Source organism: Ochrobactrum sp. RH2CCR150 (assembly GCA_014138095.1).
Taxonomy (GTDB): Bacteria; Pseudomonadota; Alphaproteobacteria; order Rhizobiales; family Rhizobiaceae; genus Brucella; species Brucella gambitense.
Window position 1 is genome coordinate 57672 of sequence record JACGXE010000011.1, and the last position, 57088, is coordinate 114759.

The following is a 57088-nucleotide window of genomic DNA, read 5'->3' on the forward strand; positions in this document are numbered from 1 at the left end:
TTGTTCGAGATGCTCGGCGATACGCGGCTCGAACCCGATCTCGAGGACCTGCTCTGGTCGGTGCCCAACCTCTTCCACCGCGCTGGCGAGCGTATCCAGCGAGAACTTCGTCGCAACGAGGACGCGCAGCGTACCGAACAGGGGGAGCAGGATGGCTCGGAGGTAAAAAGTGTCGAGTTGGAGCGGCATGTCGCCGAAGGCATCACGCTCCTCGAACGCCGCAATGCCTTCGAGTTCATGCGAGACTTCGCAGCCGATCTATTCGAGGCGCAGACCGGATCAGCATGGCGGCCGCGCACCGGCTCCAAGATCAGTCACGCCAACATGACCGCAGCGATGATCGACTCCAGAGACTTCCTCTCCGCGCGCCGGCGTGCCGAGACCGAGGTGTTGATCCCGGCAGGCACCAAGATCGCCTTTGGCGGCGGTATGGATTACAATAATCATGAGCAGGTCTGGGCTGCTCTCGACAAAGCCTATTCTAAATATCCAGATTTGGTCTTGATGCATGGTGGCTCGCCCAAGGGAGCCGAACGTATCGCCGCTTGCTGGGCAGAAGCGCGCAAGGTGACGCAGATCGCCTTCAAGCCCGACTGGACGAAACACGCCAAGGCGGCACCGTTCCGCCGCAACGATGCCATGCTATCGGTGATGCCGACAGGTGTCATAGTCTTTCCTGGTTCCGGGATCACCGGGAATCTTGCCGACAAGGCCCGTCGGTTCGGGATCCCGGTCTGGCAGTTCTCAGGAGACGGCGCATGAGCGCCGTTTTCTTGCAAATCTGGCAAGTCGGGAGATCATCTCACTCATGCAGGATGGCGACAATAGATGCAAATGATCGCCACATCCTGCACGAGTGCGGGGGGAGAGGCCGCAGTCCGGGAACGATTTGTTTAACGCGTCCAGTCTTCCACGCGCAGGCCCTCGACGCGCGCAAACTCGCCGGTATTGTTGGTAACGACCACGAGATCCCGCGCCTTTGCCTGACCGGCGATAAGTGCGTCATAGGGACCGATGGGCGTCCCCTTGGCGGCAAGGGCCGCCCGTATATCTCCAGCGACGTACGCATCCCTCTGGTCGAAATCGAGGACTGGAAAATCGGCGAGCAGTAAGCGCAACGTCTCGAGATTATGCTCGATCTTTGCACTTTTGTGAGCGCCAAAATAAAGCTCATGAACGACAATTGAAGAAAGGCCGATCGTCCCCGGAACGCTGCCGAGAACACGACTGACCAGAGTATCTGATCGCCGACCGATCAAGGTGATTACAGCATTGGTGTCGAGAAGATGGGAAATCACGAAAACACCGCATCAAGCTCCGGCCGGTCCTGCTGATCGGGCTGTTTGCGGCCATCCGCCATGAAATCGTCGCTGACCCCGCGGGTGAGTGCAGCCCTCAGCGATGCCCATGCCTCCTTGGTCTCGACATGTGGGCGAAGGATGAGCGCATCGCCTTCCTGCGTGATCTCCACGCGCTCGACATTGAAGCGGAACTCTTTCGGCAGGCGAACGGCTTGTGAATTGCCTGCCTGAAAAACACGGGCGAGATGGGGCATGGCCGCTCCTCCTTTTGTATACACAGAAATGTATATACGCTCTTGCCGTTTCTGTTTCAAGATATGATTCATGACCCCGTGCATTCGATGCCGCCCTACACATCGGCTTGGCTGGCACCGGCGAAGCCAGCCCGATCGCTCAGCTATCGGTTGCCTGTTCGCGGGCTTGTGCTCCGGATGGCTTCATGCTGCCTGGCGGGACGGACGTTGACCGGGGCGACATTGCTGAAGACCACATATCGGACACGGGTATTTCCAGCTTCACCAGAATTGCAGCACGACCGTCAATGGGCAGGACGGTCATCACGTCAATCATCGTCGACCGTGAAGGGATGGCGGCGAAGGTGCACGCGCAAGCCTGTGCCCGGTTCCGCTCAATGGTGGATCGGGCAGGCATGATGGTTTCGCTCCCCTCGATTGCCCCGAACCATTCCCGTTGTATGTCGCTCGTATAGACGACCGCCTGCTTTTGCGGTCAACCCCTGACGGGGTAAGACCCGCCCGAAAATTTTGCAAAATTCGATTTCGGTTCCCTTGCCTTGACGGGAAATAGAATTTTGCAAAATTTTCAGCCGAGCTGACCGCAGCAAGTCGGCCGTCTCTTCGTGCGCCATCGGGAATGGTCCCGAGCAACCGAAGGAGACACTACCATGGCCACCACGATCGCAACCTTGATGCAGAAGACCGACGGCAGCCTCGAAGGCATTTTCGCCACCATCCGGGTCAACGCGCCGATCGCAATCGTCCCGAACGCGAGCAAGTCAAGCGACGAAGCCCCCGACTACCGCGTCATCCATCGTAGGACCGGCTTCGAGATCGGCGCGGGATGGAACCGCGTCGCCCGCCAGACCGGAGAGGAATACCTCTCGGTGAAGCTTGAGGCTCCCGAAATCGGTGTGATCTTCGGCAACGTCGCCCCAGCTCCCGGCGGGGATCCGGCAAAGAAGGTGATCCTCTGGAACAACCCGAACTGAGCGGCAGGTAGCCGGCTTCGAGCGATCGGGGCCGGCTCCGGCATTTTGCACTGATTGATCCGTGTGAACATGGGAGTGAAAGCGGGCATCGAGCCCGCTGTCACTCCTTCCGGGTGCCAAACGGAACCAAACTTTGTCTGCTCAGTCCGTCCAAGTGTGCCAAGCCAGCCCGAATGCCTCAAGGACGAGCGGTTCCCCCAATTTTGCCGCCGACCGCTTGCGCGCCCGCCAACAAAATCGGCTCCCCCACTCGCCGCCTCCGGCGGTCGCGTTCCGCGCTCCTTGACCCCTCCGGCCTGCCATGACTGCGGGCGGCGTCTTTCACAAACATCAAGGAGACAATCAATGTCGATCGATCAGCACATCGAGGAACTACGCGCCGAGCTGCGGAACGCAGTCTATCGCAACGAGCGCCGCTGGATCGAGAAGGAACTGGCGAAGGCGCTGGCGGAGCGCGAAGCGCTCTGGGCCGAGCAGGCGGCTTTCCTCAAGAACGAACCGCCCTATTGAGGGCGGTTTCACGTCTCGGGCGTGCTGTGCGGCCTCAGCCGTTGAGCGCGTCCTTCACCGCTTTCGCCGGCGTAAAAGTCAGCTTCTTCGACGTCGCGATCTTGATTGTTTCTCCCGTCGCCGGATTGCGGCCTTCGCGTGCCGGCGTCTCTTTCACCTTGAATTTGCCGAAGCCTGGCACATTCGTCTCGGCGCCGGTCTTCGCCGCTTCGGCGATCTGCCGGAACACGCTGTCCACAATGGCCTTCGCTTGAGCCTTGGTCAGGCTCTGCTCGGTGGCGATGTTGTCCGCGATCGCGGTTGCTGTCGTCATAGAAAGTATCCTCCCAGGATAAGGTCTGATCAGTATGACAATCGGTGTGCCGCGATGATAGGGACAGATACTGCTGCGGCGCGGTCAATCCACTGGAATTTGCCGGTTTTACTGGAGGTCGCTTTCAGGCGACCTCGACGCCGCGCTAAACTCTCGGCTCTGTTTCCATGCATGCACAACACAAGGGACGCAACGCCAACGCTTGCAATGTACTTTTGCCGTAGATAGACTCGTGCAAATAAGCGAGTAAATCGCGCCGGCAAAGTCAGGTGAACGTTTGCCTGCGGCACATAGCAGGAGATCAAGTTGGTAACTGCCAAACCTCGCTCAACCAATCCGGCTTCAGTTGACGCGTCCAGAAACGCTTTTTGGCGCCTCCTTCTGTTTGTGGCGAGGCTGCCATTTGCCATTCTCGGTGTTTTCGCCCGTTCGATATTCTACAGCGCGTGGTATTTGGCCTTTTATCTCTTGTGCATGTTGCGGCCGTTCACCGGTATGTTGGTATTGGCCGCACTGGTCATGCTGCCGATGTCGATCGTCGTTTTTGCCCATCCCGATGCTGCTCACGGCATGCCGTTCTGGGCGTTCGGCCTGATGGGACTTGTCTTGGTCGCCTTTGCGCTCGGCTACACGCTTTTTGTCGACTGGATCACGCCACCGGGGGCCGAAGATCCGTTCGAACGTTATCGTCGCTCCGATCGTTAGCGGGAATGACGGTAATCAAGACGCCTGTGTTCACAGCAAATCACAGATCAAAAATGTGGCTTCACGAACCGATTGGCGCTTGCTGCGGCATCCATATCCTTCCGTCGGAAGTAGATCGCCCTGCCGCAGCGGATCGGACTGTGTCCTTGCACGATTATAATCTGCTCGTCTTTCCGCATCGATTGCGTGATTTCGTGTGGCATGATCAAGGGGCGGCGTTGGAAATTGACGTTTTCTGATTTGCGCGATGCGCCGTTCTTCATATCCCAGCCGATGTTGCGGGAACTTCCCTTCACCTCGACTGTCATCTCGCCACATTGGGCCGAGACATTGCGCGCTGTATCAAGCGCTTTGATTGCCGCATAGGACGTGAAGGCGCAGCCATCGATCCATGAGATCGCTCCGTCCTTTCCGAAGTGTCGTTCCAGTTGTCCAACGGATTGGTACATCAGCATCATGGATATGCCGTATTTGCGACCCCGATCGCGTGCTTCTTCCAGAACGCGCATGTAGCCGAGAAGGTCGACCTCATCGAGCATGAAGAGTGCCCGTCGTTTGAAGTGGCCGTCGGCCTGTATCATGGCGTTGATCAGCGCCCCGATGATCACTCGACCTATGCCCGGATAGGAGCGCAGGATTGACGCTGGGATGTTAAGAAACACATCCTTCTTGCCAGTGACGATGTCGCTCGGTTTGAAGGTATTACCGCAGACAAGTGCTGCATAATTGTCGAGCGAGAGCCATTGCGTGTCCTTCGAAGCGGTCGAATAAACTCCGGAGAATGTCTGCTCGGTCATGTTGGTAAAGACCCCCAAGGTTTCCCGGATGAACGCCGAACCCGAATTCTCCTGAATGTCGCGCAGCATGGCGAGCACCGATGGCTCAGGTTCGGAAACGATCTGTCTCAGGCTGCGCAGATTTCGCCGACCTTCATATTCTGACGATAGCATCACATGTGCGAGCAGTCCTGTCAGGAGATTATGCGCCTGGCTTTGAAAGTAGGAGCCGGTCGAACTTTCGAAGCGTGCTGTGTCCGACAGGAGCATGTAGGCAACGCCGACGATGTCTTCTTCTCGTTTGCTTGAGGTTTCGATCCCGTCAAGTACGTTGAAGCCGATGAGTGGGTTTGTCGGATCGAGCACCATGACCTCCCGGTCGAGCTTGGCTGTGCGATGCTCTACGACCATTGGCGCAACCTCGGTTGAGGGGTCGAGGCAGATCAGCGGTCCGGTATAGCGTAACGCCGTCGGCACGACATTGCTGGTGGTTTTGTAACCTCCCGATCCGGCAAAGAAGAGCATATGCGTGGAATCGAAATCCTGCCGATAGGTGAGGAGAGGTGCTTTGCCGCCTTGTCCCCAAGTGGCACGATCATCTGGATCGAAGGGCAACTCGTGTACGATTTCCTTGTCTACGCGGTAACGCTCCCCGACAACGATCTCGCCATCAGATGGGAAGAGTGTCCCCGCAGCCGACATCGATAGCCAGTCGGCGTCGCCGAAGGCTGCGCGTCGGGCACGCTTGACCTGTCCGGGAACGACAGTGGCGATGCGTGCCGATGCAGCGACTGCCATGAAGCCACACAACGCACCGACCACGACAACCATATCGAGATAGGAAAGTGCGGTGTCCCAGCTGACAAGACCGCGATCAACAGATGGAGCCAGACGCGCGTATTCTCGCAAGGCATAGAAGCCAACGACGCCGAGAAAGCACAGGAGGCTCATCATGGCTAACGGTCGCCGATGATGCATGGGCAAAGACCAGACCGTCAACAGTCCGGCGAGCGGTCCGAGCAGAAGTGCGGGTAACGGAGCGGCGCGCAGAAACCAATATGCTGTTTTGCCCGACATGCCGGTCGCCAATCCTGCCCACCGCCAGCCGATAATATAGACGGTGATTGCCGTGACAACGACCGGTACGAGGACGAGCAACAGGCTCGGGCTCAGTTTTCCCTTCAATGCCATTCGCGCATCTCCCGGTCACGCACGGCCTCAACCTTCTGTACCTGGGACTTGAATGCCTCTTCGCCATTATCGCGTAGCCGCCGATATTCGGGAGAGTTCATTGTCACGCGCGCCAGTTCAAGCAGGCCGCCGAGCAGGAACGCCCGGTCAGCCCTCGACAGTCCTGCCTTGACCACGATGCCACCAAGCAGGAATTGTTCGCGGGCTTCTAGTTTGCGGTCAGCCGTCATTTGAAATCGCCTTCGACGTTCCAGTGCCACGATCCGTTGATCGACGTGCCGGAGCAGTTGAGCTAGAGGTCTTTTTCTTCTCTTTTTGAAATCGTGCGGCGATCTCTTCGAAGATGCGATCGATGTCCTCGTCTGCAATTTCCAACTCCGCTAATCCCGACTTGGTGGCCGCCTTGGCGAAGCGCTCGGCTGATTTAACGATTGCGGCACGTCTGCGTTCACGCAGCTTCTCGATCTGGGCATCGATATCCAGAATTGACGATTTTGCGGCCATCTGCATTTCCCTTTCGGTACAACAAAGTTTCGATTTTTCTTTTAACTATCTCGAACACGGTAGTAAAATAAGTTACCTTGCACAAGTCTTCAGAACGCCGCCGCCGAAATTTTTCGCCTGATTGTCTTCTGGAGAAGCGGAATCTGGCCCGCGGCCCGATCGGTTTGAGGGCGCAATATACGTCGCTAACGCGACATGCTTGAAAGAAGAGGAAACCAGACGTGGCGATTATGTTCGTCAGAGCGCAGGTGATTGGAAGGGGAGCGGGTCGCAGTATCGTCTCGGCTGCGGCCTATCGCCATCGCGCTCGTATGATGGACGAACAGGTCGGTACTTCATTTAGCTATCGCGGTGGCGCGTCCGAACTGGTGCACGAGGAACTGGCGCTTCCGAATGAGATTCCGGCATGGTTGAAGTCAGCTATCAAGGGGAAATCCGTCGCGGAAGCGAGCGAGGTATTTTGGAACGCGGTTGATGCGTCTGAGAAGCGGGCAGACGCACAGCTTGCGCGTGAATTGATCATCGCTTTGCCAGAGGAGCTGACGCGTGCCGAGAATATCGCCGTGGTCCGGGAATTCGTCCGGGACAATTTGACCGCAAAAGGCATGATCGCGGACTGGGTCTATCACGATAAGGATGGCAATCCGCATATCCATCTGATGACGGCACTCAGGCCCCTGACGGCAGAAGGGTTCGGGCCGAAAAAGGTGCCTGTTCTTGGAGAGGATGGTGAGCAGCTGCGCGTCGTTACGCCGGATCGGCCAAACGGCAAGATCGTCTACAGGCTTTGGGCAGGCGACAAGGAGACCATGAAGGCGTGGAAGATTGCCTGGGCGGATACAGCCAATCGGCATCTGGCACTTGCTGGCCACGAGATCCGCCTCGACGGTCGCTCCTATGCCGAGCAAGGCCTTGACGGCATCGCGCAAAAGCACCTCGGGCCAGAAAAGGCGGCGCTCGCGCGTAAGGGGATCGAGATGTTTTTTGCGCCCGGCGACCTTGCGCGTCGTCAGGAAATGGCAGACCGGTTGCTGGCGGAGCCAGAGCTTTTGTTAAAGCAACTCGCTAACGAACGCTCCACATTCGATGAGAAGGATATCGCCAGGGCGCTACATCGTTATGTTGATGATCCCGTCGATTTCGCCAATATCCGGTCACAGCTAATGGCCTCGGATGATCTCGTATTATTGAAGGCGCAGCGGGTCGATACGGAAACGTGCAAGGTAGCAGAGCCTGCCGTTTTCACCACGCGTGAGATTCTTCGCATCGAATATGACATGGCGCAGTCGGCGAATGCTCTGTCCAAGCGTTCGGGCTTCGCTATATCGGAGAAAGCCACCGCTGCTGCAATCCGTCAAATAGAGACACAGGATCCACGAAGGCCCTTCCAGCTTGATCCCGAACAGATTGATGCGGTCCGTTATATCACCGGGGACAATGGCATTGCTGCCGTTGTCGGTCTGGCTGGTGCGGGCAAGTCGACGCTGCTTGCTGCAGCACGCCTGGCCTGGGAAAGCCGAGGTTGTCGCGTAATCGGGGCGGCACTTGCTGGTAAGGCAGCAGAGGGGCTGGAGGAAAGTTCAGGCATCAAGTCCCGAACCCTTGCATCACTGGAAATGGCATGGGCTGGCGGTCGGGACCTGCTTGAAAGCGGCGACGTGCTTGTCATCGATGAAGCTGGCATGATCTCCTCGCAACAGATGGCACGTGTGCTGAAGGTGGCTGAGGATGCCGGCGCGAAGGTCGTTCTGGTTGGTGACGCCATGCAGCTTCAGCCAATACAGGCAGGTGCCGCGTTTCGGGCGATCAGTGACCGTATTGGCTTTGTAGAACTTGCCGGTGTGCGGCGCCAGCGGGACGAATGGGCACGTGAGGCTTCTCGTCTGTTCGCGCACGGCGAGGTGGAAAAAGGTCTCGATACCTATGCGCAGCAGGGGCGCCTCGCCGAGGCAGAAACACGGACCGAAATCATCAATCGTATCGTTGAAGATTGGACCGATGCACGGCGCGACCTGTTGCACAAAGCCGAGAATGAGGAAACCGCGCGGCAGCTTCGCGGTGACGAGTTGCTCGTCTTGGCGCATACCAATGAGGACGTGAAGCGTCTCAATGCATCTCTGCGCCAGGTGATGGCGGAGGAAGGGGCACTGACCGGCGCGTGCGAATTCCAGACGGAGCGGGGGGCACGTGAATTTGCTGTCAGCGATCGGATTATTTTCCTGGAGAACGCCCGTTTTGTTGAACAACGTGCGCGCCATTTCGGTCCGCAATATGTGAAGAACGGAATGCTCGGTACGGTCATATCAACCGGCGATAAGCGGGGTGGAACGTTGTTAAGAGTTCGTCTCGATAATGGCCGAGAGGTCGTGATCAGCGAGGACAGCTATCGCAATATCGATCATGGTTACGCCGCCACAATTCATAAATCTCAAGGGGTCACCGTGGACAGGACCTTTGTGCTTGCCACAGGCATGATGGATCAGCATTTGACGTATGTCTCGATGACCCGTCACCGCGATCGCGCCGATCTATATGCAGCACGCGAGGATTTTGAACCGAAACGGGAGTGGGGACGAAAGCCACGTGTCGATCATGCCATTGGCGTTGCTGGCGAACTGGTGGAGACCGGCGAGGCGAAATTCCGGCCTGAGGATGAAGACGCCAAGGAAAGCCCTTATGCCGATGTGAAAACCGATGACGGTGCTGTTCACCGCCTTTGGGGCGTCAGCCTTCCAAAAGCATTGGAAGAGAGCGGTGTCCGCAAGGGCGATACTGTCACTTTGCGCAAAGATGGTGTTGAACAGGTTAAGGTGGAAGTGACCGTCATCGACGAGCAGACTGGTGAAAAACGGACCGAGGAGCGGGAGGTTGAGCGAAACGTCTGGGTGGCGGGATTGCAGGAAACGGCCCATGCGCGCGAGCAGCGCCTTGAGCGCGAGAACCATCGGCCAGAGTTATTCACGCAACTGGTGGAGCGATTGTCAAGGTCAGGCGCCAAGACAACAACTCTCGATTTCGAGAGTGAAGAAGGTTACCGGGTGCATGCGCAAGATTTTGCCAGGCGGCGTGGCATCGACACACTCGCCGGGATCGCGGCTGAAATACAGGAAAGCGTTTCGGGACGACTGACGTGGATTGGGAAAAAGCGAACGCAGGTCGCAAAGCTCTGGGAGCGAGCGAGCGTTGCGCTCGGTTTTACAATCGAACGTGAGCGTGGCACGACGTATAACGAGGCTGGCGATAAAACCTACGCAGTGGAAATCGCCACAGCCGGAAGATATCTGATTGCGCCCACCACGATGTTTAAACGCAGTATCACAGAAGACGCCCGTCGTGGCCAGCTTCGCTCGGATCGCTGGAAGGAACAGAACGAAATTCTCCAACCGGTGCTGGAGAAGATCTATCGTGATGCAGACGGTGCGCTCGCCAGACTGAACGTACTCGCTTCCAAATCACGGATCGATCCGCGCCAGCTTGCAGATGATCTCCTGGCCCGGCCGCAGCGCCTCGGCCGTCTGCATGGTTCGGTTCGGTTTGTCGACGGGCGGGCTGCGCGTAATGCACAGAATGCAGCACGGGCTGTTTTGTCAGAAATTGCGCCACTGGCGCGCGCCCATGCAACGCAATTCCGTCGCCAGGCTGAACGTTTTGTTATCCGCGAGCAGCAACGGCGTGCACATATGTCTCTGTCGATCCCGATGCTGTCGAAGCAGGCGATGGCGCGTCTTGTCGAAATCGAGAATATCCGCGAACAGGGTGGGGCCGATGCTTATAAGACCGCTTTCGGCTACGCCGTGGAGGATCACCAACTGGTTCAGGAGGTAAAAGGCCTTAATGATGCCTTGACGGCTCGGTTTGGCTGGAGTGCCTTTACCACGAAGGCCGACGCGGTTGCCGAGCGTCACGTGACCGAACGCATGTCGGTGAATATCGCACCAGAGCACCGCGAAAAACTCGTGCGTCTGTTCAACGTGGTCAGGCGTTTTTCTGAAGAACAGTATCTGGCCGAGAAACAGGATCGTTCAAAGACCGTTGCCGGTGCGAGCATCCAAAATCATAAGGAGATCACGCCGATGCTACCGATGCTTGCTGCCGTGACGGAGTTCAAAACATCTGTGGACGAGGAAGCGCGAAGGCGTGCGATCGATGTCGCACTTTATCGGCATCATCGCGCGGCACTCACCGAGACAGCGACACTTATCTGGCGGGATCCTGCGGGGGCAGTAACAAAGGTCGAAGAACTTGTCATGAAGGGGTTTGCGGGTGAGCGAATTGCTGCAGCGCTTAGCAACGATCCATCGGCCTATGGTGCATTGCGTGGCTCCGATCGCTTGATGGACAGGCTACTTGCTACCGGACGTGAACGGAAAGAAGCGGTTCAGGCTGTGCTGGAAGTGGCGAGCCGGGTGCGTTCACTTGGTGCGTCGTGGGCATCTGCCCTGGACGCGGAGACGCAAGCGGTCATCGAAGAGCGGCGGAGCATGACAGTTGCCATTCCCGGCCTGTCACAAGCGGCCGAAGACGCGCTCTCGCAATTGGTTAATAAGCAGAACGAGCGAAGGGAGTGGGGTAACAAGCGCGAGGTTAGTGTAAATTCGCTCGAGCCACGCATAGCCCGGGAGTTTGCTGCTGTCAGTCGGGCTCTTGATGAGCGTTTCGGTCGAAGTGCAATTTTGCGAGGTGAAAACGACGTAACCAACCGTGTCTCACCGGCACAACACCAAGCCTTCGCGGCGATGCGACTGCGGTTGCAGATAATACAGAAGACGGTGCGGGCAGAAAGCAGCCAGGAGATTGTTGCTGAACACCAGCAACGTCGCATCGATCGCGGACGAGGTGTCGTCCGATAGGTGCTTGAGAAAACCGAAAGGAAGTCCAACATGGTCAGCCTTCTTGCCAAAGAAGCCCGTCATGTTCTGCGGCTCCCGTCTGATGTTCAATGGCGGAGTACCGCCCGTTCGTATCTTCTACACCAACCGCTGGCACCCTCCCGCCAAACGCGTTCGTTCAACGGCCCCATGTCGGCCATAGAAGAACCGTAGATTGACGGTTCATGACTGTCTAACTCGAAGAGGGATGTGCATTTATTGGGCCTCACTCCTCTTCGCCAGGTGAACGGCACATAGTTTCTCGACCTCGGCGATGAGGAGGTTCGTTTGTTTCAAAAGCCAGCGGAGTGCTTCTTCAGGAATGTCGAAATGCGGAGAATAGCGCGCCTTCACATAGGCCTCGTTGACGATATTGAACCATGCCTTGTAGCGCTGTTGATCTTGCGGCCACGCCTTGGCCAGTTCATTGTGTTGCCCTTCTGCAAGCCGGCGCAAGAATTTTAGGTTGTGTGAAGACGGCGAGTAGTTTGTCGTTACCAATAGGAAGGTGGAATAAGCCTGTTCTATCGCTTGATGGAGCAGGAAAGCAGCCTCTTTGAAAATTCCCTTCTCGACGCAAAAATTCGCAGTCAATACAAAATTGCGTGCATGCGGTAGCCGGTCGTCAAAATATTCCTTCGCGATACGATAGGCATCTTCCGGATTGAGAATCCCGGGCTGGGCGAGCGACTCGGGGTCGAGTTCGTAGAGGACGATGCCTTCTTTGCGAATGTCAGTGAAGAAATATCGTCCTTCCTTAATTCGCGTGTTCACCTCGCGAAGCGAATGGACGATGAAGTTTACCGGTGTCTGCACGTCCCGCAGGCGCATAAGCCGGTCTTCGGTTTTGCGCCAGAACTCAAAGTCCGCCAGTTTCCGGTTGTTGACGATAATCAGCAGATCAAAATCAGAGCGGTAACCTTTGCCAGTATGCGGCTCATCCACCTGTGTGCCGCGCGCATAAGATCCAAACAGAATTACCTTGACGATACGACCCCGCTTCTTGAATTCCGCCGCCCCCTCCTTGAGTGCATCCTCGAATTCCTCGAATATTATTTCCAGCACGCGTTGCAACTCACGCTGTTTTACGTGAGGCAGGTGATCGATACGGTCTTTCATCAGCACGGGTGCACCTGTGGGTCAAAAGAAAGGGCGACGAACTATTTCGTGTGTCGGCTTAAATTGCAAAATTCAACGACGCCGATCAACAAAGCCTTTGCAAAGATCATGCGGTTTTATTCCTATATGGTGCCGTAACAGATTTAAAATTACGAGATGGCAACTGCCTCGGCCTTTATGTCCAGCGCATATTCCCCTTTGTTGTTGCGTTCCTGAAAATATCTTGAATTTCATCTAAACCCTATATCCAATTATTGCCACAACTATTTGATTCTGTTACAAGACAGTGCATATTTGAGCAACACATGCCAGGGACGACGATACAGCGTCTGCTGTTAAAAAATCCGCCATGCGGTCTCTCTAACGTCCGGCTCCAATCTATTTTCCCCTCCGCCGGACGCAGGAGGAATGGTTGTGTTGCAAATTTCGAATGTAAAAGCTGCCCGCGAACTTTTGCAGCAGGACGCTATCCGTCATGGCACGGAAGACAGTCTGGTCGTTGATGCCACGAGGCGAATCTATGCGGATACAGCGCCGACAGCTGCCGCGCTTTTTGCACTCGACGCCTGGTTCGAAAATGATCAACGTAATTTTCAGTTCTGGACGCGGATTTTTCGGCGCCTCATGAATTGAAACTTATTGCAACGGGTCTGCCCACTGATCGAGAGCATAGCCGCGGCCCTGCGCAGTTCTGACCAAATTTTGACCATGCCGCGCCAATGCACGCCGTATATGGCCGATATGAATGTCGACCGTGCGTGGCTCGACGATAGCGCCCTGGCCCCACACTGCGTCGATGAGGTCCTGCCTGCTCCAAACAATTTCAGGCTTTTGCATGAGCGCTTCAAGCAAACGGAACTGCAACGGCGTGAGTTTGACGCGATGCCCGTTGCGAAACACCCGAACCTGCGAACGGTTCAGCAGCAGGTCGCAATAGGTCAAAACAACTCTCGTGGCATCCGTAGCCGCGATACTGCCTCGGTATTTTTGGAGAAATCCCAGCAAAACAAGGGGATCGAACGGAGGGTTCAGGACCAGATCCAAACGTTCATTGATCTGATTTCCAGTATCGATACCACTCCTGTTCAGTAAAACCAACGCGAGACCTGGAAGCCGTTCCCCAAGGTGAAGAAACTCGGAAAGCTCAGCCTCGCTGCCGTCCCATATCAAGACACTCGGATTCCGTTCGGCGCCTATCTTGGCAGTCGTCAAATTTTTGAGCTGTGATGCGAGTTCCGCATCGAACCCTTCAACCGAGAGCAGATGACGAAGCATCAAAAACAATTGCGCGTCAGATGTTTTTATCAGAACCTTCGACATAACATTCATTGTCCCGTTGAAGCACTATTAAGGCGAAACGTATTCTCCCCCGTTTACATCGATCGTGGCACCATTGACGAAGCCAGCATTTTCCGAAGCGAGGAAAGCGATCAAAGCTGTTACATCGTCAGGGCTTCCCAAGCGGCCGACCGGAATACGCGAAAGGGCATCTCGATTTGAATCGGAATCAACTGGGCTGGTCATTCCGGTTACGATATGTCCCGGCGCAACAATATTGGCCGTAATTCCTGTCCCGCCAAGCGTGGACACGAGAGAACGAAGGCAACCCGATAGTGCAGCTTTTGATGCGGTATAAGCGCTGCCAGCGAGTCTGGGTACCGCCCTGCTAGCAATAGAACCAACCAAAACGATTCTACCGAAGCGCCGTTTAATCAGATCCGGCAAAATACATTGGCAACAAAGGACGGGTCCGATCAAATTGGTTGAAAGGACTGCGTTCCATTCCTCAATCGTTGTCTCGACAAACGCTGCAGCTTTGCCATCTTTTGCTTTGGGCGATACGCCAGCATTACAGATCAGAGTGTCTGGCGAACCCCAATGGTCTCGCACGGTATCGAAAAAGCCGACAATTGCTGTCGGTTCACTTATGTCTACACACCGATACAAGATGGCATCTTTACCGAATTGCGAAATGAGCAACTCTCCAGCCGCCGAGACTCGTTGCCGCGTCTGCCCGAAAAACGCTACTTTGTAGCCTTCACTGGCCAATTGTCTGACCGTTGACAGCCCAATGCCTGAGCTGCCCCCGGTAACAACGGCTATACGCTCGCATACTCCAGCCGTCATGCTGCCTGATCCATTGCCGCAAAAAGAGAAAGTGGAGGATGAGCGTCGGGATCGGTAATCACTTCAATGAGCGATGGTTTGCCACTTTCAATGCTCAGACGCAGCTGCTGCGAGAAGTCAGCAGCATTAGCGACAGTGGCAGATCGACATCCGCATGCTGAAGCGATCGCCGCGTGATCGACCGGAGCAAAATGGCACGCAGTTGTGTATCGGCCGAATTTTACGGTTTCCGCATCTTTCTGGAAGCCCAACACGCCATTGTTCAGAAGGACAACGGTGACAGGTAACTGCATACGTATCATCGTTTCCAGTTCGGCCCAACTATGCGCAAATCCACCGTCTCCTACGATGGCTACCACCGGGTTGTCAGGACGGGCAACTTTGACCCCCATCGCAAGCGGTAAGCCCCATCCAAGGCCAGCAAGCCCGCGCGGCGTAATGAATCTTGTGCCTACCTTGCGACAGCGAAGCTGACCCACGACCCACATAGACGAATAGCTCGCATCCGCCACGACCGTTACGTTATGATCGAGCCAGGGCTGCAATTCCTGCATAACGCGCTCAGGCCTCATCGTGACTGATCGATCCTCAAGAACCGATCGGCGAGCTTCGTCATATTCCGCCCAGAAACCCGCAATTCTCTTTTCGTAAGCGAGGCGCGGCATACTGCGCCGAAGGAAGTCTCTTTTCGATAACGCTTCGCACAAAGCCGTGAGCGTTTCGTGCGCATCGCCATGCAAACGCAACGCCTCGTAATTGCGCCCGATTTCAGCGGGGTCAATGTCAATGTGTATGATTTTCGCTGAAGAAGGAATCTGCTGCCAATTGTCGGTTCCGTTCTGATTGGTGCGTGTTCCGGCAAGGATAACCAGATCGGCTTCCTTCATCAGTTGGCGACTGTAGAAACCCAACGATCGAGGGCCAGCCAGAGATCCCAGAACACCAGCAGATAGAGGATGGAATTCGTCAACGACCCCTTTGCCCATATTAGTCGTGAACACGGGAAGGGAGGCTATTTCCTGAATGCGAGCCAATGCTGCCGCTGCGCCACCGGCATGAATGCCGCCGCCGGCCAGCACAACCGGGTTGTGCGCATCAGCAATAATATCCGCGGCCGTCTGAATGAGATCGTCCGATGGACGAAACCTGTCAAGCGGCCAGTAGCCAAGGCAAGCAGTTCTCGGCTTACCGCTCTTCGGAGCCGGGCTGCGCAGCAGGTCTGCCGGCAACAAAAGCGCAACCGGTCCCGCTCGCCCACTTGTCGCGGCGGTAAAAGCTGCATCTATGTAGTCGTCGACGCGCTCGGCCACATTAAGTCGACGGACCCATTTCGTGCAGGACTGGAAGAGGGCGATTTGATCGATATCCTGAAAGGCGTTCTTGTCCGTTTGGTTCCGCTCGACATCTTGCACAAGCGCGACAACTGGGATGCTCGCTTTCAGGGCTTCGGCTAGTGGTGGAACCAGCAGCGTAGCCGCAGGACCGTTCTGCGCCGCGACGACCCCCACCTTGCCGGAAACACGGGCATAACCGTCCGCCATCGCTCCGCCCATATTTTCCTGACGATAGGCGATCTGGCGAATTCCGCAGGCTTCGGCCGCAAGAATAACAGCGGAGGGGAGACTTTGTGCGAAGATCACCTTTACGCCATGGCGGACAAGTGCTTGAGCGATACGATCAGCAACGCTGTCTGTAATTGCGGCATGTTTCATGGATGGTCCTCCCGAACGGGGTTTTGTGCAAGGAAATTATCAAAAAGCGAGGCAATGAGCTCGACTTCCGTGTCGCCCATCGGGGTCGATAGGCTGGCTGCCGCTCCAAAGGGCAACAGCACGCCATTCCGGGCGAAATACCGTGTGAGCTCTCGCATGCGTAAGGCCTGATCAGCTGACATGATCGAAGCGCGGTAATCAGTCGGCGCTTCACGTTTTGGATGAATGCGGAAGAGGGAGGCGGCTCCGGTGATCGAAAAGGGAGCCTGTCGCGACTGAGCGATCTGCGAAAGACGTGAGCGTAAGGCGTCTCCCAATTCTTCGAGTCGTACGAAGGCATCGGGTGTCAGTGCATTCATGGCAGCAAGACCTGCCGCCATGGAGACGGGGTTAGCGGAGAATGTTCCACCTTGCGGAACAGGCGGCTTGCCGTCCCGTTTTTCGAAGGCCGACATGACTTCGGCGCGCCCGCCGATGGCTCCAATTGGAAAACCGCCCCCGATGATCTTGCCGGTTGCTATCAGATCGGGACCAAGACCGTAGCGGTCCGAAGCACCCGTATAACCTTGCCTGATATTCAACACCTCATCGGCGATCAGCAGAATGCCATGCTTTTGCGCGAAAGTCGTCAGTGCCCCAATAAACCCCTCGTCTGGAGCAAATAGCCCGGCCCGGCTTGGCATAGGATCAATCAAAATACCGGCGATTCGATGCACATGGCTCTCGAGTTTCGAACTGATCTCCTCCTTGTCATTGAACTGGAGGACAATGACATCGTCGCCAAGGCTGGTCGGCGCACCACGATATCCAGGCCGCGCAACGCTTCGACCCGACTCGTCGGTGGGATAGGTACCGGTTTGCCCCGTTTCAGCCCAATCGTAACCTCCGTGATAAGCTCCCTCAAAGCGAACAATCGCAGAGCGGCCTGTGAACGCTCGTGCGGCCTTGATTGCAAACATGACCGCTTCGGTCCCACTATTGACGAAGCGAACTTTTTCCATTGCGGGAATACGCGAGATCAACAATTCAGCCAGTGCGACCTCGTGTTCCGTCGGATTGGAAAAACAGGTCCCGTTCCGCAAAAGCCGCGCAACAACTTCCGCAATAGGCTCGAAGCCGTGTCCGTGAATAAGGGTGGTAAAGTTGTTGTTCAAATCCAGAAGGCGGTTCCCGTCTACATCAACGAGATAGGCGCCATGGCCACGTTCAATGTAAATCGGTATTGGATCTATATCGATCGTGACGCGTGACACACCCTGCGGCAAAGCCCGCAGACCGCGGGCATAAAGGCGTGACGATTCCGTTCTCTGCACCGGAACGTCACGGTGTATTTTCGGATTGGGTATCATTGATTGGGCCTTTTAAACGCGCTTCAGCTAACGCTATTGCGTTGCCTATACAATTTTGTTGCAACAAAAATGTGAAAGGTCAAGCCCATACAACAAAAATCTATCTTATCGTCGAGCGTGCTCGCGCCGCCTGCCGCAAGCGCCGATAGCCATCCCGAATATCGTTCTCGAAGGCGGCGCGCAAGGATGCACCATCCTTGTCCTCCAGCGATTCAATGGCTATCTGGTGGTTTCGTACCCCGTATTTTTCTTCGGCAAACTCCGGATAGAGATCGTAAAGAGATGGGCCAACCCTGAGCCAGGTCCCCTCGATCATGGATAAAAGCCGAGGCATTCCGGCCATTCCATAAACATGAAAATGGAAATCCTTGTTGTGCCGCAAAACCGTATCGTAAGCGCGCCGGTCCAGCGCGTCGTTTATATAACTCTGAATATCCTTAAGTTTTTCAATGTTTTCATCGGTAACCGAGTTTACTGCAAGCTGTGCGGCCAGCCCTTCCAGGGCAAGCCGAATGAGCGTGATCTCGCGCAAGCTGTCTTCGTTTAAAACCGGCACGATTACGGTTTTTGGTCCCGAATAGACCAGTGCGCCTTCACCGGTGAGACGGTTGATCGCGTCCCGCGCAGGAGTTGAGCTGAATCCGAGATCCTCGGCTACGGCTCGGACTGTAAGCTTCTTGCCAGGCTTGTATTCACCTCGTATCAGCCGCTCTTTCATTTCGCGGTACGCCACGTCGCCAAGACTGGGTGCCTGCCCCTCATTGGTGAGATCCGGCAATTTTGTTGTACTCATTTAAGTCGCAATCCCTGTTGACATACCAAATTTATGATGCAACAAAATGACCATGTAAAGTTTTTGCAAAGATTTTGTCGCGTCATTCTAGGTTTTAGCAGCGCGTACTCGTGGAGTCACGCGGTTGCTGGATAGGCACGCCTATGCGTCAGGAACGTCAACGATGTTTTTTGCGTCGAGACCGAATGCACGTGCACAGATACCAACGTGGTTTACGGAGGAGGAAAGATTGATCGGTCAGAAATTAATGCTTGCTGGCGTTCAGAAAAGATTTGGCGAAACCTGGGCTGTCCATGAAACCACGCTTGACATCCGGGCAGGCGAATTCGTTTCCATAATTGGACCGTCTGGTTCCGGCAAAACAACCTTGCTCACCATGATCGCCGGCTTCGAACAACCGACGAACGGCAGGATTCTGGTGGGCGGCATAGATATAACCACGCTCCCGCCCAATCGACGTAATATCGGTATGGTGTTCCAGAAATATGCGCTGTTCCCCCATCTGACGGTTCGGCAGAACATTGCGTTTCCACTGAAAATGCGTCGGCTGGGTTCGAAGAAAGAGATCCAGACACGCGTCGATGAGATGCTTGAACTGATCCGTCTCAATGACTTCGCGGACCGTTATCCGAACCAGTTGTCTGGTGGACAACAACAGCGTGTGGCCGTCGCCCGTGCGTTAGTTTTTTCTCCTCCCGTCATCTTGATGGATGAACCGCTCGGTGCCCTCGACAAGAAATTGCGAGAGGCAATGCAGTTTGAGATCAAGCGCATTCAGGAAGATCTCGCTGCAACAGTAATCTACGTCACTCACGACCAGGAAGAGGCGTTGACCATGTCCGACCGCATCGTGGTAATGCATGATGGCTGCGTCCAGCAGGTTGGTACTCCGTCAGAACTCTATAATGAACCGAACGGCACCTTCGTTGCTGACTTCATTGGGTCTATCAATTTTATTCCGGCAACTTATCGCGGCAATGAAAACGGCAAGTGCATTCTTGATATCTCAGAGGGTGTTGCTGTGGAAGTGGATCCACAACTTCATCCCCAACTGGCACACAAATCTATCGGTTCCGATATCAGGATGGCAATGAGGCCGGAACATGTTCGTATCTCTTCCGGTCAGAGTAGGGGACAACTGTCCGGTACGATCGAGGCGTCCGTCTTCATCGGTTCGAGCACTGTCGTCTTTGTCCGACTTGACGCTTTTCCAAATATCGACCTTCGTGTCCAATTACCTGCAACGGCATCTTCACCGGCGTTTCAAAGGAATAGCCGCGTCGGTGTAAGCTTTGATACCCTCTCACTCCTGACTTTCGACCTTAAGACGAGGTTGGCGGCATGAGTTCCTCGTTTTCCAGTCTGGGCACATTCCTTCAGGGAAGATCCGCACACCAATATCCTCCGCTAACATCCTGGCTTCTGGTGTTACCATTGTTATTTCTATTGGTCGTTGGCTTTATGTATCCGATCAGTCGACTCATCGCGCTCAGTTTTTCGGACGACGCAATAAGCTATGGACGCATCGTAGAGGGAAGTCTTTATCTCGATGTCCTGGCTTCCACAGTAGGCGTTGCGGTCGCTGTAACCGCCATTGGCTGCGTGCTCGGTTTTCCTGTCGCTTTGGTCATGGCAAGAGCGGGAAAGCTTGCCGGGATTATAGCGGCGATTTGTGTGTTCATTCCGCTCTGGACTTCGGTTCTAGTTCGCTCCTATGCCTGGATTGTCCTGTTGCAGCGAAACGGGATTGTGAATGGGGTTCTCAGCGCTTTCGGTTTGACCGAGCAGCCCCTCAAGCTTCTTTACACGCAAGGAGCGGTGACGCTGGCGATGGCACATGTTCTGATGCCTTTCGTTGTATTGCCCATTTATGCGGCGCTCAAAGCTATACCCAAGGACCTCGATCGAGCTGCTCTTAACCTTGGCGCAAGTCCGTGGAAGGCTTTCTTCGTCGTCACGTTTCCTTTGTGTCTTCCCGGGATATTTGCCGGCGCCACATTGTGCTTTGTTTTGGCGCTCGGTTTTTACATAACGCCCGCTCTGGTTGGAGGGCCGGATTCGATGTTGATGGCAACGCTGATCGGTCAGGAGACCACTGTGACACTCGATTGGCCCTTTGCTGCTGCTCTTTCTACCGTGTTGCTCGGCATGACAATTATTTTTGTCGCATGCTTCCGGCGAGTACTGGCGCTCAATAAGGGGTTCGCAAGTGTCCATTAATCAGTTCTCTACAATCAGTTCGAGGCCGGAGATCGGGACTTCAAGAATGTCACTGAAGGGAGGGCGCATGGGTAATCTCGCCTGGAAACTGTTCGCGGCCTTCTTCGTGAGCATCGTATTGTTGTTTCTCATTCTACCCACATTGATCATAGTTCCAATGTCGTTCAGCCAGACGGATTATCTGCAATTCCCGCCGCAAGGTTTGTCGTTGAGATGGTACGCTGCTTATTTCGGCGATCCTGACTGGATGGCGTCAACATGGTTCAGCCTGAAAATCGCCTTGGCGACAGCCGTGACTTCCACCGTTGTGGGAACCATGGCGGCTCTCGCCTTTGTCAGAGGCGAGCTACCCTTCAAAGGGGTGTTCCAGGTACTGACGATCGGCCCGATGATCGTTCCGCATATTGTACTGGGTGTCGCCCTCTATCTGGTTTTTGCACCGCATCAATTGACCGGAACCTTTTCAGGATTTCTGGTTAGTCACACTGTCCTGTCGGTTCCATTCGTGATGATTACCGTAGTCGCGGCTCTGCAGCGTTTTGATCCAGCATTGGAGCTTGCCGCCCTGAACTGCGGAGCAGGGCGTGGCAGAGCGTTTTTCCACATCACTTTGCCGATAATCGCACCAAGTATCGGGGCCGGATTCGTCTTCGCCTTTCTGGCCTCATTTGATGAGGCCACTGTCGCGTTCTTCATTTCGGACATCAGCGGCAAGACGATCGGCAGAAAGATGTTTGAAGACATAGACTTTAATCTGACACCCACCATTGCAGCCGCCTCCACCATGGTTGTCCTGGTGTCAATGTGCCTTATTGCACTGTCGTTCGTACTGTCACGTTCCAAGCAAAACTGAGAAAAGGGGAGATAATTATGACACTTCATAAAGTGGCCGAATTCGCCCGTCGATCCACGGCCGTCGCGACGATAACGCTTGCAATAAGCGGGTACGCTAGCACGACATCGGCCAGCGAGGTCGTGATCGCATCGACGGGAGGGGCGTATGATCGCGCACTAAAGGAAGCCTGGTTTGATCCATTTACAGCGCAGACGGGGATCCGCGTAAAAATTGTGTCCGCAACCAATTCGGAGATGCGGGCGAAAGCCTCAGCAATGGTCAAAGCAGGAAACGTTTCATGGGATCTTTATCTCGATGGAGAAATCCAATCGGAATCGGAAGCTCACCGACACGTAACCGAAGATCTCAGCGAGTTTTGTAAGGCATTCGCCAAACGACCCGATTTGGCGGCGAACGCTTGTGCGCCAGGCGGTGCTTTGCTCCAGTCAACCGCAACGTTGCTCGTCTACCGAAAAGAAAAGGAAGACCAGCGGGAACCGCGGACATGGGCTGATATGTGGAATACAGCCGAGTTTCCCGGAGGTCGAGCATTCCCGAATTTTGATGATCCCTGGCGCGTATTGGCTGCCGCCTTGCTTGCTGACGGTGTGACACGTGACGAACTTTTCCCACTCGATATCGACCGAGCATTCAAAAAGCTGGATGAAATCCGTCCCGCCGTCTCGTTATGGTGGAAGAGTGGCGATCAAAGTGTACAAGGATTTCGAAACAACGAATACGCGCTCGGTCAAATCTGGCTTACCCGTGCACGTGCACTGCAAACTGAAGGCCTCCCGATTGGTTGGTCCTATGAAGCATCGTTCTTGGTTGGCGATCGCATTGCGCTCGTGCGAGGAGCGCCAAATCGCGAAAATGCCCTCAAACTTATAGCTTTTTGGCTTGATAATCCGGCCGCGCAGGCCAAGGCGTGCGATGTCTTGGCCTGTACGCCGCCGAGCACCGAGGCAATTGCAATGATGTCCGAGGAAACCAAGCGCTTCATGCCAACAGCAACACAAGTTCGAGATATCGTCGTGGTTCCAGATGCCAAATGGATCAACGAGAATGCCAGGAAGTTGCTGCAGAGTTGGAATATGTGGGTTCGAGGTTGAACATCGCGATAGTACGCAAGGATACGCCGGACCGTTTCAGTGCCGGCGCCTTGATATCTTCGGAGCGGGCTGAACTGTAAATTTTACCCGCACAAGCGAAAGCAGTCAGCCTGCGGTGTGGGAACAACGCACGAATGAACGCAGCCCTGAAGGACAAGCTCGAAGGTTCAAGGATGTGAAATCCCGGTGTGGTCATTATCCACCGTACGTCATGTTAAATATTTATGCATCGTTTTGGTATAACAAAAAAGTGAACAAAATTTCTACTAGCGTATAAATATTCACATAAATATTGACCTGATAAGAATTGTTATTAAAATTCTTTATAATTTTGATAATTTATGTCGCAACATTGATATCGACGGAGAATGCTGGCCGTGAATCTTAGCGTAAAGATCTGCACACAAAACCCGCAGAACTACCTCATACTTAGTCACATTCTCAGTGTTGCCGGCTATAAGCCGAGCCTCATGAGCCTGCAAGCTCCATCGAACTTGGCAACGGAAGCAATACCATATGCGATACTGTTTGATACAAGCGAGAACACAGAACCCATTCTTGAGCTTTGTGTTGCTATTAAACAAAATTCCACCACCAGGGATATAATTCTCGTAGCGTTGGCTCAATCTTGCAATTCGCTGAATTTTCTTGATTTTTTGCAGGCTGGATTCGACGAATTTTTCCCTCATCCTTTCGTGCCCGAGCGAGTGCTGTCATTTTTACACGACCGGCAAACCGCAACTTTGGAGCGCAAAACATTAGCGTCCGATCGCCATAGCAGTATCCATGTTGGCGAACTGAATATCCTGACAAGCGAAAGGACCCTGAGATTTGGGGAATTGGAAATTCGGTTGACACCCACCGAGTTTCGAATTTTGCGAGGGTTCATTGCCGCACCGGGCCAGGTCATGAAGCGAGAGCAACTGATCAAAATCGGTTGGCCGCCGCATCACTATGTTCAGCCGCGAACCGTAGACGCCCACGTCGGTAATCTGAGGCGTCAGCTATGGAAATTGACCGGAAAGAACCTTATCCGAACAGTTTATACGACCGGATACGCGTTCGAATTTTCACAATAAACTCACAAAGGATAGGAATATAAAGTTTTTGAATAATATATCGGAGAATTCTTCTTAAATGCTTTGTTGCGAGAAAGCATTTAGGAAGTTTTCATACTGGCACCACAATGGAGGATGTGATGCCAAAGAATTCGTTTGAATCGTCTCAAGCTCTATCTGGAACGGGTGTCCGCAACACGGCCAAGTTGATCGGTATTGCAGACTCCCATTTTGACGCTGCCCATCTTCAAGGTGTTATGGCACTTTATGCCGACCCGAGAGAAGGACGCCAGGTCCAGCTACGTGGTCTCAACGAGACCATCGTTGATTTCGTCCGGTGTTCATATCTAGGGTTGGACAACCACCCACGTATTGTCGCGGGAGCCATTGAGGCAGTTCGACAAAACGGTAGTTTGCACTGGTCGTGCGCGCGGACAAGGCTGAACTTCGCGCAGCTTGTCGAACTCGAAGAGGTGCTTTCAACGCTCTTCGAAGCCCGCTCTATTACTTATACGAGCGTTTTGGCCGCCAACATGAGCGCACTCCCACTGGTTGCTTCTGGTCATCTGTCAGACGGTATAAAGCCGACGATGGTTTTCGATCGCTTTGCTCACGCGACCCTTGCCTACCATAAGAAAACAGTGGCCGATGAAACCGCCGTTCAAACGATTCCTCACAACGACTATGAAATGCTTGAGGACATCTGTAAAAAAAACCGAAGCGTAGCTTACATTTGCGATGGCGTTTACTCCATGGGGGGCAGCGCGCACATCGATGAATTGAAACGTTTGCAAGAAAAATACGGGTTGTTTCTCTACATTGACGATGCACACGGTGTATCCATTGTCGGAAGGAAAGGGCAAGGTTATGCGAGATCCCAGTTCGATAACCTTGGAGGTCGAACCATAATTGTCACATCGTTAGGCAAGGGATTTGGAGCATCTGGGGGGCTGCTGATGCTTGGAACCGCCCACCAGGAAAGTTTGTTTCGTCGTTATGCTATTGCGCACGCATTCTCAGCGTCACTCAATACTGCCGCTATTGGTGCTGGGCTGGCTTCAGCTGAAATCCATCAGTCTTCAGAGCTAGGGCAACGACAGGCCGCATTGCAGGACAATATCGCACTTTTCGACAGACTGATCCCCACAGCTCAATCGGGCTCCGCGCTGCCGATCCGCATTATCCGCATCGGCGATGAAATGACATCTATTGGGTGTGCCCAGGAGCTTTTGAAGAACAATTTCTACGCCTCAGCTATCTTCTTTCCAACCGTAGCCAGGGGCGAAGCAGGACTACGGGTTTCCATTACCGCCAGCCATCAGGCGAATGAGATTGAGAGTTTTTGCAGCGCTGTCAAAGAGCTCCTGATCGATAATGGCTAGCCCCAACTGGCTCGATCAGGGAAACAGATTTCTATAGTCATCATGTTATCGAGAACCGGTCTGCTCCGTGACACCTGACTTTCGTGACGACCAGCAGTAGTTAAACGATAATAGATTTCCCGTCTGAGAACAACGACGACGGTGCAATCAGTTTCGCGACCGTAATGGGAGAAATGCACTCTGCACGTTGCGACGTAAGGAACTTACGGCTTCCATGATGAAAAATATCACATACACGTACAGTACCGAAGCGTTCGTACCTCATTCCAACCCGGAGGAGGCAGGCAAATTTCTATGCATTGAGTTCAGCGCATGTTTGGTGTCTGTCGAAATCATTGGCCGGAACAGTGTTATCAGTTTCGGCGATGGTTGCGCGTTTCTGCGGCCCGTCGCGGATGGCATTCACGTTCGAGTGGAGGCTACGTGCCTCATTACATTCATAGGAATCCAGTCTCTCCTTACGGTTAGCTTCGCTTTACAAAGCACTGTAAAGGCCCGTGAACCTGGCGGCGACTGAGATCAAGCTGCGCTGTACCTGCGCCGGGGCAAGATGGTTGTCTCTGATTTACCGAACGATCTTCAGCCGGTTGAGTTCTTTCTGCAATATCGTGATCAAACACGACATGTCGGCTCCCATCTGCTGCTTGCATCCGGAAATCCAGTCTTCCTTTCCTTGTTTAATTTGAACAGGACATGAGGAGCAAAATCCGTTGCGTCTCTAACTTGCACTTGCGTAGCATTTGTAAACTGCTCTTGGTGTAATTATCTGATTAAGCACCTTTCTTTTGAAGAATAGGCAAAGATCTCAGCTGGTGTCTCAAATCTAAGATCCTTGCGCTCTGTTGCCTTGAGATTAGGGGCGAGGGCGGATGTCGGCCAAACGATTGATGGGAGTGGGGTCCGCCATCGTTTCTATCCGGCGGGCCAATGCTCCATCATTATCGCCGCCTGATCGTCAAGCCGCCTGTCATGATCGCTTGGGTCATCTCGGGGCTACTCGCACCTCAACACGAAGCTAATTGTGATTCCAACCTTATGCATCGGTTTAATGCATCTGTGCATTCCATCGCTGCACTAAAAGTGCGGATGAACCCGAAAGGGGTGCCCGCACTCATTGAAATCCGCTTTGGGAAGCAACTCTTATTCTATCCCATAGTCGGATACGCTGATGGGGGATCATAATCGTTATGAGTTCAGGATGAACCGTATTACGGAGGTTACTTTCTATGTATCCAAAAGCTGCATTCCCTTAGCGCGAGCTGCTCGCAGGTCGAAGGTCACCGTTTCCGATATCCCGCAAGCCGTCCGCCGTGTGCAATCAGCGCGTCAGAAAAATCTGCATTGCTGCTGCGAAAGGTTGCAAGTGCCAGATAACCAACATCTGCGCCCTCGATGACCAGTTCGCGTGTGCGCAGAAGCATTTCGATTACTTCGACCAAGGCGGCGCGCGGCACCTTATAAGAGCGCACAAATACCCAAACGGTTTCAACCAGCACAACCTGGGAAATATATCCCAGCAGTTCGGTCGAGAGGCCATCGATGATCCGTGACGCTGCTGCCGATTGGGCTTCGTCGTCCTGCGCCAGATACCGCACAAGCACATTCGTATCGATACCGATCACCTGCGAGTATGCCCGCTTGCAATTGCTGCGTCCATGTCCTCCAGCCTAACCGGCGTGTCGGGCTGGGGGACAATCCCTTTCAATGATTTCACCGAGCCGGATGCTGGCACGACGGCATAGTGACCGTCCTCCATGCGAATGAACTCAATGCGGTCGCCGACGGACAGCCCCAAGTCATGGCGTACCTTGATCGGAATTGTGATCTGACCTTTCGACGTGACGGTTGAAAACGACATGGGGCTCCCCCCCTTACTATTGGTAAGGCATAATGTAAGAAAAAATTATCCGATGTCGAGGTTGCTCCGCGGAGCACATAAGCGCCCTTGCTTCTCATACCGCGAAAACGCTTAGCTCCGAGTGGGATGCCGGGGCGGCACACTGGTAGGGTGTTGAACGGATCAACCCAGTATGCTCCTTTAAATTATCATTTAGCAGATAAAAGAAAATCCGGACATGTCTCTCCCGCCGTCGCGATGGGCTCAGCCAAAGTGAGGCGGAATATGTCGCGCTGGAGCACCGCGTTGCAGGATCACGGATGCACTATGATGCGACGATGAAATGAGGTCGACTTTCCAAAAGCTACGGGCAGAATTCTTGTGTAACGCGCGGGAAGATAACCTATACTTGTCAGGCCTGTTAAGCTGCACTCGCCTAATCCCGCATGTCCCGTATCGTCGCCAATGACTATAAAAACCCAGTCGGTGGCCGGGGTCGGTCGAAAGAGATGTATGTCCGCAAATTTGATCAATTTCAATCTCGTCAGATTAATTCAACGCAATAGTTTTATATTTTTTGGGGCTAACCGGGAGGTATAAAACCCTAAACTAGATGTTTTTGATCGAATTATTTAGCGGGATCTCCAGATTATCAGAAACGCGCAAACCGCGAGCGTGAACACGCTGCTGATCAGAGATGAGGTTTCTTACCACTTTCAGGGTCGATCGCCCTGCGTTGCGATTTAAACAAACGGTTTTCTCGAAAGAGATGCGGTTTTTGGTGTGAAACAGACGTTGATTGCGCCATTTGAACGGCTGGAGGGGGCGGATTGCGCTCGGGCGAGGAAACGTTCGTCCAAGCAACTAGATTCTGACTGGCAATCTGCAAGTGGAGCCAGCGTTGCAGCAAGCCACCCCATCTCAGACATTCGTAAAGATTTCTGCAATAGCAGGCTCGGACTACTTGGGGAAATTACAAGCTTAATCAGACGACGATACGATACCAGACAGGCGATTCATACTGGGATTTGGAAACCTGCACTTGAAAGATTTCTTCAAAGGCTGATCCAGAAAGGGTAGTAAACAGGATCAGGGAGACCCGGTACTGGCAAAGCACCGGATCTCTGCTTTAGTTCCGCATCACTACTCGGGGCAATCAAGTGGTCGCTAGGCTTCAAGAGCATCAGTTTCTATCGCCTGCTCATTATCGGGTACTGGAGCTGCTTTCAAAGCCAAGGCGGTTAGTCCCGCGGCTATCATAAATGCTCCGACCACCCACAGACCGGCCTTGGGCGATCCTGTGACGTCGGCGAGCCAGCCTGTTACATATGGCCCGATAAATCCAGCCAGATTGCCCAGTGAATTGATCAAAGCGATACCGCCCGCTGCCGCTGCTCCGGTCAAGAAAGTAGTAGGCAAAGGCCAGAACGTCGGTAAGGCCGAGCAGATACCCATCGCACAGATTGTCACTGCAATCATCGTTGTGAAGGGTGATTGCTGATAGAGTGCGATAGGGATAGCGATGCCCCCGATTATCGCAGGCAGCGCGACATGCCATACACGCTCTCGCGTTTTGTCGCCATGCCTGGCCCAGAAATACATGGCGATGGCACCGAACACATAAGGAATGGCAACAATGAAACCTTGTTGGATGACCGAGTAACTGGTGTTGAATGTCTGCTGGAAGCCGGCGATGATTGTCGGCAGAAAAAAGCCCACGGCATAAAGACCATAAACAATACCGAAATAGACGAATGCAAGAGCGAGAATGCGTGGTTGCGTAAGGGCTTTATAGAGGGGATAATGGTAACGCTTACCAGTTTCAGCGTGTTCGTTATCCATTTCCTTCTGGAGCCAGTCTCGTTCACCGGGTTCGAGCCACGCGGCATCTTTTGGCTGGTCTGTAAGATAAAACCAGCAGCATGTACCAAGAAGAATAGCTGGTAGGCCCTGCATGAGAAACATGAAGCGCCAGCCGTCCATGCCAAACAACGTCCCATGACCCACCTCGATGAGCCAGGCGGACAGTGGGGCTCCGAATACGGACGAAAGCGGTACCGCTATCATGAACAGGGCGACTGCTTTGGCCCGTTCGCGCTTGGGAAACCAGAAGGTCAGGTACAATATGATGCCGGGAAAGAAACCGGCCTCAGCGATTCCCAGAAGAAAACGCAGACCATAGAGCGTGCCGGCATTTGGCACGTAAGCCATTGCCGAGGCGACGATGCCCCAACTTACCATGATGCGGGCGATCCAGCGGCGGGCACCGACTTTATGCAGGGCAAGATTGCTTGGCACCTCAAGCAGGAGATAGCCGATGAAAAAGATGCCAGATGCTAAGCCGAAAGCCGCCTTATCGAGACCAAGTGCATCATTCATTCCATGTGGGGCAGCAAAGCCGATATTGGTGCGATCGAGATAATTGACAAAGTAAAGAAGTCCCAGAAATGGCGATAATCGCCACGCAACCTTCCGCATCACGTGCGAACGCATTGCGTCATCTGCAGGTAGACTATTGGTGTTTGCGGACACAGGCTCCTCCCTCCGTCACAGTTAAAGTTCCCCACCCGGTTACAGTCTATTGGAGAAATCTCTTATCCACCAGTTGAGTGTAGTCCAGGCTGTAAGAACCCACCGCTCTCGACCGTTATGACGGGGCCTGACAGTAAGCAGGCGTGATCCGATGAGGTTTCGTTACAGGCCTTTTCCGCCAAATCACAACTTACGACGGCATCGCGCGATTGGGCCACCGGATCAGTTCACGTCAGCGAAGCTGTCTGACAGCTCGAGGTCCGGCAAATAAGCGACAGATTTGACCCCGACAGTCCGCCCCCGGTCAGTCGGCTATCAGCTTGGTTCATGTTATCATTGCTTATGTCGCTATAACCCCAAATATGCTTTCTGCACCCTTTCATCGTGAATAAGGTCGTGTGCCTTGCCTTCCAACGTAAATGAACCGGTTTCCATCACGTATCCACGGTCTGCACCGTCCAAAGCGAGATGGACATCCTGCTCTACGAGAAGCACGGTTACCTGCTCCGTCTTGCGAATGTCGTGCAAGATCGTCATTAATTGATCTACGACCACAGGCGCAAGGCCGAGGCTCATTTCATCGACCAACAGTAAAACAGGATCAGCCATTAGTGCTCGCCCCATAGCGCACATCTGCTGCTCTCCACCCGACATGGAACCGGCCAGCTGCTTGCGCCTTTCTGCGAGGCGAGGAAACAGAACATAGACCTTTTCCAGATCAGTTTTTGTCCGAGCCTTATCTTTGCTACGGTAGGCGCCCATCAACAAGTTCTCTTCTACCGACATACGGTCGAAAAGTTGCCTTCCCTCTGGAATATGGACCAACCCGCGCTGAAACACATACTCCGACGTTGATCTGGATACGTCTTCGCCACGAAATTCAATTTGGCCTTGCGAGCGGATCAAATGGGAAAGAGCGCGCAGGAACGTTGTTTTGCCGGCGCCGTTGCTACCAACCAACGCCACGATTTCCGCTTCCCTGACATGGAGATTGAGGTCACGAATGACTGGTAGTTCACCATAGCCAGCGGATAGGTTGCGTATGTCGAGAATGGTGTTGCTTCGGGGAGGGCTCATGCTCTCTTCTTTCCCAGATAGGCTTCAATCACAACGGGATTGGACAGAACCGCATCGGTGTTGCCTTCCGCTATTTTTTCACCATGATGGAGCACCATCACCCGGTCGGACAGTTTCTTGATAGCCTTCATGACATGCTCGATCACGAGAATGGTGACGCCTGAATTGCGAACCTTTCGGATGACTTCGATGACTTCCTCGATCTCGACCAGATTAAGCCCTGCCATAACTTCATCACACAGCAGAAGTTCGGGCTGCATGGCGAGTGCCTTGGCCAATTCCAGCCGCTTGCGATCCGGTCCTCCAAGCTCTTCGGCACGTTTATCCACGGCATTGCCAAGTCCCACGAAGTCGAGATTGGCGCGAGCCTGGTCGCGTGCCGCGGCAAGACCGTGATGTGCTTCCTTGCGTCCGAACATGGCGCCGACGGCGACATTATCGAGCACAGAGAGACCTGGAAAAGGCTTCATGATCTGGAAAGTGCGGCCAATTCCTATATGAGCACGCTTGTACATTGGCATAGTGTCGATGCGCTGTCCCTTGAAATAGACTTCGCCCGATGATGGATAGATCGAACCGCTGACGAGACTCACCACCGTGGTCTTGCCAGCGCCATTCGGCCCGATGAAGCCCAATATTTCTCCTTTGTTCAAAGTGAAAGAGACATTGTTGACCGCAGTCAGGCCCCCGAAGCGCTTGGTAAGGTTTTTGATTTCAAGCAGGGCGGTCATAGTTTATTCGCCTTTATGTTATTGATAAAGTAACGCCAGCCCTGCCGGGGTAGATTGCGCAATAAATCGGCCAGTCCGCGTGGCATTAAAACCACTGCGACGACGATGACTATGCCAAAGAACATGCCTGCAACATCGGTATAGGCAGTGGAGAGCCAGTTCGACACCCATTGCAGGAAAAGTGCACCGAAGACTGGCCCGAAAATTGTGCCTGCCCCGCCGAACACAGCCATAATGATCATCTGTACGTTGAGCTGTACCTGATAAGCTGCCTCCGGATCCAGAAAGGTGACCTTATAAGCTTGGAGCGCTCCGGCCAAGGCACAGAAAGCGCCACTCAACATCAAAGCCAGTATCTTGTATAATGTAGTATTGATACCCATTGCAGCAGCACCTTCCTCATTCTCACGAATAGCGATCAGACCGAAGCCGAACCGCGAGCGTGACAAAAGAGCCACCGCGCAAGTCGCGATGATCAGAAGGACCAATGCGGACTCGTAGAAAAAGGTGTCGTTGTTGAGAAGCGGCAGGACCAGCCCGATATTTTCCCCTGCGACTGGCACATTGGCGGTGATAGCGGCCATCACCTGAGGAAGGGCCAGCGTGGCGATGGCGAAATAGTGGCCCTTGAGACGCAGTATCGGCAAACCAATGAGCATCGCAAAGATTACAGCCGCGACGATGCCGATAGTTGCTCCCGCAAAGAAGGGCAAGTTGAACTGTACCATGGCGATGCCGGCTCCGTAGGCACCCAAACCGTAGAAGACCGAATTGCCGAACGAAGCGTAGCCAGTGAAACCACCGATAATGTTCCAGGCTTGCGCCAGTGTAGCGATTATGAGTGCATCGAACATCAGCTGCATCACGATCGGGGAGGCAAACAGCGGGGCTATTAGTGCCATGATAGAGGCAATGATGGCGAGGAGTACGGGAATGTGCTTCATGCCGTTTTCCCCAGAAGTCCACCAGGCCGAATGATCAACACGAGAACGAGAATACCGAAGCTGACCACGTTGCGGTAAGTGTCGCCGAGATAGAGTACTGTGAGGGACTCGATAACACCAAGGATCAGCCCGCCCAGGATGACACCAAGCGGATTGTCGAGGCCACCGATGATAGTGATGGCGAAACTCTTGGCGGTCAACGGCACGCCGATATAGGGATTAAGCTGGTTGACGGTCGCGTAAAGGCCACCCGCAATACCAGCAACTGCAACCCCGATGCCAAACGTAATCGCATAAAGATGGCGTGGTTCGACACCATAAAGCCGCGCTGCGGTGAGGTTCTGGGCAGTGGCGCGAATGGCGCGCCCAAGTTTCGTTGTCATCATGAAAAAGAACATGAAGCCAGAGACCACGAAAGCAGCGATGAAGGCGAGCAAGTTCATCAGCGGGATGGTGATACCAGCGACATTGAAGTTCACCGCCGAATAGGACGGAATAATGGCGCGAAAATCTGCCGAGAAGACGTGTTGTGCCACGTCTGTGAAGATAATTTCGATGCCGAATGTGATGAGCAGCGTATTAAACATTGGCCCACGCGCGACCAGATTGAGAATACCGCGCTGCAAAGCATAACCGAAACAGAACATCACTGCGGCCGCTGCAAACACACCGATGAATGGATCGATGCCGAAATTGGCAAATAGCAGCCAGGTAACGTAACCACCCAGCATGATCATCGTGCCGTGCGCGAGATTGACGATGTTCAATACGCCCCAGACCAGGGCGAGACCCTGTGCCATGATGGCGTAGAGTCCGCCCAGAAGAATGCCGTTGATGACAACCTGTAAGAAAAGATTCATTCCAACCCCGCAATACAACTACCGCTGTAAACAACTGCATCAGCGTTACCGACGAGACGAGCAGCATCTCGCCGGATGCAACTGTCCAGAGCTGGCGTGATCAACGCGCGTTCCAGGCCGGCATGGGGTATTTCGGCGTATTGACCTGACCCGCGGGACTGCGGATTTCAATCAGGTTGCTGTCCTGCACCTGGACCACGATCTGGGGCAGGTCGATCTGTCCACGTTCATCGAAAGCGATGGGACCGTAAAGGCTGTCGAACTTGATGCTCGCCAACGCGTCACGGACCTTTTGCGGGTCGAGCGAATTGGCCTTTTCAATTGCTTCCACGAAAGCCTCAACGTCGGAAGCCCCGGAAGCGGCATGATAATCCGGCTCGTAGTTGAAACGGGCTTTGTATTCTGTCTCGAATTTGGATGCATCACCGAACCAGCGGTCCTTGAGATCGGCGCTGGGAAGCCAAGCGGTCATGCCAAAGGCATTGTCCGCATCTTTTCCGAGCGCCTTCCGAAAATCTTCCGTCGGTACGCCCACGGTAAAGGAATACAGCTTTGGATCAAATGCGAGGCTCTTTGACTGACGTACAAAATTGAGCACTTCGGTCTCATGGCCTGCAACTAGCACGGCGTCGACATTTTTGCTTTTGATTTGGGAAATCAAAGAGGTGAAGTCAGTCGAGTTGGTAGCAAATTTATCATCAGCAGCGATGGTGAAACCGGCATCGTTCAAAAGCTTGCGGGTGCCTGCGGCGACCGACACGTCGAAGGAATCGTCAGCATAGACGAGTGCCACATTGGTCACCTTTGGGTCCAGCTCCTTCAGCATCTCCACTGTTGAGCCGAAATAATTGGAAGCCGGAGCGAGTGTGCCAAAGATATATTTGAAATTGCGGGTGTAGATTTCATCGGAAGCACCTCCGCCCTGAACCATTGGAATCTGGTACTTTTCAGAAATCACGGAATCTGCGAGCGCAAAATTACTGGCGAAGGGTCCGAGCAGAAAATTGACTTTATCGCTGGTCACAAGTTGCGTGTACTGGCGCACGCTCAGATTGACGTTCGATTGGTTGTCATAGATTTTTAGCGCCAGCTTATAAGGCTTGCCATCCACCTTTACGCCGCCCGCAGTGTTGATCTTGTCGATAGTAATATTATAGGCGTCCTGATAATAGCGACCGGTATTGGCCACCGGTCCCGATAACTGTACGGAAGCGCCCAGTGTAATCACGTCATCGGCCTTCGCAGATATCGTCAATAATGACAGTCCGGCAACGCCAAAAGCAACAGTTTTGACCCACGTAGTCGAACGAATTTTTAGCATAACAACCTCCCGAATTCTCCAGGCTGATACTAGCAATGAAATGCTGCGCGTTGGAAGAAAAATTCGTGTATCGGTTTTTCGGCTATTAGGTCCTGGATGACGCATTTGTGATAAAAAAGAATTTAAACAATAAAATATTTCTTATACTATTATAATAATTTTATTATTTTGGTATATTTAAACAAACAAAACTCACGAATCCGTGGTTTTTTATCAAAATGTCAACTTAAATAAGTATATTATTTATTTCAAATTAACGATATGTCTGATTATAATAAGTTTATTCGCTCTCTGTTGTTAGTTATGTTTTCGAGAGCCTTACAAGCGAAATAAAACGGTTCGGGGCGACACGTAGTCATCGGGATCGCTCTAAATATTTATACTATCGCCTTATCCTACGCTGCACCACTTCGCACTTTAGCTGGAAGTGTTCTAACGAAGCCGGAAGAAAGTGATTGTCTAACCGCCATTACAATGGCGGCAAGGGAAAAATGAAAGCGGGTATAAAATGCTCCAACGGATCCCAACGTTTGCACTGGTGATAAATTAGCCGCACCGTGTACTGTCCCGAACACACCAGAACCAGTGGCAAACAGTAGTTATATATCAATCAAACCACTGTTGTTATGAGTGTGTTCTATCGGGCCATGAATAGGGGCACTGGGCTATGTCTGAGCAAAGTTTCCGTTACACCGCCAAACAGCCTTTCTACCGTCTGCCCATATTTGTATGCGCCCATGACGATCCAGTCGGCCTTCATTTTTTTGGCTTCCTTGATCAGTTGGCTTCCGATTGTTTCGTCAACCAGCAACTGCGCGTTCACTGTATCGCAGCTCACGCCCGCCTCCTTCAACTGACTGACAGCCCATTCGATTTCCAGCAATTGTGGCGAACCAATGCGTACCAGACGAACAGCACCCGCCTGACTGAGCCATGGAATTGCGGCTTGCAGGGCTTTTCTCGACTGCCTGGTATCCTTCCAGGCAATCATAATCCTACGCGGGTCACTCTGTCGGCACGTTGCCGGGACGACGAGTAAGGGAGTATTTAAATTGAAAAGGCAAACTCGCATAACCAGATTGCCGTAACTTTCATCTTCATTGGCTGGACGAGCAATAACGTTCAGCGCTGATTGCTCGCTGTATTTCGGCAAAACCTCTTCCCATTTGCCCTCTTCTTCAGACCAACTCGGATATTGTCTGGGGCTGACGGTGTTGAGCCAGTTCCCATATATTTTTTTGAGGAACCTGCTTTCCTCGATGGCTTCCATATCTATTTCACGCTCGACCTCCCGGGGCAGGATCTGTTCAGTTGGCAATATTCTCCGTATCGCCGGAACACGAACATGTAACACTTCAATTGCGGGATGCTGAAGAACCCTGCTGGCCATATCCGCTGCCTCAAGGCAGGCAATGGCACCGCGCCGCTGCGGCAGGATTGCGACTATGCTCTTGCCGTACATATCAGGTCTGTGGATCATCATAACCTCTCACTCGAACGTCATTCACAAATTGATATTCGGCATTATGGCTCGCCTTTTTCTGCCCATTCGTCTCGACGTTCCTTGTGACTGTCGAGCCGGTCTTTTCTTATCTTCACGATAGCGGGCCTGAGCTGTGCGACTTCTTCTGTCTCATCAGTGATTGCAAAGCCCAGAAGCGCTTCAAACAAATCTTCCAAGGTGACAATCCCAGTGCTGATACCATCGGCGTTGACGCCGCCAATTGAATCGCCTGATCCTAGAAGCCATTCGATAGCTTCGTTGATTTTCAGCGTATCGGGAAGCTGGGGCAGGGGGTGTGCGAAGAAACCGAGTTTGCGGTCTTTCACAGGGTCTTTAACCAATGCAAACAGGACTTCCCGCTGATTAGCATATTCGAGCAATGTGCTGCTGTCGCCGGAATGCAAGGGAATACGGGCAAACGACAATATGTCAGGTGTTTCGACTAACGAATGCGCAGGCATATCCTTGTCGAGGGAAAGAACCGTATCAATGGGCGTCTGAATATCCTGCAGAACCACTTCGTGGGCAAACAACATATGCGAGATGACGTGAGATTCACTCGATGCGATCGCGCCTGTGGAGGGAACATTCGAAATATATCGGGCAAGTCCGGAACGAGTGATTGCGCTGGCTTCTGAACTTTTCATCCATCGCGTTATCAGGCGTGAAACTAGCAAGACAGGCCACAAGATTTTCATCAGAAATGATAAGATTCTTCCGACAGGCCCGGCCAAAGCCGCTGCATGGGTTGTGGCATAGGTTTTCGGTGCGATTTCTGACAGAAAGAGGAGCAACACGGTCAGGACTGCGGAAGTAATGCCGATTCCCAGATCGCCCCAGACCCTCGCGGCATGGGCCCCGACAAACCCGGGGCCGACCGTAGCTGCAAGCGTGTTGATGATAAGAATGGTGCTGATTGCATCGCCAATCCTCTTTTGCTTGATGGCAAGCAACTGTCGGACACCTTTCACCTCCTGATGTTCAATCAGGCCAGTGATGCGAACGCTTAACAGGACGCCTTCCATAAACGAACACATTGCGCATGCGATTATGGAAAACATCGCCCACAGGACTATGCTGATAATCAATCAGTCCTCCCTTGCTCGCTGTCGCTGATCGGTCCTGATGCGGACAGATCGCAATTCCGAATTGCTTAACAGGATTGCCATTGGTGCTAACACGGCGACGCCAATGACGAATTCGACCATTGTTTCAAACATGATCAGCTCCTGATCTGGTATTGCCGGACCGCTTCAGACTGCCGATTGTACAAAATGGTAAGGGCTCGAAAACTCGGCGTTTGATCCGAGTTCCTTCTCGATGCGCAGCAACCGGTTATATTTGGCGACCCGCTCACTGCGGCAAAGAGAGCCCGTCTTGATCTGACCTGTCCCCAGCGCAACCGCGAAATCGGCAATGAACGTATCCTCCGTTTCTCCAGAGCGATGCGACACGACAGCGTGCCATCCAGCATCATGGGCCAGTTCAATAGCCTCAATGGTTTCCGTTACTGTTCCGATCTGATTGAGTTTGATCAGAGCCGCATTCGATGCCTTCTTTCGAATACCGTCGGCAATGAACCTGGGATTTGTAACAAAGTTATCGTCACCGACGATCTGGATCCGATCGCCCATTTCTGCCGTTTGCGCGACATATCCCTCCCAATCGGTTTCATCGAACCCGTCTTCTATTGATACGATTGGAAACACTTCAATCCAGCGGCGATACAGATCGAGAAGAGCTGAGCGTCCCAATGTTTTACCCGACGCGAAATGATAATTGCCATCCTTGAAAAACGATGAGGCAGCAGGATCGAGTGCTATTGAGATATCGATACCTGGCCGGAATCCGGCAGTTTCGATTGCATCAACAATCAGGTCACAGGCTTCGTCATTGTTATTCAGGTCAGGCGCGAAACCGCCTTCATCGCCCACGGCAGTCGGCAGACCACGTTTTTCGAGCGTCCTCTTTAGTGCCTTGAATGTTTCCACTCCGTAACGAAGCGCTTCATGGAAGTTGGGCGCTCCATGTGGGACGATCATAAATTCCTGAAAGTCCAGCCTGTTGCCCGCGTGTTTACCGCCATTGATGACATTCATCATCGGGACTGGAAGCCTGCGAGCGGTGGGACCGCCAAGATAATGGTAGAGCGGAAGATGCAACGATTGTGCGGCTGCACGCGCCACAGCCATCGAAATGCCAAGAATAGCATTCGCGCCCAGTTTCGATTTGTTGGATGTGCCATCCGTGTGAATGAGCATCGCATCAATATCGGTTTGTTGCGTTGCCTCCAACCCTGCGATAGCGGGACCGAGAATTGTGCGGACATTTTTGACAGCGTGAAGAACACCAAGGCCGTGATACCGGTGGGTGTCATGATCCCTCAGTTCCACTGCCTCGTGCTGGCCCGTCGATGCGCCGGAGGGAACGCATGCTACGCCCGTCGTTCCGTCGTGCAGTGTCACCTCGACCTGGACGGTCGGATTGCCTCGGGAATCGAGAATTTCAAGTGCATCGACATTCTGGATTTTGGTCGCTTTCATCGTCGCCTCAATAAACAAAAACCAATGTGGCCGACCGTTCGTCGGGCAAGCGATGGATAAGTTACATTGAGCGAATTGAGGTTCGTTCAGACATATCTCTACCGTCGTGCCAAACGGTAGGAGTCATCAGCTGGCCAGCTTGCAAAAGGGGGAACCCCATCCCCGCAAATATAATGCGCGGCTTCACGAGAAGGGTCAATACGTGCGTTGACGTTTTTGATAAACCGCCATATTTTTCTGATTGGATCGCTAGCGATCACAGGGAATGGAGTCTCCCGAAAACTGCGCTGTTGCTGATGACTCCTGCCAGTGCCCCTTGTGGGGTTGAACGGGTTTGTCCCTTGGCAGGAGAATGAATGGCTACTCCTTCATTTCCATCCATTGAAGATGTGCATAAGGGAACGCCTCAAGGCGCGGTTTCAGCTGGAAACGACGCCAGTCGGGACGACGCTAAATCAGATTACAGACAGCATGTCGTTAGCATATCGACGATAACAACCGCTATTGGCGGCCAGATCATTCACCGCGATCTGTCTCTATCGATATCTCGCGGAGAAATTCTCGGCATTATTGGCAATTCCGGTTCCGGAAAATCATTATTGCTCAGAGCAGTTATGGGACTGCTTGAGCCTGTCAACGGCACAATTCGATTGTTTGGAGAAGATATCTATGCCGCACGACATGAGGATCGAACGCTGATTAACCGACGCTGCGGCGTCCTCTTTCAGGCCAATGCCTTGTTTTCCTCGCTAACCGTAGTCGAGAATGTCGCCGTTCCCTTGAGGATGCTGACAAATATATCGGAACTGACCATTAGCGAACTGGTTCGGCTAAAAATTCTCCTCTCGGGCCTGCCACTCGACGCGTCTGAAAAATATCCGGATGAACTTTCTGGCGGCATGCAAAAACGTGCAGCACTTGCACGTGCGATAGCGGTCGATCCTGACCTTCTCCTGCTGGACGAGCCGACAACCGGGCTCGATCCTCTTATGGCAGAACAGATCGATGATCTCATTAATACGATCGTCAGGACGATGGGAATGACAGCAATGCTCGTCACTCACGATGTCGATACACTTTTTACGGTCTGCGATCGCGTCGCCGCACTGGTGGATGGATCTATCGTAGCGCTTTCTCCGCCAAGGGAACTCGAGCGAAGCGACCATCCATGGGTACGACAGTATCTCAGGGCACATCCCAGAAAATATATTTCAATGACGGATTCAATCCGGAAAGGTCGGACATGAAGCATAAGGGTATTCTCGTTCTGGCAAGGCATGGGCAATGTGAAGGCAATGCCCATAATATCTTCACGGGCTGGCGAGATTTGCCGCTGACGGCGGCAGGACGTCATGAGGCATCCAGAATTGCTCTGGCCCTTCAGGCTGCAAAATACACGATCAACAGGGTTTTTTGCTCGCATCTGCGGCGAGCGATCGAGAGCGCTGAGATTATTGTCGAAACACTCGGCAAACACCTGCCTGTTTCAAGCAACGATGCGTTGAATGAACGCGATTATGGCGAACTGACAGGAATGAATAAAATTGAGGCCGCAAACAGGTTTGGTGAAGAACAGGTACACCAGTGGCGTAGATCGTATGAGATGTCTCCACCGGGTGGCGAAAGTCTGAAGGACACGAAAGAGCGGGTGCTGCCATATTATCTGGACACCATTCTTCCAGGACTTGAACGGGGAGAAAACATTCTCATCGTCGCGCATGGCAACAGCCTGCGGGCTCTCATCATGTATCTTGAGAAACTGACACCGTCGCAGATCATAACCCTTGAACTGAAAACCGGAGAGATTGTGCTCTATCAGATTGATGAGAATGGCAATGCCACACGGTTACCGGCCATCACGGCCACAATCTGAAAGGAAAGAGATCGTGACGAAAATCATTCTTACCAGACACGGCCATGTCGAGGGCATCGTTCCACCACGGTTTCGTGGAAGAATGGACGTGCCGCTGACTGAAACAGGTCGGAGACAGGCAACGTTGCTCGCGGATCTGATCGCCAGACGGTACAAGCCGACGGCAATCTATACGAGCCCGTTATCCCGTTGTGTCGCAACAGGTACATGCATTGAAAAGAGGACGAATATCAAAACAACCATCCTCCCTGAACTGCTGGATTTTGACTACGGCGACTGGACAGGAAAAACCCACACAGAAATTGCGCAGGAAGATCCGGGGCGGTATGAACGATGGTGGACCCAGCCTCAATTTGTTCGGCCACCCAACGGTGACTCCCTGCAGGCGTTCGTCGCTCATGTTTCAGAAGCTATAAGAGACGTGCTCTGGCGACATGATAGCGAATGCGTCGTTCTGGTCGGGCACGACAGCACGAACCGGGCACTGCTTCTCACCCTGATGGATTTGCCATTTTCGGCCTATTGGCGTTTTGAACAGTCTCCCTGTGCCGTCACAGAAATCGACGTTACAGAAAAAGGCGTTCGCGTTCTTTCCGTCAATGAAACCCTGCACCTAGAGGACTTTGGGTAGTCCACCCAATCAGGATGAAAAGCCAGGAATATCGACCTGGCCTTCATCGCAGCCATTCGTCGTTGACGAGATTATCCGGTTTCAGCAAGCGGTTTGTGTTCCTCGACCATATCGCTTGTCACGATGTCCGCGCCGTGGTGAATGTGCCAATGTTCGAGGTGCTTGTAGACAATAACCTTGTTACGCAGATGTTCCCCGTGCTGACGGCAGAACAATTCCAGCTTGTCGCGTTCACCAATAAGTTCGACGCACATCGTCAAATGCGGATTCTGTAATTCCACGCCGCGCTCTTCCAGTGAACCATGGTTGCTATATCCGTAATGGGTGTGATGAGCGACAGCGTTGACGATTCCCGCCTGCTTTGCCGAGGTCACGAGTGCGCGATAAAGCGGTCTGTGATTGAATATCTTCGCATCCGCTACCTTGATCCGTTCTCCCGGCTTCAGATAGATGCGAAGCATGCCTGTTTCCTTAGGCGTTACTTTATGGGGGTATGGCATTGTGGCTATACTCTCCTTCGGATTGATGATGGGGGTGAGAGATTTCGACTTTTTACGGTCAACATGGTCCATGAGGCGGTCCAGTCTGGAAGGTTCGAATTCGCGAACATGGCGCAGTGCAACGTCGGGAGGGACAAGCCCCAGTGTGTTCTTGGGAACGCCGATACGTTGTGACAGATAAATGCCGGAATGGCCGCTCATGACATAGGCGATGAAGCAGACAATCGCGATGTATACGGTATGGGTGGAGCCGAACAATTCGACGCCCATGATCGTGCAAGCCAGCGGTGTGTTCGATGCGCCAGCAAAAATGGCAACGAAACCGAGTGCTGCGAACAGATCTGTCGGTGCGCCCATCAATGCCGATAAAGCGTGGCCGAGCGCCGCTCCAATAAAAAACAAAGGTGTGACTTCGCCGCCTTTGAAACCGGTGCTGAGCGTAACGATTGTAAAGACAAGCTTGATGAGCCAGCTCCAGGGATGGATATCGTCACCGTTGAAGAAGCTCGAAATCGTCACGTCACCCGGATTGGGTGACCAGACGCCGAGGCCAAGATATTCACGCGTGCCGAAAATGTAGACCAGCAGGATGACGAGCACGCCCCCGATAAAGGGCCGCAAAGGACCATAGGGGCAAAGCTTCTTGAAAAAAGCTCCGACCAGATGTGAGCTTTCGGAAAACAGGCGGCCGATCAGCCCGAAAGCAATTCCCGCAATGATAACCTTTGCCAGAAGTACGGGGTCCAGATGAAAGCGCGCTGTGATTGCGCTGGCATTATTCATGAATGAGATATGATAGTGCGTGTGTGCCGCACCCCAGCTCTGGCAAACCCAGTCGCCGACCACAGCCGCCACAAGGCAAGGAATAAGCGCGTCATACTGAATGCGACCGATTGCCAGTACTTCGAGCGCGAAAATCGCCCCGGTTACCGGAGTTCCGAAAACCGCGCCAAAGCCTGCTGCAATCCCTGCCATCAGAAGAATCCGGGTATCGGCAGGCATGAGGCGAAAGGCTCTGGCAAAGCCGCTTGCGATGCTTCCGCCAAGCTGTACTGCCGTTCCTTCGCGTCCAGCCGAACCGCCGAACAGATGGGTTAGAACGGTAGACAGGAAAATCAGCGGAGCCATGCGTAGCGGAACTCCGCCACCCGGCTCATGGATCTGATCGACGATAAGATTGTTACCACCTTCGGCCGACCGCCCCGTCCAATGATAGAGGAAACCGACGGCCACGCCTGCGAAGGGGAGGGCGAACAGCAGCCACGGATTGTCAAAGCGTGTCCGCGTCGCCTCATCCAGTGCCCAGAGAAACAGGGCGCAGAGCGAGCCGACAACAATGGACATGAGACTTACGGAAAGCAGCAATCTTGCTGAATGCAAAAGGCGGTTAATCCGCACAACGGGATCGTAAATCATGCTGCGGAAACCGCCTTCGCGAAAGGCTGGTCCGACATGGATAAACAAGAGAAAACAGGTATGGCGTTCATCAATAGCTCCTACATCTCGCGACTACCGCAAGTTCTGTAGGAGTCATCAGCCCTGTCCGATGCAGGGCGGTTCGACCATTATGGCCAGGCAGAATCCATTACCTGACCGGTGTTTATCTCGAAGAAGCTCCGGCTGTCAATTGGACAGCACTAGCTATTTTGTCGCAAACGGACGGCTCAAAATAAAAAGGCTTAATCTTGGAACCGATCTTGATAATCTTAGTTATGTTACCAGATCAGTACTGCGGGAATATTTCCCGCCAAAATTCGCACAAGGGGATGGAGTTCCCCTGAACCGCCGGAAGGCAGATGACTCCTGAACAGTCTTAATGCTGTCCAGGAGAATTGCGGATGAACGTTTCCACCATCAAAGCGGCTAAGCCGGGACGTAAAAGAAGTCCGAGCGTAGTACCGTCTGAAATTCCGCCGAAAGACGATAAGCAGTCTGGATCGAAGCGCGATGTCGCAGATGGTTTGCTTTTCCAGCGTCAGGCCGACCCAAACCAGGAGGACGGGGTTCCGGAGCCGGACTTTTTCCATGATCTCAATCTCGATCAGCTTTTTCTGAACATTCATACAACAAGGCAGGAATACGAACTGCAATCCTTCTTCCGCATTCCGCTGCGGGAAAGAGAGGCCGTTATTTTCAGACAGGAGATAATGCGCGACCTCGAAAAGCCCGAGATCCGGGGCATTATCGACTCCTTCAGCCAGTATATGCGCGACGTGCGTGCTTATCAGGCAATGGTGGAGAAGATGTACTATGAGCATCAGAAGAACGCCTGGACGCTGGATTTGGTTAGCGCTTATTGCAAGGCTGTTCAGTCATTTGCGGAGAAGTTTGAAGGCACCGATATTGCTTCACGGGGGCTAAGGGCGTTTGGATTCTACCTTGCCGAATACAGTGCTGATCCTTCATTTACAGCGCTTGCAGAAGAGGGCTCTTCCATCAAGCAGGATCTCGCAACCGTTAAATATAGCGTCACGATCAAAGCGGGCACCGTAACCGTACAAAAATATGACGACGAACCCGATTATACGCAGGAAGTCCAGGCAACCTTCGAGAAGTTCAGGCAGGGGGCGGTCAAGGATTATCGGATCGAGATTAAGGACAACGATATGATGAACTCCGTCGAGGAGCGTATCCTCGGCCTGGTCGCGATCCTCTATAAGGACATATTCTCCCACCTGTCGAGGTTTTGCACGCAGAATGCCGACTGCATCAGTGAACGGATCAAGGCATTCGACCGCGAAGTGCAGTTTTACACGGGATATCTCGATTACATCGACCCGCTCAGAAAAGCTGGTCTGGAGTTTTGTTATCCCGTGGTTTCGGAAACGTCCAAAGCGGTTCTGGTGGATGATTGCTTCGATCTCCTGCTGGCGCAAAAGCTGACCGGACAGAAAACCCCTGTGGTGACCAACAGTTTTCAGCTTTCCGGAAAGGAACGTATTTTCATCGTCTCGGGGCCAAATCAGGGCGGAAAAACCACGTTCGCCCGCACATTCGGGCAACTTCACTATCTCGCCAGCCTCGGCTTGCCTGTTCCGGGTAAAAAAGCAGAGCTTTTCCTGCCCGACCGGATATTCACCCATTTCGAGAAGGAGGAGAGTCCGGATTCGTTACGGGGTAAACTGGAGGACGATCTGTTTCGTATCCACGCGATACTGCAAAAGGCGACACCGGATAGCATCGTCATCATGAACGAGATCTTCAATTCGACCATGTTGCGTGATGAGATTTTCCTGAGCAAGCAGGTGCTCAAGCATATGGAAGAACTCGATCTGCTTTGCGTCTGTGTCACCTTTATCGATGAACTCGCCTCACTGAGCGAGAAGACCGTGGGCATGGTCAGCACGGTCAATCCCGACAATCCTGCCGAACGTACATACAAGCTCGTGAGGGCCAAGGGTAACGGTCTCGCTTATGCTTTGTCGATCGCCGAAAAATACGGCCTTACCTACAATCAACTGAAGACACGGATGAAGCCATGAAAGCCAATCTGATGTACCGGGACAGGGATTTCGATCTCAAGTCACCGCTGCCATGGGGGGCAGAGGCGTTAACGCAAGATCTGGGGCTCACAAAGATTTTTGCTACCATGGGCGGCGAGGATAAATTTCTGCGCGAAGTGGCGGAAAAGGGGGTACTTGCCAGTTTGTTCGAGGTGCAGGAGATCGCCTACAGGCAGGACATCATGCGTGATTGTTTCCGCAACCCTGATACCGTCCGCAAGATATACGACTTTGCCTTCGACACTTTGGAGAATGAGCGGAAGAACTTCTGGCGCTGGGGAAGTTTCCCATCCTCCGTGTTGAGCGGAGCTGTCAGCGTCCTGAATATGTTTGTCGAGCGGCTGAAAATTCTGCGGCAGATCGCAAGTGATGAGCGCGGAAACTTTCGTTCCGAGGGCTTTGGCAACCTGTTTTCCATGCTGCTGAGAGAGCTGGACGATGATTATTTTGCGGAGATAACTGCACATCTGAAACAGTTGAAATTTAGCAAGGGTGTACGCCTGAGCGCGGAACTCGGCCCCGGTAACATGGGTATCAATTATCTTCTGCGTCGCGACGACAAGCCGTTGAGCTGGAAGGAATGGATTTTTGGCCCGAAACCGGAAGCTTACAGTTTTACACTGCATCCCCGCGACGAGAATGGAGCACGTGCGCTGACCGAAATGGAGGATCGAGGCATCAATCTGGTGGCGAATGCCCTTGCGCAATCGACGGACCATATCAGCAACTTCTTCAAGATGCTTCGGACTGAACTTGCTTTTTATATTGGATGCATCAATCTTCGGGATGCACTTCAACAGAACGGGGAGAGCTTTGCCTTCCCTGTCTTATCCGGTAAGAATGAGCGAAAGTTTTCCTGCACGGGTCTTTATGACGCCTGCCTCAGCCTCAACATGAATAAAGAGGTTGTTGGTAACGACATCGATGCGGATGGCGATAGCCTGATTATTGTAACCGGTGCCAATCAGGGCGGGAAGTCGACCTTCCTGCGTTCCGTGGGGCTGGCTCAGGTCATGACGCAATGTGGTATGTTCGCTCCGGCCAGCGCCTTATCGCTCAATATCTGCGACGGTATTTTCACTCACTTCAAGCGCGAGGAGGATACTGCCATGGCCAGCGGGAAATTCGATGAAGAGTTGAAACGGATGAGTGCGCTTGTGGAAAGGCTCAAACCCAATGCCTTTGTGCTTTTCAATGAATCTTTCGCGGCCACCAATGAGCTGGAAGGCTCGGAAATTGCTGGCCAGATTACGACCGCGCTCATCGAGAAGAACATAAAAGTCTGTTTCGTCACGCACCTGCATGAATTCGCCGAAGCGCTTTACGAACGCAAAATGGACGCTGCGCTTTTCCTGCGTGCGGAACGGCTGGAAGATGGCAGCCGGACCTTCAAACTGCGACCCGGAAAACCATTGTCCACGAGCTTCGGCGTTGATCTTTACAATCGAATTTTTGAGAAGAACCTGGAACAGCCGTCTTTTGCCAGGAAACTGTCTGATTGCGGGCCATCGGTTGCACCTTCGGCCTGAATAAACCCTGTTGTCTAATCCCCTCAGTGATAATAACATGCTTTTAGAAGGGGATGGAGTTCCCCATAACCGCCGCGAAGGCTGATGACTCCTACTGTTTTTCGAACGGGCCGCGTGCCCGTAACAGTAGGATTTTTCATGATGTCAGATGCCGCAAGCCGCCGCGAAGAAACCATTGAAACATTCCTGATGGACCCCATTGTGCGGCTGCTCATGCAGGCGGACAATGTCGACGAAGTTGAATTGAGGGCCATGTTGGACCGGGTGAGCGCCACGCTTCTTGAGCAGGCAGAACTCGTCGCAATCTCTGTAGCTACCGAGGTTGAAGAGCCTTCCCCATTAATCCCACCGCGACGTTACCGCCCAGGTGTCGGTATTATCCTCTTCAATGAGAAAAAGCAGATTTTTGTCGGGCGCAGGATCGATGTTGAACATGAGTCCTGGCAAATGCCGCAGGGCGGGATCGAGCCACGAGAAACGCCCAGCGAAGCAGTGTTCCGGGAACTACGCGAAGAACTGGGCACTGGAAACGCCGAGATCATAGCGAAAAGCAATGGCTGGTTTCGCTACGATCTCCCATCCGAACTCATGGGAATTGCCTGGGATGGCAAATGGGACGGACAGGAGCAGCAGTGGTTTGTCCTGCGTTTTCGCGGGGTTGATGCCGATATAAACGTCGCCACCGAGCATCCGGAATTTTGCGATTGGCGTTGGGTGGAACCTGCCGAGCTGCCCCGGCTGATCGTTCCATTCAAACAACAACTCTATCAGGATGTCCTGAGCGAGTTTCGCATACTCCCCTCGAATTCAGTCCATCCCTGATTTCAATCGTGATCAGGAACCGTCCCATGTCGCATACGCCTATCGATATAGCGCATGAAAATACTCCGGTAGCACAAACAGGAGAAACTCAGCAGCCTTCGCGACCTGCGCAGGTGAGGGCTTTCCGCTTCGTTCTTCTGATCGGCGTTATGAGCTTTTTTGCCGATTTTACCTATGAAGGTGCCCGCAGTGTATTGGGGCCCTTTCTGGCGCTGCTTGGTGCGAGCGCGACCGCCATCGGCTTCGTCACTGGTCTGGGTGAACTGGCCGGATATGGCTTGAGGCTCTTTTCTGGCCGTTGGGCCGACGCAACAGGGCGTCTCTGGTTCATCGCCATTCTCGGTTACGTCATACAAATGGCGTCCGTGCCTGCACTTGCGTTTGCCAATAGCTGGGGGATGGCGGCCACGCTGATCGTTCTCGAGCGGGTGGGCAAGGCAATCCGCAATCCTCCGCGTGACGTCATGCTCTCTCAGGCAGGCGGTAAAATCGGCGGTTACGGATGGGCGTTCGGCGTTCACGAGGCCATGGACCAGTTCGGTGCGATGGTCGGTCCCCTGATCGTCGCATGGGTTCTGGCAAAGCAGGGTTCGTATCAACAGGCCTTTGCCATTCTGGCTTTGCCTGCGGTTCTGAATATCTGTTTTGTCGTCATTGCCCGCATGACCTATCCCCGACCGGAAGAAATGGAGCCACCGTCAGCATCTGACGAGACGACGCATTTGCCCCAACTATACTGGATATATCTGGGCGGAGCGCTGCTGGTCGCGGCCGGATTTGCCGATTATCCGCTGCTTGCCTATCATTTCGGCAAATCTGATCTGTTGCCCGGACAGTGGATAGCCTTGTTTTATGCCGTGGCGATGGCGGTGAGCGGAACCGGATCACTTGTGTTCGGTCGCCTGTTCGACCGGTTCGGATTTCATGTTCTCACCGCATTAACGGCACTGTCGGCGCTTTTCGCGCCACTTGCTTTCCTTGGTGACTTCTGGTCAGCGCTGATTGGAACAATGATCTGGGGGATAGCGCTGGGCGTCCATGAATCGATGATCCCCGCCGCCGTGTCCCCAATGGTTTCCGTTCGGCGACGCGCAACGGCATTCGGTATCTTCACGGCCGCCTATGGCGTTTTCTGGTTCCTCGGCAGTGCGCTGATCGGTTTTCTGTATGATCTCGATCTTGCCTGGGCCATAACATTCTGTGCGGGCACCCAGCTTCTGGCCGTTCCGATTTTCATGATCGTCGGGCGACGGTATAACCGTCTAAGGCAGTCATCCTGAAGAGGGCTGTCAATTGCCGGATTATTCGGGCGAGCCATTACTGCCGTAATGTATGACTTGGACTTTTTCGGTCGTGATGAGGCAGCTCTGGGTCATCTTCATCACCTCCGGAATGAATTGTTCGATTTTTTCAGGCGCATCGACGATCTCCACGACGATCGGCAGATCCTGCGACAGCCGCAGTATTTTCGCCGTATGAAGAACGCTGGAATGACCAAAGCCGAGCGGTCCGCGCAAGACTGTAGCGCCAGCCATCTGCATTTCGCGCGCTTTGTTGACGATAGCTTCATAGAGAAGTTTTCCGTCTTCAGTCTCGTCTTCCTCACCGAAGAAGATGCGCAACAATGTCGATTCCTGCGGTAATTCCATCATGATTCCTCCATTTACCGGTTGATCCGCTGTGCGATAATGAAACCAACCGTAGCAGCGGCAAGAGAACAGAACACAAGGGCACATAAATAGAATGCGGCCAGCGGCACGTTGCCTTTCAACAGAAGCAGGAACGTGTCGAGGCTCATGGATGAGAATGTTGTGAAGCCACCGCAAATCCCGCCCATAACGAATTGGCGCTTTGCTGGTCCAACGAACCATCGCCCTTCGGGTCCCGTCACGGTCGCAAAGAACATGATGATGAAGGACCCGACGATATTGACGAATGATGTGCCCCACAAGGGGTTGGCATCAAGGACGGCGATGATGATCCATTCGGAGAAGAACCGAAGGAATGAGCCGATTGCCGCGCCACAGCCCACAGCCAGATAAAGCCTGATATCCTCTGCCTGCCGCCAGTTTCTCATCAGAACTGCTCCGCCATCCAGAGAACACCGCCATATCCGGCGGCGACCGCGAACACACATAAGAGGGCGGATGCAACGATGTTGAACAGGGCTTGTCGCCGTTCACCATCCAGCATGAGATTGAGGCTTTGCAGGCAGAATGAAGAGACGGTCGTATAGCCACCTAGAATGCCGACCATAATAAAATCGCGAAACGCGTCAGTTGCAAAAATGCCACCGAGCCCTATTCCGAGACCCGCCCCTATCCCGATAACGAATGTACCGCTCACATTGACGGCAAAAGTACCCCAGGGAAATGTCTCGCCGACCCGGCGGCTCACATAACCGGAAAGGAAAAAACGCAGAATGCCGCCGATAAAGCCGCCAATCAGAACCAGAAGTGAAGCTTCAATGCTCATGCATTTGGATTTCTTCGAAGGGTGAAAACGAGGCGGGTGGAAAGTGACTGTCCAGTTAAAAATACATCATAAATCAGCGTCTTAGAAGATGTTCAATGCCGAGTTTCCTTCACGATCTCTGGAGTACGTTGGCTTTCTCAAGTGTCATTATGCAATTCTTGATCATTTGTTTCGATAGCCGGAGGAAGCCCTGGAGATTTTCCTTCGTGTCGACAATTTCAATAATGACAGGATAGTCCTGTGGCTGCCAGAAAGCCGTCCCTGCGTGCCGGATTGTCGAGCGCCCGTAGCCGAGTTGTCCGCGCAAAACCGTAGCTCCGCCCATATGTGCCAGGCGAGCTTGTTCCACGATGGCTTCATAAAGAGGACGGTTGTCGAACTGATCACTTTCGCCCAGAAAAATCCGGAGAAGGGAAGCTTCCGTAAATCCAATCATATCCAGAGCTCCATTCAATTACAAATATTCTACACCTTCGAACCTCATAAAGAAATTCAACTTGGCTCGACTGCGATATCTGATCGAGCGCAAGTTTAAGGTAGGGCATAGATAAATGTTGCCATGCTCAACCCACTCGGTCAGAAATGAAGCGCTATTTCATCCAGAACTACCAGGATACCGGGAAAAAGCGGAGCTCAGTTCGGATACGGCGAATGCCAATGCAAATAATAGATTTTGACTGGCAATCAAATGATGAACCGCCCGAAACAGGTTCATCTGCAACTCAATTATACCGATACCGAAAGCATCATTCACGGTTCTTTTCTGACCAGATCATAAAGGCAATCACGGCCAACAACGCCAATGTTACAATGCCTATAAACCAATAAATCCAGTCCATGTCCGCTCCTCCCGACGATATAACTATCATGACGGAAAAAGGTTCAAGACAATATAAATAGAACAAGGAACCCCGATCGACGTGCGTACATCGACCGGGAATGCATACCGAGGGGCAGAGCATTCAGTGATTACCCAGTACAGCATGCCCAATCACATTAACAGGCGCTTGATGAAAGAAAAGCCCCGACATGGAGAACGCCGTGCCGGGGCTGCGCAGGGTGGGTTTTCATCGGCTTGAAAAGCCTACGCAGTAATCGATGATATGCATAGAAAAGCACTCGTCAAGCGTGCCGCGTCAGCGTTTCCCTTGCCAGATCATGGCCAGTGCAATCAGTACCAAAATAGATGTAAAAACAGCCTTAGCTATGATGATCCAATTCATAATGCGCTCCCCGCTTTGCAACCGAATGATCACAAGGACTACCACAGTTGCTGTAGGTGAAACGTTCCCCGGGGAGCCAAAGAAGCGGACATCTTAAAGGTAGATTCACTAAAAGTGAACCCCGGCGCCCGTCCATAGGCAACGGGGTTTACATCATCCAGACGCTTGCTTCATTGCACTGACCCATGCGGCTATCCTTCGATTAGGCATCCGCTGCACAGGCCGTGCTCGCAACGATGCGGTATCTACTGCAGTCCAACTTCTTTCACAAGTTGCGTCAATGGCTGTTCTACCATTCGACCTATGAACGCACCGTCTGGTGCTTGCCCCGTATTGGCTAGGAAGGCCAAATTAGTACCATTTGGAAATGCATGAGCATTGCGCCTGTACTCGGAAGTACGCCGGAATGTCGAGCGATGATTTTGTCTCCTTCACCAGCGAGCATCCAGCCATAACCGTGAGCAGGTTCAGCCCGGCGTTTCGGTGGCGCTGGCAATACCTAGCTTGAAGCAGAGGCCAGCTATTCGATTGTCTGCGGTAGAGTGAATTCTAATCAAAAAGAACCCCGCAAGGAAAACCGTACGGGGTCAAGCGACTGCTGTCCTCCCAAAAGGACAACGAAACTTTACTCTTCTAGTCAAAAAAGTAAACCTGGACGCGCCATGCTGCAACTCACGTTTGCTCGTTATCTATGACGACGGTCATGTGGTCTCTGACAAGCGCTCTGGCGATAATTCCGACAGCTACCGCTGCCTCCATACCGCTCCAGCCAGCTTTTTCAGCTCGTTCGATCAAATCGATAACGCCGTCAACGACAGCGTCTTGGCAATCAACGCCGCGATCTGGATAATCTCCGATCTCGCGAGGGCGAATTATCCGCTTGGGCATGTGGCATCCTAGATCTTTATACTGTCCTTCCTTATTGTTATGATCGTCGACAAAAAAGTAAACCCCGATCAGCGTGCGTGCACTGACCGGGGTCGTCCAACGTAATCAGGTCACGTCTCCGTTCACGTTGAACATAAATGAAATAGTTCACTAAGAACGAAAAGAAACCCCTGCATCCGAAAGTGACGCCGGGGGCGTACTGAGGGGCAAGGCATTCACTGATTTACCAGAACAGCAGGCCCCATCACTGAATTATTCACGTTTCCGGCCAGTCGCGACATGAGCGATTAGCGCATCATTGCATAGACAACGAATGTTAACGGATTGTGGTTGTTAACGTTGAGCATTTTGAGTGCATTCTGACAAGAATCTCGCTCGTCTGATGCTGGAATGATCCCTTTTTCTCGCAGAAGATCGAAAGCAGGGCAAAACGCGCTGACGATAGTGACCAACTCCCGGCAAGCGCGCTGAGCGTTTCCTGCTCTGCAACTACCCCTGGCGATCATATAAAGCCCTATTCATTGTTGGCATTTAACCAAGCCTTCAAGATATTCAACGACTTTGCACCTAGTCCTTTAACGCCCTTGGGACCGTGCTCGGCATAGTCTTCAATGCTGGGATCCCAATCTCGCTTAGGCCAGTAAGTGTCATGGGTAGCTCGCCACAACGCGTTTCGCAGCCGCGTATAGGACGAGGCGTCATGACAGAAATCACGTAGTTCTTTTCGCTGCTTCATCATTCTCGACCATATCGCAAGTCTTCGCGCTGTCTACCGCCAATCGTTACGTCCGCCGAGTGCTCATCTACCGGCGGCAGCGATCCGGGCTGACTGCGCGCGGCTTTTTCTATTGTCGATCATCGTTGAAGATGATTTTGTTGATTGATAATCAACTATCCTCGCGCTATCGCGCTGCTACATCACTGCATGGCTGGCTGACCCGCCAAATAGAGGCATGCTCATATTCAAATCGGCTTGTTTACCTATAAATGGAGAATAAGCCAAATTCACTGAAAAGAAGATGTAATTCGTGATGATTGCAACCGGTGATAATTCGCAAAAAGCTGCCGAAGAGACGGCTTCATCGCGCTTAGATGAAGAGTTCGTATGTTATTTGCTGAACGAATTAGAACAATGTTTTTCGATGTCTGAAGTTTCGCCTCGATGTCCATTCTGTGGGGGGCGCAACGCTTATCTCGTTAAAAGAGGTGGCAACCCTTCGAATGAACTGCCCAAATTCGGCTGCGAGGCCTGCGGGCGGATGTTTAGTCGGCGGACGGGTTCTATTTTTTCTCATATCAATCGGCGGGAAGTTCTCTCCGGCTTTATCAAGCAATTGCCGCAACAAAAATCGTATCGGCTAGCCGCACAGGAACTGGGATGCGAATGGCGTTTGATATGGCGTTGGACAGTTAGAGTAAAAAAATGGGTTATGGATGGGGAAAATGTGAGGCATTGGGCACGATGCATTCGTTTGGGTGAAGAGAGCGGCCCGGCCAATAGTCGCCGAATACGGCCACTCATTGCGCCCTTCGAACCGGAGATTATGCGGCTGAGAGTTGCTGGTCATGCGATAGGGACAATTGCAACGCGATTGGGGCTCAACCATGCGACAGTTGGGCAAGTCATTCAACACCGAAATGCTCTTTCGGCAGGTGAAGTTCTTCCTCCTCGCCGGAAGCCGGGACGCCCCATGCTAATCACATTTACAGATGAGGTACTCCAGGAGGTTGAAAGGAGAAGCGCGGAGGGCCATCAGCTGACAGAAATAGCAAGGGAACTGAACCTTCCTTATGAGCCGCTTGCACGTCAGCGCCGCCGCCAAAGAAATAAAGGTTCATGATAGATTTTCGTCGTTGAAAGACGCACTCAACCGCTCGAACGGATTAGCGATTAAAGACTGGCAATCAGCACATCACCCGCTGGTAGGGGCAATGGGACCATCTGAGGGAGCGCTTCTCGTTAGCCTATAGGTGCAATCACATGTCACTTCAAAGCTATCGGCAAGCAATATATCTTCAAAGCCTAAGCCTCAACATAGTCAAGCGCACTCCATATTTGCTCGATAAGTTTTTGGAAGTGCGGCGTTCTACGTAGAACCGCTGGATCGCGGGGCCGTTCGAGGTCAATTGGAATATCGAGTTTCACTGTGCCGGGCCGAGCTGAGAGCACAATAACCCGATCGGAAAGCGTCACTGCCTCGTCGATATCATGTGTAACGAAAAGCACGGAACGATGATGAAGTGACCAAACCTTCAGCAATTCGCGGCCCATCGCGGATTTAGTCTGCGAATCCAGCGCGCCGAATGGTTCGTCTAGTAGATATATCTGGGGCTCATAGGCCATGAGGCGGCCGAGGGCAACGCGCTGGCGCATGCCGCCGGACAGTTCGTGGGGTAAATGCTTTTCGAAGCCGGTAAGGCGCAAGAAGGCAACTAGCTCGGCGATCCGCTCAGATTGGCTTTTGCGTTTGGCGCTGGCCAGTTCCGCACCGACGCGGATGTTTTCTTCCACACTGGCCCAAGGTAGTAAAGTGTCACGCTGGAACATGAAGCCGATGCGATCGCGGTTAGCACTGATCGGCTTACCGTCAATGAGCGCTCTGCCGCCATTCGGTGCGATCAAGCCGGATAATATTCTAAGCAAGGTTGATTTGCCGCAACCGGATGGGCCGACGATAGAGACAAACTGGCCGGGCGCGACGTCCAGCGAGACCCGGTCCAGTACGTCGATGGTTTCACCGTAAGGACGTGCAAATTTCAGCTCGATATCGCGCAGCGAAATCTTGGGCTCGACAATGGCTGACCCGACTCTGTTCAGCTTGGTGTCGAAGGCGGTCATAATGGCCTCCATGAGGAATAATGCTTTTCGAGTGCGCCGACGATCAGATTTCCCGCAACCGCAATAACGGTCAAAAGGACAAGGCCAGCAAAAACCCCAGTGGTGTCGAGCCGCCCCGCAGAATACTCAATGTACCAGCCGAGCCCGGCGCTGGAGCCGATAAGTTCGGCTACCACTGCACCAATGAGTGAAAGGCCTATGCCGATGCGGAGCGAAGCGATCACCCAGGGGACGAGCCATGGGAGAATGACTTTGCGCAGAACGTAGCTGCGCGGAGCTTTCATAGTTCGAAAGAGTTCCAGCAAATCCTTGTCCATGGTTTTCAGGCCTTCATGGATGTTCAGCATAAAGATGAACAGCACGGTCGAAAACGACATCATGACCTTCGAGAAAAGGTCGATGCCGAACCATATGATGAACAATGGCGCCAGCGCCACGCGCGGCAGGCTATAAAGCGCCATGATGAAGGGTTCAGCTACCGCGTGGGCGTAGCGGAAACGCGCCATGGCAATGCCGATCGGCACGCCGATGGCGAAGGCGAGCAGGAGCCCGAGCGCTGCCTCCGTTAGAGTGGTATGCATGTGACGCACCAACTCGCCGCTTGCTGCCATCTCGACAAGACGCGCACCTACCGCTGAAGGACTGGATATCCAAAGCGGATTAACGCCCAGAAAGCGCATTGCTTCCCAAAGTGCCATTATGGCTGCGAAGACCAGAAGCCGGTCGCGCAGCAGAAGCATGTTGAACCGGCTTTTGGCGGGTGAACGGAGCTGATTGCTATGAGTGAACGCCACCATACTACCTCTCTGAGCCCTCTTCAGGCCCGCTTGGGGCCGGTCGCGACCGAGCGGGCCGGATCGGCGCTCCACGCGGACCACGAACCTGGAAACAACAGCGTTTCGTAGCCAGCAAGGGTAAGGGCCACAATTTCATGTGCGGCTGCGACGCCACCGCCGCAATAAACGCCGATGGTCTGGTTTGCGGGAAGCCCTTCTGCCAAAAAGCGGGCGCGAAGAGCCGCCTCAGACAGAAATTTTCCTGTTTCCGGATCAATGTTACCGTCGGTCGGCAGGCTGGCAGCCCCAGGTATATGACCGCCGCCATCAGTTCCGCTGTAGGCGTCCCTGCCGCGCGCATCCACCAGAATGCCGTCGCGGGCGAGGGCGGCCGCGCTGTCGGCGTCAAGCGTGCCGAGATGTCCGCCGATCATAACGATGTCGCCGCGCGGTGGCAGTGACATGTCCGTCGTCACCTTGCCGCCCGCTTCGCGCCATGCGCCAAGTCCGCCGTTGAGAAGCCGCACGTCCTGTGCGCCGCCCCAAATCAGCGTCCACCACCCGCGCGCGGCCTGCCGGTTGCCATTGTCGTCATAGAGAACGATCAGGCTGTCATCACGAATACCCCATCGCTGCGCATCACGGGTGAGGTCTTCCGGTCGGGGAAGGGGTCGCTTGCCTGCAATACCCCCGGCCTTTCCGGCAAACTCCGTGGCCAGATCAGCGAAAACGGCATTTTGGGCGTGCGCCTCAAGATAGGCATTCCTCCCCTCGTCGCCCAGCCGGACATCGAGCAGGACGACGTGGCGCGTTTGGGCCTTCAAAAGTGCCAGCAATTCGGCAGCTTCGATCAGAACTTCCGTGGGCTTTATGCTTAACATGGTACTACGCCCTATGCCGCACCGACAATCTGGTCGGGTTTGCGTCGTGGAGCCTGCGGCCTCAATTCGCCGGCCAGCCGAAGTTTCCGAAACGTATTGTCGGGCGTTTTGAGGCCGAAGTGATCGCGGAACGTGCTGCCTTCATATTCGGTGCGGAACAGGCCGCGCCTTTGCAATTCGGGAACGACCAGTTCCACGAAGAGTTCGGCGCTGCCCGGAAGATAAGGCGGGAAGAGAATGAAGCCGTCGGCGGCCCGTTCCTCGAACCAACGCTCGAACACGTCGGCGACGGTCTTGGCATCGCCTACCACTTCGGCGTGTCCGCCGGAACGGCGGAAATAAAGATTGACCTCACGCAGCGTGAGCCGATCTTCGCCAAAGCTGAGCTTGGCCTGCTCGAGAATCCTGCGTCCGTTTTCATTGATGCCGGAAATTTCTTCCACGTCATCAATCAGCACTCCCGGACCGTGCCGGGAAAGATCGACGCCGAGCGCAGCCCCAAGCTTGGCTAAATCGTTGTTCGCCGTAGAGAGTTCCTGAATCTGACGATATTGAGCATGGGCGTCTGCAAGCGTTCGCCCGACATAGATGGACATGCCAGCCACTAGAGCCTGCTCGTCTTCCGAGCGGCCGAACTGGGCAAGACGCGATTTGATGTCGCGATAATAAGTTTTGGCGTAATCGATATGGAATGCG

The 57088-nt window shown here is 53.3% G+C and carries 54 protein-coding genes and 5 riboswitches (2 of these 59 only partly in view); of the genes, 21 read left to right on the top strand and 33 right to left on the bottom strand.

All coding sequences use genetic code 11. The annotated features are described in order from the left end of the window. A protein-coding gene (locus tag FHW03_RS19375) for a DUF2493 domain-containing protein (RefSeq protein WP_182522107.1) crosses the window boundary here: on the top strand, window positions 1-762 show its 3' portion. The gene continues 180 nt to the left of window position 1, outside the view; only the last 762 of its 942 coding nucleotides appear in the window; the start codon falls outside the window, past its left edge; the stop codon is at window positions 760-762. A gap of 131 nt (window positions 763-893) precedes the next feature. On the opposite strand, the gene FHW03_RS19380 is transcribed toward FHW03_RS19375, so the two are convergent. Next, window positions 894-1298, bottom strand: coding sequence for a type II toxin-antitoxin system VapC family toxin (locus tag FHW03_RS19380; RefSeq protein ID WP_182522108.1), 405 nt, complete (start codon window positions 1296-1298; stop codon window positions 894-896). Beyond that, window positions 1295-1555 (bottom strand): type II toxin-antitoxin system VapB family antitoxin, encoded by a 261-nt coding sequence (locus tag FHW03_RS19385; protein ID WP_182522109.1) that lies wholly within the window; start codon window positions 1553-1555, stop codon window positions 1295-1297. The genes FHW03_RS19380 and FHW03_RS19385 overlap by 4 nt, the downstream gene beginning before the upstream one ends. 185 nt (window positions 1556-1740) lie before the next feature. Here FHW03_RS19385 and FHW03_RS19390 point away from each other — a divergent pair, with 185 nt between their 5' ends. The 3 genes from FHW03_RS19390 (at window position 1741) to FHW03_RS19400 (ending at window position 3039) form a co-directional block, all read left to right on the top strand. Beyond that, window positions 1741-2010 carry a hypothetical protein gene (locus FHW03_RS19390; protein WP_182522110.1) on the top strand — a complete coding sequence of 90 codons (270 nt, stop codon included), beginning with the start codon at window positions 1741-1743 and terminating at the stop codon, window positions 2008-2010. Window positions 2011-2205: 195 nt separating this feature from the next. Continuing rightward, window positions 2206-2529 (top strand): DUF736 family protein, encoded by a 324-nt coding sequence (locus FHW03_RS19395; protein ID WP_182522111.1) that lies wholly within the window; start codon window positions 2206-2208, stop codon window positions 2527-2529. A gap of 345 nt (window positions 2530-2874) precedes the next feature. Continuing rightward, window positions 2875-3039 carry a hypothetical protein gene (locus FHW03_RS19400; protein ID WP_182522112.1) on the top strand — a complete coding sequence of 55 codons (165 nt, stop codon included), beginning with the start codon at window positions 2875-2877 and terminating at the stop codon, window positions 3037-3039. 34 nt (window positions 3040-3073) lie between these two features. Here the strand turns inward: FHW03_RS19400 and FHW03_RS19405 are convergent, their stop codons facing one another. Further along, a complete protein-coding gene (locus tag FHW03_RS19405) occupies window positions 3074-3352 on the bottom strand; it encodes an HU family DNA-binding protein (protein ID WP_182522113.1) in 279 nt (92 codons plus the stop codon). 306 nt (window positions 3353-3658) lie between these two features. Between FHW03_RS19405 and FHW03_RS19410 the strand changes: the two genes are divergently transcribed. Next, the gene (locus tag FHW03_RS19410) at window positions 3659-4057 is read left to right on the top strand and encodes a hypothetical protein (protein WP_182522114.1); all 399 of its coding nucleotides are present in this window, start codon (window positions 3659-3661) and stop codon (window positions 4055-4057) included. A gap of 47 nt (window positions 4058-4104) precedes the next feature. Here the strand turns inward: FHW03_RS19410 and traG are convergent, their stop codons facing one another. The 3 genes from traG to FHW03_RS19425 are packed head-to-tail and all read right to left on the bottom strand — an operon-like array spanning window position 4105 to window position 6528. After that, window positions 4105-6024 (bottom strand): Ti-type conjugative transfer system protein TraG, encoded by a 1920-nt coding sequence (traG, locus tag FHW03_RS19415; RefSeq protein ID WP_182522115.1) that lies wholly within the window; start codon window positions 6022-6024, stop codon window positions 4105-4107. Then, the gene (locus FHW03_RS19420) at window positions 6015-6254 is read right to left on the bottom strand and encodes a conjugal transfer protein TraD (RefSeq protein ID WP_182522116.1); all 240 of its coding nucleotides are present in this window, start codon (window positions 6252-6254) and stop codon (window positions 6015-6017) included. Before FHW03_RS19420 ends, traG begins: the two co-directional genes overlap by 10 nt. Next, window positions 6244-6528, bottom strand: a complete 285-nt coding sequence (locus FHW03_RS19425; RefSeq protein WP_182522117.1) for a TraC family protein — start codon at window positions 6526-6528, stop codon at window positions 6244-6246. The genes FHW03_RS19420 and FHW03_RS19425 overlap by 11 nt, the downstream gene beginning before the upstream one ends. Window positions 6529-6749: 221 nt before the next feature. Between FHW03_RS19425 and traA the strand changes: the two genes are divergently transcribed. After that, a complete protein-coding gene (gene traA, locus FHW03_RS19430) occupies window positions 6750-11378 on the top strand; it encodes a Ti-type conjugative transfer relaxase TraA (protein ID WP_182522118.1) in 4629 nt (1542 codons plus the stop codon). A 234-nt stretch (window positions 11379-11612) separates the two neighbouring features. On the opposite strand, the gene FHW03_RS19435 is transcribed toward traA, so the two are convergent. After that, window positions 11613-12515, bottom strand: coding sequence for a nucleotidyltransferase and HEPN domain-containing protein (locus tag FHW03_RS19435; protein WP_182522119.1), 903 nt, complete (start codon window positions 12513-12515; stop codon window positions 11613-11615). A gap of 408 nt (window positions 12516-12923) precedes the next feature. On the opposite strand from FHW03_RS19435, the gene FHW03_RS19440 reads away from it, so the two are divergent. Then, complete coding sequence (locus FHW03_RS19440) at window positions 12924-13148, top strand: hypothetical protein (RefSeq protein ID WP_182522120.1); 225 nt, start codon at window positions 12924-12926, stop codon at window positions 13146-13148. 3 nt (window positions 13149-13151) lie between these two features. Here the strand turns inward: FHW03_RS19440 and FHW03_RS19445 are convergent, their stop codons facing one another. The 5 genes from FHW03_RS19445 to FHW03_RS19465 form a co-directional block, all read right to left on the bottom strand. After that, window positions 13152-13835, bottom strand: coding sequence for a winged helix-turn-helix domain-containing protein (locus tag FHW03_RS19445; RefSeq protein WP_377515251.1), 684 nt, complete (start codon window positions 13833-13835; stop codon window positions 13152-13154). A gap of 27 nt (window positions 13836-13862) precedes the next feature. Continuing rightward, the gene (gene fabG, locus FHW03_RS19450) at window positions 13863-14642 is read right to left on the bottom strand and encodes a 3-oxoacyl-ACP reductase FabG (protein WP_182522122.1); all 780 of its coding nucleotides are present in this window, start codon (window positions 14640-14642) and stop codon (window positions 13863-13865) included. Beyond that, entirely contained in the window at window positions 14639-16354 is a 1716-nt protein-coding gene (locus FHW03_RS19455; protein ID WP_182522123.1) for an acetolactate synthase catalytic subunit, read from the bottom strand. Before FHW03_RS19455 ends, fabG begins: the two co-directional genes overlap by 4 nt. Then, window positions 16351-17703 (bottom strand): aspartate aminotransferase family protein, encoded by a 1353-nt coding sequence (locus FHW03_RS19460; protein WP_182522124.1) that lies wholly within the window; start codon window positions 17701-17703, stop codon window positions 16351-16353. The genes FHW03_RS19455 and FHW03_RS19460 overlap by 4 nt, the downstream gene beginning before the upstream one ends. Window positions 17704-17803: 100 nt before the next feature. Beyond that, a complete protein-coding gene (locus FHW03_RS19465; RefSeq protein ID WP_182522125.1) occupies window positions 17804-18496 on the bottom strand; it encodes a GntR family transcriptional regulator in 693 nt (230 codons plus the stop codon). A 229-nt stretch (window positions 18497-18725) separates the two neighbouring features. Here FHW03_RS19465 and FHW03_RS19470 point away from each other — a divergent pair, with 229 nt between their 5' ends. The 6 genes from FHW03_RS19470 to FHW03_RS19495 all read left to right on the top strand — a co-directional run bounded on the left by FHW03_RS19470 (window position 18726) and on the right by FHW03_RS19495 (window position 25103). Further along, window positions 18726-19841, top strand: coding sequence for an ABC transporter ATP-binding protein (locus tag FHW03_RS19470; protein ID WP_182522126.1), 1116 nt, complete (start codon window positions 18726-18728; stop codon window positions 19839-19841). Then, window positions 19838-20716, top strand: coding sequence for an ABC transporter permease (locus FHW03_RS19475; protein ID WP_182522127.1), 879 nt, complete (start codon window positions 19838-19840; stop codon window positions 20714-20716). The genes FHW03_RS19470 and FHW03_RS19475 overlap by 4 nt, the downstream gene beginning before the upstream one ends. 67 nt (window positions 20717-20783) lie before the next feature. Further along, window positions 20784-21569: an ABC transporter permease gene (locus FHW03_RS19480; protein ID WP_182522128.1), complete on the top strand. Its 786-nt coding sequence runs from the start codon at window positions 20784-20786 to the stop codon at window positions 21567-21569. 17 nt (window positions 21570-21586) lie between these two features. Continuing rightward, window positions 21587-22663 carry an ABC transporter substrate-binding protein gene (locus tag FHW03_RS19485; protein ID WP_182522129.1) on the top strand — a complete coding sequence of 359 codons (1077 nt, stop codon included), beginning with the start codon at window positions 21587-21589 and terminating at the stop codon, window positions 22661-22663. 368 nt (window positions 22664-23031) lie between these two features. After that, the gene (locus FHW03_RS19490; RefSeq protein ID WP_377515256.1) at window positions 23032-23742 is read left to right on the top strand and encodes a winged helix-turn-helix domain-containing protein; all 711 of its coding nucleotides are present in this window, start codon (window positions 23032-23034) and stop codon (window positions 23740-23742) included. Window positions 23743-23861: 119 nt separating this feature from the next. Beyond that, window positions 23862-25103 (top strand): aminotransferase class I/II-fold pyridoxal phosphate-dependent enzyme, encoded by a 1242-nt coding sequence (locus FHW03_RS19495; protein WP_182522130.1) that lies wholly within the window; start codon window positions 23862-23864, stop codon window positions 25101-25103. A gap of 1277 nt (window positions 25104-26380) precedes the next feature. Here FHW03_RS19495 and FHW03_RS19500 read toward each other — a convergent pair. The 11 genes from FHW03_RS19500 to eno all read right to left on the bottom strand — a co-directional run bounded on the left by FHW03_RS19500 (window position 26381) and on the right by eno (window position 38452). After that, entirely contained in the window at window positions 26381-26725 is a 345-nt protein-coding gene (locus FHW03_RS19500; RefSeq protein ID WP_377515258.1) for a PIN domain-containing protein, read from the bottom strand. After that, a complete protein-coding gene (locus FHW03_RS19505) occupies window positions 26722-26961 on the bottom strand; it encodes an AbrB/MazE/SpoVT family DNA-binding domain-containing protein (protein ID WP_182522131.1) in 240 nt (79 codons plus the stop codon). The genes FHW03_RS19500 and FHW03_RS19505 overlap by 4 nt, the downstream gene beginning before the upstream one ends. Before the next feature lie 1146 nt (window positions 26962-28107). After that, the gene (locus tag FHW03_RS19510) at window positions 28108-29472 is read right to left on the bottom strand and encodes an MFS transporter (RefSeq protein ID WP_235813570.1); all 1365 of its coding nucleotides are present in this window, start codon (window positions 29470-29472) and stop codon (window positions 28108-28110) included. Between the two features lie 348 nt (window positions 29473-29820). Further along, window positions 29821-30549 (bottom strand): ABC transporter ATP-binding protein, encoded by a 729-nt coding sequence (locus tag FHW03_RS19515; RefSeq protein WP_182522132.1) that lies wholly within the window; start codon window positions 30547-30549, stop codon window positions 29821-29823. Beyond that, window positions 30546-31280: an ABC transporter ATP-binding protein gene (locus tag FHW03_RS19520; RefSeq protein WP_061348229.1), complete on the bottom strand. Its 735-nt coding sequence runs from the start codon at window positions 31278-31280 to the stop codon at window positions 30546-30548. Before FHW03_RS19520 ends, FHW03_RS19515 begins: the two co-directional genes overlap by 4 nt. Further along, window positions 31277-32224 (bottom strand): branched-chain amino acid ABC transporter permease, encoded by a 948-nt coding sequence (locus tag FHW03_RS19525; protein ID WP_182522133.1) that lies wholly within the window; start codon window positions 32222-32224, stop codon window positions 31277-31279. Before FHW03_RS19525 ends, FHW03_RS19520 begins: the two co-directional genes overlap by 4 nt. Beyond that, entirely contained in the window at window positions 32221-33084 is an 864-nt protein-coding gene (locus tag FHW03_RS19530; RefSeq protein ID WP_061348227.1) for a branched-chain amino acid ABC transporter permease, read from the bottom strand. Before FHW03_RS19530 ends, FHW03_RS19525 begins: the two co-directional genes overlap by 4 nt. A 100-nt stretch (window positions 33085-33184) precedes the next feature. Further along, complete coding sequence (locus FHW03_RS19535) at window positions 33185-34405, bottom strand: amino acid ABC transporter substrate-binding protein (protein ID WP_182522177.1); 1221 nt, start codon at window positions 34403-34405, stop codon at window positions 33185-33187. Between the two features lie 637 nt (window positions 34406-35042). After that, window positions 35043-35888 carry a universal stress protein gene (locus FHW03_RS19540; protein ID WP_182522134.1) on the bottom strand — a complete coding sequence of 282 codons (846 nt, stop codon included), beginning with the start codon at window positions 35886-35888 and terminating at the stop codon, window positions 35043-35045. A gap of 41 nt (window positions 35889-35929) precedes the next feature. Further along, window positions 35930-36997: a CNNM domain-containing protein gene (locus FHW03_RS19545; RefSeq protein ID WP_182522135.1), complete on the bottom strand. Its 1068-nt coding sequence runs from the start codon at window positions 36995-36997 to the stop codon at window positions 35930-35932. Between the two features lie 165 nt (window positions 36998-37162). Beyond that, entirely contained in the window at window positions 37163-38452 is a 1290-nt protein-coding gene (gene eno, locus FHW03_RS19550) for a phosphopyruvate hydratase (RefSeq protein WP_182522136.1), read from the bottom strand. A gap of 110 nt (window positions 38453-38562) precedes the next feature. Then, a riboswitch (Fluoride riboswitch) is annotated at window positions 38563-38625 on the bottom strand. Window positions 38626-38704: 79 nt separating this feature from the next. Next, window positions 38705-38765: riboswitch (Fluoride riboswitch) on the top strand. Between the two features lie 43 nt (window positions 38766-38808). Between eno and FHW03_RS19555 the strand changes: the two genes are divergently transcribed. From FHW03_RS19555 to FHW03_RS19565, 3 genes are read left to right on the top strand one after another with little or no spacing between them, the layout of a single operon-like run. Continuing rightward, window positions 38809-39699 (top strand): ATP-binding cassette domain-containing protein, encoded by an 891-nt coding sequence (locus tag FHW03_RS19555; protein ID WP_182522137.1) that lies wholly within the window; start codon window positions 38809-38811, stop codon window positions 39697-39699. After that, on the top strand, window positions 39696-40325 hold the full coding sequence (locus FHW03_RS19560) for a 2,3-bisphosphoglycerate-dependent phosphoglycerate mutase (protein ID WP_182522138.1): 630 nt from the start codon (window positions 39696-39698) through the stop codon (window positions 40323-40325). The genes FHW03_RS19555 and FHW03_RS19560 overlap by 4 nt, the downstream gene beginning before the upstream one ends. A gap of 13 nt (window positions 40326-40338) precedes the next feature. After that, a complete protein-coding gene (locus FHW03_RS19565; RefSeq protein WP_182522139.1) occupies window positions 40339-40956 on the top strand; it encodes a histidine phosphatase family protein in 618 nt (205 codons plus the stop codon). A gap of 71 nt (window positions 40957-41027) precedes the next feature. Here FHW03_RS19565 and FHW03_RS19570 read toward each other — a convergent pair whose 3' ends face one another. After that, a complete protein-coding gene (locus FHW03_RS19570; protein WP_377515264.1) occupies window positions 41028-42800 on the bottom strand; it encodes a DUF190 domain-containing protein in 1773 nt (590 codons plus the stop codon). 173 nt (window positions 42801-42973) lie between these two features. Continuing rightward, a riboswitch (Fluoride riboswitch) is annotated at window positions 42974-43055 on the bottom strand. A gap of 154 nt (window positions 43056-43209) precedes the next feature. Then, window positions 43210-43269: riboswitch (Fluoride riboswitch) on the top strand. A 25-nt stretch (window positions 43270-43294) separates the two neighbouring features. Between FHW03_RS19570 and FHW03_RS19575 the strand changes: the two genes are divergently transcribed. The 4 genes from FHW03_RS19575 to FHW03_RS19590 all read left to right on the top strand — a co-directional run bounded on the left by FHW03_RS19575 (window position 43295) and on the right by FHW03_RS19590 (window position 48590). Further along, window positions 43295-44938: a DNA mismatch repair protein MutS gene (locus tag FHW03_RS19575; RefSeq protein ID WP_182522141.1), complete on the top strand. Its 1644-nt coding sequence runs from the start codon at window positions 43295-43297 to the stop codon at window positions 44936-44938. After that, window positions 44935-46488 (top strand): DNA mismatch repair protein MutS, encoded by a 1554-nt coding sequence (locus FHW03_RS19580; RefSeq protein WP_182522142.1) that lies wholly within the window; start codon window positions 44935-44937, stop codon window positions 46486-46488. Before FHW03_RS19575 ends, FHW03_RS19580 begins: the two co-directional genes overlap by 4 nt. Window positions 46489-46528: 40 nt before the next feature. Further along, a riboswitch (Fluoride riboswitch) is annotated at window positions 46529-46589 on the top strand. A 37-nt stretch (window positions 46590-46626) separates the two neighbouring features. Beyond that, window positions 46627-47310 (top strand): RNA pyrophosphohydrolase, encoded by a 684-nt coding sequence (locus FHW03_RS19585; RefSeq protein WP_377515267.1) that lies wholly within the window; start codon window positions 46627-46629, stop codon window positions 47308-47310. 26 nt (window positions 47311-47336) lie between these two features. Beyond that, window positions 47337-48590, top strand: coding sequence for an MFS transporter (locus tag FHW03_RS19590; RefSeq protein WP_182522143.1), 1254 nt, complete (start codon window positions 47337-47339; stop codon window positions 48588-48590). A gap of 21 nt (window positions 48591-48611) precedes the next feature. Here the strand turns inward: FHW03_RS19590 and FHW03_RS19595 are convergent, their stop codons facing one another. The 5 genes from FHW03_RS19595 to FHW03_RS19615 all read right to left on the bottom strand — a co-directional run bounded on the left by FHW03_RS19595 (window position 48612) and on the right by FHW03_RS19615 (window position 51896). Next, window positions 48612-48959, bottom strand: coding sequence for a DUF190 domain-containing protein (locus tag FHW03_RS19595; protein ID WP_182522179.1), 348 nt, complete (start codon window positions 48957-48959; stop codon window positions 48612-48614). A gap of 14 nt (window positions 48960-48973) precedes the next feature. Beyond that, window positions 48974-49387, bottom strand: a complete 414-nt coding sequence (gene crcB, locus FHW03_RS19600) for a fluoride efflux transporter CrcB (protein ID WP_182522144.1) — start codon at window positions 49385-49387, stop codon at window positions 48974-48976. Further along, window positions 49387-49785 (bottom strand): fluoride efflux transporter CrcB, encoded by a 399-nt coding sequence (gene crcB, locus FHW03_RS19605; protein ID WP_182522145.1) that lies wholly within the window; start codon window positions 49783-49785, stop codon window positions 49387-49389. Before crcB (FHW03_RS19605) ends, crcB (FHW03_RS19600) begins: the two co-directional genes overlap by 1 nt. Before the next feature lie 109 nt (window positions 49786-49894). After that, window positions 49895-50221: a DUF190 domain-containing protein gene (locus FHW03_RS19610; protein ID WP_182522146.1), complete on the bottom strand. Its 327-nt coding sequence runs from the start codon at window positions 50219-50221 to the stop codon at window positions 49895-49897. Window positions 50222-51680: 1459 nt separating this feature from the next. Continuing rightward, window positions 51681-51896: a hypothetical protein gene (locus FHW03_RS19615; protein ID WP_182522147.1), complete on the bottom strand. Its 216-nt coding sequence runs from the start codon at window positions 51894-51896 to the stop codon at window positions 51681-51683. 1028 nt (window positions 51897-52924) lie between these two features. Between FHW03_RS19615 and FHW03_RS19620 the strand changes: the two genes are divergently transcribed. Next, a complete protein-coding gene (locus tag FHW03_RS19620; RefSeq protein WP_182522148.1) occupies window positions 52925-53737 on the top strand; it encodes an IS1 family transposase in 813 nt (270 codons plus the stop codon). 182 nt (window positions 53738-53919) lie between these two features. On the opposite strand, the gene FHW03_RS19625 is transcribed toward FHW03_RS19620, so the two are convergent. The 4 genes in view from FHW03_RS19625 to FHW03_RS19640 are tightly spaced (at most 20 nt apart) and all read right to left on the bottom strand, a layout consistent with a single transcriptional unit that may run on beyond the window. Next, the gene (locus FHW03_RS19625) at window positions 53920-54735 is read right to left on the bottom strand and encodes an ABC transporter ATP-binding protein (protein WP_182522149.1); all 816 of its coding nucleotides are present in this window, start codon (window positions 54733-54735) and stop codon (window positions 53920-53922) included. After that, window positions 54732-55532 (bottom strand): ABC transporter permease, encoded by an 801-nt coding sequence (locus tag FHW03_RS19630; RefSeq protein WP_182522150.1) that lies wholly within the window; start codon window positions 55530-55532, stop codon window positions 54732-54734. The genes FHW03_RS19625 and FHW03_RS19630 overlap by 4 nt, the downstream gene beginning before the upstream one ends. A 20-nt stretch (window positions 55533-55552) precedes the next feature. Beyond that, complete coding sequence (locus FHW03_RS19635) at window positions 55553-56392, bottom strand: rhodanese-like domain-containing protein (RefSeq protein ID WP_182522151.1); 840 nt, start codon at window positions 56390-56392, stop codon at window positions 55553-55555. Between the two features lie 11 nt (window positions 56393-56403). Next, window positions 56404-57088, bottom strand: partial view of an NtaA/DmoA family FMN-dependent monooxygenase gene (locus FHW03_RS19640; protein WP_182522152.1) — the final stretch only. The gene runs 719 nt beyond the window's last position; only the last 685 of its 1404 coding nucleotides appear in the window; its start codon lies beyond the right edge, outside the window; its stop codon occupies window positions 56404-56406.

What these genes read in the sequence shown, in the direction of transcription:
- FHW03_RS19385 (WP_182522109.1), bottom strand. Translation starts at nt 1,555, where the DNA reads ATGCCCCATCTCGCCCGTGTTTTTCAGGCAGGCAATTCACAAGCCGTT.
- FHW03_RS19390 (WP_182522110.1), top strand. Translation starts at nt 1,741, where the DNA reads ATGCTGCCTGGCGGGACGGACGTTGACCGGGGCGACATTGCTGAAGAC.
- FHW03_RS19395 (WP_182522111.1), top strand. Translation starts at nt 2,206, where the DNA reads ATGGCCACCACGATCGCAACCTTGATGCAGAAGACCGACGGCAGCCTC.
- FHW03_RS19400 (WP_182522112.1), top strand. Translation starts at nt 2,875, where the DNA reads ATGTCGATCGATCAGCACATCGAGGAACTACGCGCCGAGCTGCGGAAC.
- FHW03_RS19405 (WP_182522113.1), bottom strand. Translation starts at nt 3,352, where the DNA reads ATGACGACAGCAACCGCGATCGCGGACAACATCGCCACCGAGCAGAGC.
- traG (WP_182522115.1), bottom strand. Translation starts at nt 6,024, where the DNA reads ATGGCATTGAAGGGAAAACTGAGCCCGAGCCTGTTGCTCGTCCTCGTA.
- FHW03_RS19420 (WP_182522116.1), bottom strand. Translation starts at nt 6,254, where the DNA reads ATGACGGCTGACCGCAAACTAGAAGCCCGCGAACAATTCCTGCTTGGT.
- FHW03_RS19425 (WP_182522117.1), bottom strand. Translation starts at nt 6,528, where the DNA reads ATGGCCGCAAAATCGTCAATTCTGGATATCGATGCCCAGATCGAGAAG.
- FHW03_RS19435 (WP_182522119.1), bottom strand. Translation starts at nt 12,515, where the DNA reads ATGAAAGACCGTATCGATCACCTGCCTCACGTAAAACAGCGTGAGTTG.
- FHW03_RS19440 (WP_182522120.1), top strand. Translation starts at nt 12,924, where the DNA reads ATGGTTGTGTTGCAAATTTCGAATGTAAAAGCTGCCCGCGAACTTTTG.
- FHW03_RS19445 (WP_377515251.1), bottom strand. Translation starts at nt 13,835, where the DNA reads ATGTCGAAGGTTCTGATAAAAACATCTGACGCGCAATTGTTTTTGATG.
- fabG (WP_182522122.1), bottom strand. Translation starts at nt 14,642, where the DNA reads ATGACGGCTGGAGTATGCGAGCGTATAGCCGTTGTTACCGGGGGCAGC.
- FHW03_RS19455 (WP_182522123.1), bottom strand. Translation starts at nt 16,354, where the DNA reads ATGAAACATGCCGCAATTACAGACAGCGTTGCTGATCGTATCGCTCAA.
- FHW03_RS19460 (WP_182522124.1), bottom strand. Translation starts at nt 17,703, where the DNA reads ATGATACCCAATCCGAAAATACACCGTGACGTTCCGGTGCAGAGAACG.
- FHW03_RS19465 (WP_182522125.1), bottom strand. Translation starts at nt 18,496, where the DNA reads ATGAGTACAACAAAATTGCCGGATCTCACCAATGAGGGGCAGGCACCC.
- FHW03_RS19475 (WP_182522127.1), top strand. Translation starts at nt 19,838, where the DNA reads ATGAGTTCCTCGTTTTCCAGTCTGGGCACATTCCTTCAGGGAAGATCC.
- FHW03_RS19480 (WP_182522128.1), top strand. Translation starts at nt 20,784, where the DNA reads ATGGGTAATCTCGCCTGGAAACTGTTCGCGGCCTTCTTCGTGAGCATC.
- FHW03_RS19485 (WP_182522129.1), top strand. Translation starts at nt 21,587, where the DNA reads ATGACACTTCATAAAGTGGCCGAATTCGCCCGTCGATCCACGGCCGTC.
- FHW03_RS19490 (WP_377515256.1), top strand. Translation starts at nt 23,032, where the DNA reads ATGCTGGCCGTGAATCTTAGCGTAAAGATCTGCACACAAAACCCGCAG.
- FHW03_RS19495 (WP_182522130.1), top strand. Translation starts at nt 23,862, where the DNA reads ATGCCAAAGAATTCGTTTGAATCGTCTCAAGCTCTATCTGGAACGGGT.
- FHW03_RS19505 (WP_182522131.1), bottom strand. Translation starts at nt 26,961, where the DNA reads ATGTCGTTTTCAACCGTCACGTCGAAAGGTCAGATCACAATTCCGATC.
- FHW03_RS19515 (WP_182522132.1), bottom strand. Translation starts at nt 30,549, where the DNA reads ATGAGCCCTCCCCGAAGCAACACCATTCTCGACATACGCAACCTATCC.
- FHW03_RS19520 (WP_061348229.1), bottom strand. Translation starts at nt 31,280, where the DNA reads ATGACCGCCCTGCTTGAAATCAAAAACCTTACCAAGCGCTTCGGGGGC.
- FHW03_RS19525 (WP_182522133.1), bottom strand. Translation starts at nt 32,224, where the DNA reads ATGAAGCACATTCCCGTACTCCTCGCCATCATTGCCTCTATCATGGCA.
- FHW03_RS19530 (WP_061348227.1), bottom strand. Translation starts at nt 33,084, where the DNA reads ATGAATCTTTTCTTACAGGTTGTCATCAACGGCATTCTTCTGGGCGGA.
- FHW03_RS19535 (WP_182522177.1), bottom strand. Translation starts at nt 34,405, where the DNA reads ATGCTAAAAATTCGTTCGACTACGTGGGTCAAAACTGTTGCTTTTGGC.
- FHW03_RS19540 (WP_182522134.1), bottom strand. Translation starts at nt 35,888, where the DNA reads ATGATGATCCACAGACCTGATATGTACGGCAAGAGCATAGTCGCAATC.
- eno (WP_182522136.1), bottom strand. Translation starts at nt 38,452, where the DNA reads ATGAAAGCGACCAAAATCCAGAATGTCGATGCACTTGAAATTCTCGAT.
- FHW03_RS19555 (WP_182522137.1), top strand. Translation starts at nt 38,809, where the DNA reads ATGGCTACTCCTTCATTTCCATCCATTGAAGATGTGCATAAGGGAACG.
- FHW03_RS19560 (WP_182522138.1), top strand. Translation starts at nt 39,696, where the DNA reads ATGAAGCATAAGGGTATTCTCGTTCTGGCAAGGCATGGGCAATGTGAA.
- FHW03_RS19570 (WP_377515264.1), bottom strand. Translation starts at nt 42,800, where the DNA reads ATGTCCATTGTTGTCGGCTCGCTCTGCGCCCTGTTTCTCTGGGCACTG.
- FHW03_RS19575 (WP_182522141.1), top strand. Translation starts at nt 43,295, where the DNA reads ATGAACGTTTCCACCATCAAAGCGGCTAAGCCGGGACGTAAAAGAAGT.
- FHW03_RS19580 (WP_182522142.1), top strand. Translation starts at nt 44,935, where the DNA reads ATGAAAGCCAATCTGATGTACCGGGACAGGGATTTCGATCTCAAGTCA.
- FHW03_RS19585 (WP_377515267.1), top strand. Translation starts at nt 46,627, where the DNA reads ATGATGTCAGATGCCGCAAGCCGCCGCGAAGAAACCATTGAAACATTC.
- FHW03_RS19590 (WP_182522143.1), top strand. Translation starts at nt 47,337, where the DNA reads ATGTCGCATACGCCTATCGATATAGCGCATGAAAATACTCCGGTAGCA.
- FHW03_RS19595 (WP_182522179.1), bottom strand. Translation starts at nt 48,959, where the DNA reads ATGGAATTACCGCAGGAATCGACATTGTTGCGCATCTTCTTCGGTGAG.
- crcB (WP_182522144.1), bottom strand. Translation starts at nt 49,387, where the DNA reads ATGAGAAACTGGCGGCAGGCAGAGGATATCAGGCTTTATCTGGCTGTG.
- crcB (WP_182522145.1), bottom strand. Translation starts at nt 49,785, where the DNA reads ATGAGCATTGAAGCTTCACTTCTGGTTCTGATTGGCGGCTTTATCGGC.
- FHW03_RS19610 (WP_182522146.1), bottom strand. Translation starts at nt 50,221, where the DNA reads ATGATTGGATTTACGGAAGCTTCCCTTCTCCGGATTTTTCTGGGCGAA.
- FHW03_RS19615 (WP_182522147.1), bottom strand. Translation starts at nt 51,896, where the DNA reads ATGCCCAAGCGGATAATTCGCCCTCGCGAGATCGGAGATTATCCAGAT.
- FHW03_RS19625 (WP_182522149.1), bottom strand. Translation starts at nt 54,735, where the DNA reads ATGACCGCCTTCGACACCAAGCTGAACAGAGTCGGGTCAGCCATTGTC.
- FHW03_RS19630 (WP_182522150.1), bottom strand. Translation starts at nt 55,532, where the DNA reads ATGGTGGCGTTCACTCATAGCAATCAGCTCCGTTCACCCGCCAAAAGC.
- FHW03_RS19635 (WP_182522151.1), bottom strand. Translation starts at nt 56,392, where the DNA reads ATGTTAAGCATAAAGCCCACGGAAGTTCTGATCGAAGCTGCCGAATTG.